The 57671-nt window shown below is 52.0% G+C and carries 49 protein-coding genes, 2 tRNA genes, 1 pseudogene and 1 riboswitch (1 of these 53 only partly in view); of the genes and pseudogenes, 40 read left to right on the top strand and 12 right to left on the bottom strand.

Annotated features, from left to right (window positions below):
• Nucleotides 1–14 precede the first annotated feature (14 nt).
• Nucleotides 15–87, top strand: a tRNA-Val gene (locus BAQU_RS05395).
• 49 nt (nucleotides 88–136) lie between these two features.
• Here the strand turns inward: BAQU_RS05395 and BAQU_RS05390 are convergent.
• A complete protein-coding gene (locus BAQU_RS05390) occupies nucleotides 137–955 on the bottom strand; it encodes a M50 family metallopeptidase (protein WP_094693408.1) in 819 nt (272 codons plus the stop codon).
• Complete coding sequence (locus BAQU_RS05385; RefSeq protein WP_094693406.1) at nucleotides 945–1643, bottom strand: TenA family protein; 699 nt, start codon at nucleotides 1641–1643, stop codon at nucleotides 945–947. Before BAQU_RS05385 ends, BAQU_RS05390 begins: the two co-directional genes overlap by 11 nt.
• Nucleotides 1635–1726, bottom strand: a riboswitch (TPP riboswitch). It overlaps the preceding gene by 9 nt.
• 434 nt (nucleotides 1727–2160) lie before the next feature.
• On the opposite strand from BAQU_RS05385, the gene thrS reads away from it, so the two are divergent.
• The 15 genes and pseudogenes from thrS (at nucleotide 2161) to purH (ending at nucleotide 17637) form a co-directional block, all read left to right on the top strand.
• Nucleotides 2161–4245 (top strand): threonine--tRNA ligase, encoded by a 2085-nt coding sequence (gene thrS, locus BAQU_RS05380; RefSeq protein WP_094694003.1) that lies wholly within the window; start codon nucleotides 2161–2163, stop codon nucleotides 4243–4245.
• Nucleotides 4246–4256: 11 nt separating this feature from the next.
• A pseudogene (locus BAQU_RS05375) lies at nucleotides 4257–4853 on the top strand (HIT family protein); the annotation flags it as partial.
• A gap of 124 nt (nucleotides 4854–4977) precedes the next feature.
• The gene (locus tag BAQU_RS05370) at nucleotides 4978–5670 is read left to right on the top strand and encodes a CDP-alcohol phosphatidyltransferase family protein (RefSeq protein WP_094693404.1); all 693 of its coding nucleotides are present in this window, start codon (nucleotides 4978–4980) and stop codon (nucleotides 5668–5670) included.
• Nucleotides 5671–5680: 10 nt separating this feature from the next.
• Nucleotides 5681–6676, top strand: a complete 996-nt coding sequence (locus BAQU_RS05365) for a phosphatidylinositol mannoside acyltransferase (protein ID WP_094693402.1) — start codon at nucleotides 5681–5683, stop codon at nucleotides 6674–6676.
• Between the two features lie 58 nt (nucleotides 6677–6734).
• On the top strand, nucleotides 6735–8000 hold the full coding sequence (locus tag BAQU_RS05360; protein ID WP_094693400.1) for a glycosyltransferase family 4 protein: 1266 nt from the start codon (nucleotides 6735–6737) through the stop codon (nucleotides 7998–8000).
• Between the two features lie 38 nt (nucleotides 8001–8038).
• Nucleotides 8039–8794 carry a YebC/PmpR family DNA-binding transcriptional regulator gene (locus BAQU_RS05355; RefSeq protein ID WP_094693398.1) on the top strand — a complete coding sequence of 252 codons (756 nt, stop codon included), beginning with the start codon at nucleotides 8039–8041 and terminating at the stop codon, nucleotides 8792–8794.
• Nucleotides 8795–8800: 6 nt separating this feature from the next.
• Complete coding sequence (ruvC, locus tag BAQU_RS05350; RefSeq protein WP_094693396.1) at nucleotides 8801–9382, top strand: crossover junction endodeoxyribonuclease RuvC; 582 nt, start codon at nucleotides 8801–8803, stop codon at nucleotides 9380–9382.
• Between the two features lie 91 nt (nucleotides 9383–9473).
• On the top strand, nucleotides 9474–10085 hold the full coding sequence (ruvA, locus tag BAQU_RS05345; RefSeq protein WP_094693394.1) for a Holliday junction branch migration protein RuvA: 612 nt from the start codon (nucleotides 9474–9476) through the stop codon (nucleotides 10083–10085).
• Between the two features lies 1 nt (nucleotide 10086).
• The gene (ruvB, locus tag BAQU_RS05340; RefSeq protein ID WP_415447742.1) at nucleotides 10087–11259 is read left to right on the top strand and encodes a Holliday junction branch migration DNA helicase RuvB; all 1173 of its coding nucleotides are present in this window, start codon (nucleotides 10087–10089) and stop codon (nucleotides 11257–11259) included.
• A 71-nt stretch (nucleotides 11260–11330) separates the two neighbouring features.
• Nucleotides 11331–11801 carry a preprotein translocase subunit YajC gene (gene yajC / locus BAQU_RS05335; RefSeq protein ID WP_094693391.1) on the top strand — a complete coding sequence of 157 codons (471 nt, stop codon included), beginning with the start codon at nucleotides 11331–11333 and terminating at the stop codon, nucleotides 11799–11801.
• A 34-nt stretch (nucleotides 11802–11835) separates the two neighbouring features.
• Entirely contained in the window at nucleotides 11836–12417 is a 582-nt protein-coding gene (locus BAQU_RS05330) for an adenine phosphoribosyltransferase (protein ID WP_094693389.1), read from the top strand.
• Between the two features lie 21 nt (nucleotides 12418–12438).
• Nucleotides 12439–13656, top strand: coding sequence for an ADP-forming succinate--CoA ligase subunit beta (sucC, locus tag BAQU_RS05325; protein ID WP_094693387.1), 1218 nt, complete (start codon nucleotides 12439–12441; stop codon nucleotides 13654–13656).
• Nucleotides 13656–14585, top strand: a complete 930-nt coding sequence (gene sucD, locus BAQU_RS05320; RefSeq protein ID WP_094693385.1) for a succinate--CoA ligase subunit alpha — start codon at nucleotides 13656–13658, stop codon at nucleotides 14583–14585. Before sucC ends, sucD begins: the two co-directional genes overlap by 1 nt.
• A complete protein-coding gene (locus BAQU_RS05315; RefSeq protein WP_094693384.1) occupies nucleotides 14582–16018 on the top strand; it encodes a cell division protein PerM in 1437 nt (478 codons plus the stop codon). The genes sucD and BAQU_RS05315 overlap by 4 nt, the downstream gene beginning before the upstream one ends.
• 2 nt (nucleotides 16019–16020) lie before the next feature.
• Complete coding sequence (gene purH, locus BAQU_RS05310; RefSeq protein ID WP_094693382.1) at nucleotides 16021–17637, top strand: bifunctional phosphoribosylaminoimidazolecarboxamide formyltransferase/IMP cyclohydrolase; 1617 nt, start codon at nucleotides 16021–16023, stop codon at nucleotides 17635–17637.
• Between the two features lie 325 nt (nucleotides 17638–17962).
• Here purH and BAQU_RS05300 read toward each other — a convergent pair whose 3' ends face one another.
• The gene (locus tag BAQU_RS05300; protein ID WP_094693380.1) at nucleotides 17963–18976 is read right to left on the bottom strand and encodes an MIP/aquaporin family protein; all 1014 of its coding nucleotides are present in this window, start codon (nucleotides 18974–18976) and stop codon (nucleotides 17963–17965) included.
• A gap of 140 nt (nucleotides 18977–19116) precedes the next feature.
• Between BAQU_RS05300 and BAQU_RS05295 the strand changes: the two genes are divergently transcribed.
• From BAQU_RS05295 to BAQU_RS05250, 10 genes are all read left to right on the top strand, one after another.
• A complete protein-coding gene (locus BAQU_RS05295; protein WP_094693378.1) occupies nucleotides 19117–19890 on the top strand; it encodes a pseudouridine synthase in 774 nt (257 codons plus the stop codon).
• Nucleotides 19887–22013, top strand: a complete 2127-nt coding sequence (der, locus tag BAQU_RS05290; protein ID WP_094693376.1) for a bifunctional cytidylate kinase/GTPase Der — start codon at nucleotides 19887–19889, stop codon at nucleotides 22011–22013. The genes BAQU_RS05295 and der overlap by 4 nt, the downstream gene beginning before the upstream one ends.
• Nucleotides 22014–22284: 271 nt before the next feature.
• The gene (locus tag BAQU_RS05285; protein ID WP_094693374.1) at nucleotides 22285–23631 is read left to right on the top strand and encodes an MFS transporter; all 1347 of its coding nucleotides are present in this window, start codon (nucleotides 22285–22287) and stop codon (nucleotides 23629–23631) included.
• A 231-nt stretch (nucleotides 23632–23862) separates the two neighbouring features.
• Complete coding sequence (locus BAQU_RS05280; protein ID WP_094693372.1) at nucleotides 23863–25029, top strand: iron-containing alcohol dehydrogenase; 1167 nt, start codon at nucleotides 23863–23865, stop codon at nucleotides 25027–25029.
• Between the two features lie 28 nt (nucleotides 25030–25057).
• Nucleotides 25058–26113, top strand: coding sequence for a methionine ABC transporter ATP-binding protein (locus BAQU_RS05275; protein WP_094693994.1), 1056 nt, complete (start codon nucleotides 25058–25060; stop codon nucleotides 26111–26113).
• Complete coding sequence (locus BAQU_RS05270) at nucleotides 26097–26777, top strand: methionine ABC transporter permease (RefSeq protein ID WP_094693370.1); 681 nt, start codon at nucleotides 26097–26099, stop codon at nucleotides 26775–26777. Before BAQU_RS05275 ends, BAQU_RS05270 begins: the two co-directional genes overlap by 17 nt.
• A 90-nt stretch (nucleotides 26778–26867) precedes the next feature.
• Nucleotides 26868–27737: a MetQ/NlpA family ABC transporter substrate-binding protein gene (locus BAQU_RS05265; RefSeq protein ID WP_094693368.1), complete on the top strand. Its 870-nt coding sequence runs from the start codon at nucleotides 26868–26870 to the stop codon at nucleotides 27735–27737.
• 72 nt (nucleotides 27738–27809) lie between these two features.
• Nucleotides 27810–28667 (top strand): DUF1684 domain-containing protein, encoded by an 858-nt coding sequence (locus BAQU_RS05260; RefSeq protein WP_094693366.1) that lies wholly within the window; start codon nucleotides 27810–27812, stop codon nucleotides 28665–28667.
• A gap of 43 nt (nucleotides 28668–28710) precedes the next feature.
• Nucleotides 28711–29955 carry a pyridoxal phosphate-dependent aminotransferase gene (locus BAQU_RS05255; protein ID WP_158215650.1) on the top strand — a complete coding sequence of 415 codons (1245 nt, stop codon included), beginning with the start codon at nucleotides 28711–28713 and terminating at the stop codon, nucleotides 29953–29955.
• A 7-nt stretch (nucleotides 29956–29962) separates the two neighbouring features.
• The gene (locus BAQU_RS05250; RefSeq protein WP_094693992.1) at nucleotides 29963–31039 is read left to right on the top strand and encodes an iron-containing alcohol dehydrogenase family protein; all 1077 of its coding nucleotides are present in this window, start codon (nucleotides 29963–29965) and stop codon (nucleotides 31037–31039) included.
• Nucleotides 31040–31338: 299 nt separating this feature from the next.
• Here the strand turns inward: BAQU_RS05250 and BAQU_RS05245 are convergent, their stop codons facing one another.
• The 3 genes from BAQU_RS05245 to BAQU_RS05235 form a co-directional block, all read right to left on the bottom strand.
• A complete protein-coding gene (locus BAQU_RS05245; protein ID WP_211277116.1) occupies nucleotides 31339–31584 on the bottom strand; it encodes a hypothetical protein in 246 nt (81 codons plus the stop codon).
• Entirely contained in the window at nucleotides 31581–31865 is a 285-nt protein-coding gene (locus BAQU_RS05240; RefSeq protein ID WP_094693988.1) for a BrnT family toxin, read from the bottom strand. Before BAQU_RS05240 ends, BAQU_RS05245 begins: the two co-directional genes overlap by 4 nt.
• Nucleotides 31866–32045: 180 nt before the next feature.
• Nucleotides 32046–32119 (bottom strand) — tRNA-Pro (locus BAQU_RS05235).
• A 109-nt stretch (nucleotides 32120–32228) separates the two neighbouring features.
• On the opposite strand from BAQU_RS05235, the gene BAQU_RS05230 reads away from it, so the two are divergent.
• The 3 genes from BAQU_RS05230 to hisN all read left to right on the top strand — a co-directional run bounded on the left by BAQU_RS05230 (nucleotide 32229) and on the right by hisN (nucleotide 35875).
• A complete protein-coding gene (locus BAQU_RS05230) occupies nucleotides 32229–33407 on the top strand; it encodes an ABC transporter permease (RefSeq protein ID WP_094693362.1) in 1179 nt (392 codons plus the stop codon).
• A 134-nt stretch (nucleotides 33408–33541) separates the two neighbouring features.
• Nucleotides 33542–34933: a 3-phosphoshikimate 1-carboxyvinyltransferase gene (aroA, locus tag BAQU_RS05225; protein ID WP_094693986.1), complete on the top strand. Its 1392-nt coding sequence runs from the start codon at nucleotides 33542–33544 to the stop codon at nucleotides 34931–34933.
• A gap of 72 nt (nucleotides 34934–35005) precedes the next feature.
• Nucleotides 35006–35875 (top strand): histidinol-phosphatase, encoded by an 870-nt coding sequence (gene hisN, locus BAQU_RS05220; protein WP_094693360.1) that lies wholly within the window; start codon nucleotides 35006–35008, stop codon nucleotides 35873–35875.
• Nucleotides 35876–35895: 20 nt separating this feature from the next.
• On the opposite strand, the gene BAQU_RS05215 is transcribed toward hisN, so the two are convergent.
• Nucleotides 35896–36858: a LysR family transcriptional regulator gene (locus tag BAQU_RS05215; RefSeq protein WP_094693358.1), complete on the bottom strand. Its 963-nt coding sequence runs from the start codon at nucleotides 36856–36858 to the stop codon at nucleotides 35896–35898.
• Between the two features lie 202 nt (nucleotides 36859–37060).
• On the opposite strand from BAQU_RS05215, the gene BAQU_RS05210 reads away from it, so the two are divergent.
• Nucleotides 37061–38026 (top strand): TDT family transporter, encoded by a 966-nt coding sequence (locus tag BAQU_RS05210; RefSeq protein WP_158215649.1) that lies wholly within the window; start codon nucleotides 37061–37063, stop codon nucleotides 38024–38026.
• 295 nt (nucleotides 38027–38321) lie between these two features.
• Here the strand turns inward: BAQU_RS05210 and BAQU_RS05205 are convergent, their stop codons facing one another.
• From BAQU_RS05205 to BAQU_RS05195, 3 genes are all read right to left on the bottom strand, one after another.
• Nucleotides 38322–39548: an acetate/propionate family kinase gene (locus BAQU_RS05205; protein ID WP_094693354.1), complete on the bottom strand. Its 1227-nt coding sequence runs from the start codon at nucleotides 39546–39548 to the stop codon at nucleotides 38322–38324.
• Between the two features lie 166 nt (nucleotides 39549–39714).
• Nucleotides 39715–41391, bottom strand: a complete 1677-nt coding sequence (pta, locus tag BAQU_RS05200) for a phosphate acetyltransferase (protein WP_094693352.1) — start codon at nucleotides 41389–41391, stop codon at nucleotides 39715–39717.
• A gap of 276 nt (nucleotides 41392–41667) precedes the next feature.
• The gene (locus BAQU_RS05195; protein ID WP_094693350.1) at nucleotides 41668–44145 is read right to left on the bottom strand and encodes a phosphoketolase; all 2478 of its coding nucleotides are present in this window, start codon (nucleotides 44143–44145) and stop codon (nucleotides 41668–41670) included.
• Between the two features lie 590 nt (nucleotides 44146–44735).
• On the opposite strand from BAQU_RS05195, the gene guaA reads away from it, so the two are divergent.
• The 3 genes from guaA to rpsD all read left to right on the top strand — a co-directional run bounded on the left by guaA (nucleotide 44736) and on the right by rpsD (nucleotide 50064).
• A complete protein-coding gene (gene guaA, locus BAQU_RS05190) occupies nucleotides 44736–46298 on the top strand; it encodes a glutamine-hydrolyzing GMP synthase (RefSeq protein ID WP_094693348.1) in 1563 nt (520 codons plus the stop codon).
• A gap of 241 nt (nucleotides 46299–46539) precedes the next feature.
• Nucleotides 46540–49173: an ATP-dependent helicase gene (locus BAQU_RS05185; RefSeq protein WP_094693346.1), complete on the top strand. Its 2634-nt coding sequence runs from the start codon at nucleotides 46540–46542 to the stop codon at nucleotides 49171–49173.
• A 264-nt stretch (nucleotides 49174–49437) separates the two neighbouring features.
• Nucleotides 49438–50064 carry a 30S ribosomal protein S4 gene (gene rpsD / locus BAQU_RS05180; protein WP_094693344.1) on the top strand — a complete coding sequence of 209 codons (627 nt, stop codon included), beginning with the start codon at nucleotides 49438–49440 and terminating at the stop codon, nucleotides 50062–50064.
• A gap of 227 nt (nucleotides 50065–50291) precedes the next feature.
• Here the strand turns inward: rpsD and BAQU_RS05175 are convergent, their stop codons facing one another.
• Entirely contained in the window at nucleotides 50292–50657 is a 366-nt protein-coding gene (locus BAQU_RS05175) for a phage holin family protein (protein WP_094693342.1), read from the bottom strand.
• A gap of 92 nt (nucleotides 50658–50749) precedes the next feature.
• Here BAQU_RS05175 and BAQU_RS05170 point away from each other — a divergent pair, with 92 nt between their 5' ends.
• From BAQU_RS05170 to mltG, 6 genes are all read left to right on the top strand, one after another.
• Nucleotides 50750–51421: a histidine phosphatase family protein gene (locus tag BAQU_RS05170; RefSeq protein ID WP_094693340.1), complete on the top strand. Its 672-nt coding sequence runs from the start codon at nucleotides 50750–50752 to the stop codon at nucleotides 51419–51421.
• Between the two features lie 185 nt (nucleotides 51422–51606).
• Nucleotides 51607–52056 (top strand): DUF948 domain-containing protein, encoded by a 450-nt coding sequence (locus BAQU_RS05165; RefSeq protein WP_094693338.1) that lies wholly within the window; start codon nucleotides 51607–51609, stop codon nucleotides 52054–52056.
• Between the two features lie 3 nt (nucleotides 52057–52059).
• Entirely contained in the window at nucleotides 52060–52299 is a 240-nt protein-coding gene (locus tag BAQU_RS05160; RefSeq protein ID WP_094693336.1) for a hypothetical protein, read from the top strand.
• 90 nt (nucleotides 52300–52389) lie between these two features.
• The gene (alaS, locus tag BAQU_RS05155) at nucleotides 52390–55080 is read left to right on the top strand and encodes an alanine--tRNA ligase (RefSeq protein WP_094693334.1); all 2691 of its coding nucleotides are present in this window, start codon (nucleotides 52390–52392) and stop codon (nucleotides 55078–55080) included.
• A 3-nt stretch (nucleotides 55081–55083) separates the two neighbouring features.
• On the top strand, nucleotides 55084–55584 hold the full coding sequence (gene ruvX, locus BAQU_RS05150) for a Holliday junction resolvase RuvX (protein WP_094693332.1): 501 nt from the start codon (nucleotides 55084–55086) through the stop codon (nucleotides 55582–55584).
• Between the two features lie 163 nt (nucleotides 55585–55747).
• Complete coding sequence (gene mltG / locus BAQU_RS05145; protein ID WP_415447746.1) at nucleotides 55748–56920, top strand: endolytic transglycosylase MltG; 1173 nt, start codon at nucleotides 55748–55750, stop codon at nucleotides 56918–56920.
• Between the two features lie 16 nt (nucleotides 56921–56936).
• Here mltG and BAQU_RS05140 read toward each other — a convergent pair whose 3' ends face one another.
• Nucleotides 56937–57227, bottom strand: coding sequence for a peptidase A24 (locus tag BAQU_RS05140; RefSeq protein WP_244568435.1), 291 nt, complete (start codon nucleotides 57225–57227; stop codon nucleotides 56937–56939).
• Between the two features lie 199 nt (nucleotides 57228–57426).
• Between BAQU_RS05140 and aroC the strand changes: the two genes are divergently transcribed.
• Nucleotides 57427–57671: the 5' end (the start) of a chorismate synthase gene (gene aroC, locus BAQU_RS05135; protein ID WP_094693328.1), read on the top strand. Its footprint extends 946 nt past the window's final position; the window shows 245 of its 1191 coding nt (coding positions 1–245); its start codon is at nucleotides 57427–57429; its stop codon lies off the right edge, out of view.

Raw genomic sequence — 57671 nt, 5'->3', positions numbered from 1 at the left:
TCTTGCTAGAGTTCGGGCGATTGGCGCAGCGGCTAGCGCACTTCGTTCACACCGAAGGGGTCGCAGGTTCGATTCCTGCATCGCCCACCCGATTTATCTTTCTCCATCTCAGGGTGCAATTGCTGTTTGCGTGACGCTATTGTAGTGCCGGAATCAGATTGATCAGTGAAACCCATACAGCGTGAATGCCTCCGAACGATTGTGTCATCCAAGTCGCACCAAGCCACAGGAATGCCAGGTTCCATATCAGCCAGACGAGTATCCAAACAATTCCAGGAATATGTGTTGTGCGGGCAATCTGGTCAGCATCAGAACCCTGTCCTCCACCTCTGGCGCGCATAGCCTGAAGCTCAATCAGGGGGCGGATGCCACCGAGAAGCATGAACCACGACAGAATATAGGCCGCGCTCGAACGAACATCAGCATCAGCACTCCATGATATTCCAGCGACAATGACGATCGATACGACTACCGCGAGTACTCCATAGCCATTGCGAATGCGAGTGAGCATGAGCAGCAGCAGCACGACGAGAATCCATAACGATGCAGTAACATATCCTTTTGTGGTCAGCCAGGCACAAAGTATTCCCAGCAGTGACGGCGAGGCATACCCGGCAAAGCAGGTGAGTGCATAGCCGAAGCCATAGGATTTACCAGAGCTTACCGTGACTCCAGAAGTATCGGAGTGCAGCTGAATATAGTTCAGCTTTCGTCCCGACAGTAATGCAGCGAATGCGTGGCCGCCTTCATGTGCAATGGTCACCGCATTGCGTGTGATTCCCCATATTGGAGTGATGACGATGGCGAGGATGGAACACAAGAGCAGAAGAATGAACAATCGTTGATCTGGTGCTACAACTGGAGTCAGCGAAGCGGTCCAGATCGTATGAAGAATCTGCTGTACTGCATTGGTCGTTGCAGTGATGTCGCTGCCTATGGCGAGTTCATGAATCATGATTCGAGATAATAGCGCCCGAATCTTGGGGTATACCGATTCCACGATATGCGTCATCGAAAAAAGCGAGTTCCCAATGAACCGCGCGGGCAAAACGAGACTTTAGTTCCTCATTGTTGGGGCTTCCAAGGCGATTGAGCTCTTGAATCAGAAAATCGACCCAATTCTTGAACCCAGCGTCTCGATGAACACGGATCCATCCGAGATTCTGCTCTTTCCGTGGTACATTCCTGCCTTCGTTCGTCAAGGTCTGTGCCCAGTCAAGGTACAAGGATTCTGCAACGCACAGCACGGCTATCGCGTCGGCATATGAACGCGTCTGTACGGTATCTGCATACAGTTTGGTTATTCCTAGAGATGAAGGGGTGAGCTGAGGATTATCGAGCTCGGCGTGAGAGACATTGAATTGTTCGAAGCGGTCATGAAAATACGTATCTTCGTCGTTTGAGATAAATCCAAGTTGTCTGCTAAGTCGAATCTTTGATGAAAGCAGATCTGCTGATGCGATCGCCTGACCAAGCAAGGAATAGAAGCCGCTGGTGTATTGCCAATCCTGAATCAGATATCTGCGGAGCACATCATCGGCAAGCGTGTCAGCAACAAGCTCCTGGTTGAATCGGTGATTGACAGCTGCATTCCATTCGTTCTTGCAAGCAGTCCTGTAGCTCTCATATACGTGCATCGTCATTGGTAACATCCCTTCGTCAGCATTATCTGCATCAGGTTCAACGGGTTTGTCTCAGCCGAAAATGGGCACCCCGTGTCAGTGCATAAAATATCATCAGCTCACAACCTTTGCACACGGATGGTCTGCCTGACAGGTAGCGAAGAATGAGTTGATGCCACGGCGGCACTATTCTCGCTGCGATCGCACAGGGTTCTGTCGAGGATGCTGATATGGCATCTGGAGCAGCGGCAGCAATAGACTCCACACTCCATAACATCATCTTCACGATTGCATCGTCGTCAGAAATTTCATGAAGAAGGTGATGCCAATGCAGTTCCGACACTTGCAATTCTGGCATGGCTGTGCCTCGATGTACCTGTTCTGAACGTCCGAATTATCGAGAGGGCAATGGTTTGAAACCTTGTCGCCGTCACATCATATGGTGTCGATTGTCACATATCGCATACCCAAGGGCATGCACACACACAGTCCAGGCCTGCACCCTGTAACGCGGGCCCACGATAGCAAGGACGGCATCATGGCACAGTCAACCATCTCCATATCACTCAACGGCGAAGCGAAGGAGGTGGACAGCACTCAGACTGGCATGGATCTCTTTGCAGATGACAAGAATGTCATTGCAGTGAAGATCAACGGCACTCTGCAAGATCTCTATACGCCTCTGCACGATGGCGACACCGTGGAATCCATAGCTCTCGACAGCGTTGACGGCATTGCCATCATGCGTCACTCCTGCACACACGTGATGGCCCAGGCGGTACAGATTATCCGCCCTGATGCCAAGCTTGGCATCGGTCCAGTCATCGATGACGGTTTCTATTACGACTTCGATGTTGACAAGCCTTTTACACCGGATGATTTGAAGGCCATTGACAAGGAAATGCACCGCATCATCAAGTCCTCGCAGCGCTTTGAGCGCCGCGTCGTCACTGAGGATGAAGCACGTGAGGAAGAAAAGGATCAGCCCTACAAGCTTGAGCTCATTGGTGTCAAGGAAGCTGAAATTGACAGCGATGCCGCCACGGAAGTCTCTACGGGCGAACTGAGCATGTATGACAACGTTGACCGCGACGGCATGGTCGTGTGGAAGGACCTGTGCAAGGGGCCGCATTTGCCAAACACGCGTTTCATCAAGTCATTCAAACTCCTTCGCACTGCCGCCGCCTATTGGCGGGGGGATGAAAAGAATCCGATGCTGCAACGCATCTACGGTACTGCATGGCCAAACAAGGACGAGCTCAAGGCCTACATGAATCGTATGGAGGAGGCGGCCAAACGCGATCACCGCAAGCTCGGTGCCGAGATGGATCTCTTCTCCTTCCCCGATGAAATCGGACCAGGATTGCCTGTGTTCCATCCCAAAGGTGCTGCAGTCATCAACGCGATGGAAGACTATTCGCGCGAACAGCACCGCAAGCATCACTATTCATTCGTGCAGACACCTCATATCACCAAGGGTCACCTCTACGAGATTTCCGGTCATTTGCAGTGGTACAAGGACGGCATGTACCCACCAATGCACCTTGATGAAGAGAAAGATGCCGATGGCAATGTGACCAAGCAGGGCTTCGATTACTATCTGAAGCCAATGAACTGCCCGATGCATAACCTGATCTTCAAATCACGCCAGCGCTCATACCGTGAGCTACCGCTGCGCCTCTTCGAATTCGGCACTGTATATCGCTACGAAAAGTCTGGCGTGGTTCATGGTCTCACTCGTGTTCGCGGCCTTACTCAGGATGACTCACACATCTACTGCACGCGAGACCAGATGAAGGGCGAGCTGAAAAGTCTGCTGAACTTCGTGCTGGGCCTGCTCAAGGACTTCGGTCTGAATGACTTCTATTTGGAGCTCTCAACCAAGGATCCGCACAAGTTCGTAGGTTCGGACGAAGTCTGGGAAGAGGCAACCGCAACACTTGCCGACGTGGCCAAGGACTCCGGCCTTGAATTGGTTGATGATCCAGGCGGTGCCGCATTCTATGGACCAAAAATTTCGGTTCAGGCACGCGATGCCATCGGAAGAACCTGGCAGGTCTCCACCATTCAGCTCGACTTCAACCTTCCAGAGCGTTTCAAGCTTGAATATGTCGCGGCAGATGGAACCCATCAGCGTCCTGTGATGATTCACCGTGCATTGTTTGGTTCGATCGAGCGCTTCTTCGCCATTCTGCTTGAGCACTATGCCGGTGCTTTCCCCGCATGGCTTGCACCGGTCCAGGTCGAGGCCATTCCAGTCGCCGAGGAATTCGATGCCTATGTGCAGAAGATCGTCGATCGTTTGAGTGACAGGCTTGTTCGTTGCGAAGTTGATCGTTCCGATGATCGCTTCGGCAAGAAGATCCGTAACGCCTCGAAGTCGAAGGTGCCATTCATTCTCATCGCTGGTGGGGAGGATGCGAATAACAATGCCGTGAGCTTCAGATTCAGGGATGGAAGCCAGCTCAACGGCATTCCTGTTGATGACGCGATTGCCGACATTGAACAGATCATCGCATCACGTGCGCAGGTGAATACCGCAGATGACTTTACACGAAGCCTGGCGGGAGCGATGGATCGCGCAGCATCGCATACCGAGGATGCAACGGAAATTACAGAGTAGTGAGTGCACGCATGGCTGCAGGCAACGATCGTAGCGAGCAATCACCATCACGATCCAATCCAGAGCCTGAGGTGGAGAATCCAATGAATTTTCCGCCTCAGGAGGATGGATTCGAACGTTTGTGGACTCCACAGAGAATGTCCTACGTGCTTTCCAATGACAGCCACGTGCCACCGAAAAGTGACGAGTGTCCATTCTGCATCGCTCCGACGAAAAGCGACGAAGACGGTCTGATCGTCTGGCGCGGCTGCTCTGTGTTCGTCATCATGAATCTGTATCCGTACAATGTTGGGCACGTTATGGTCTGCCCCTATCGCCATGTGAGTTTTTTGACTGATTTGCATGATGAGGAATTATTCGAATTTGAAAAGACCAGTGCCGTCGCGATGCAGGTCATGAAGCAGGTCTCCAGTCCCGATGGTTGGAATCTGGGAATCAATCAGGGTGATGTCGCAGGGGCAGGTATTGCCTCGCACCTTCATCAACATATTGTTCCGCGCTGGAATGGGGATGCAAATTTCATGCCCATAGTCGCACAGACTCGAACGATGCCCATTCTGCTGTCGAATCAGAGAGCGGCGTATGCGCCTGTGTTCGCACATCTTGCGCGCGAGGCAGGTTTGAAGGAATCGAGTATCGCTGCCAATACTGACGATGCAGTGCGTGATAAGAAAACGCAGACACCTGCAACGCACGTGGAAAATGCGACAGCAGACATGCAGGAGGAATAAGATGTTTGAACATTTGCGACGCCCATGGAAACGCATCATTGCCCCCATTGCGAGGTCATTGGTAGCGGTGGGGATTTCTGCGAATGCCGTGACCGTGATCGGTGCTGCCGGAACCGTCGTCATCGCCATTGTCACCGGCATCACCGGTTGGCTGCTTGCAGGTGCCGTTCTGATGGCCATACTCGTGGCTTTTGATTCCTTGGACGGTTCCGTCGCTGTTCTTACTGGTGGAGGCACACAGTTCGGCGCATTTCTCGATTCGACACTCGACCGTATAGCTGATTGGGCCGTGTTGACTGGCGTGATCATCTATTATTTCCGTCTGCTGCTTCAGGGTAGTAATGCGGCGTTATCCACCACGATGACATCGTTGTGGTCGCATCAATTCTGGGCAATGCTCGGCATCAGTTCGGCGTTGTTCTCGATCATGACCTCTTTCGTCACGTCATATGCACGTGCACGGGCAGAGGCAGAAGGCTTTGAAGCGAAGAATGGCATCGCTACTCGCTCCGATCGCCTGGTTATCATATTGGTGGGCATGGCCCTGACCGGCGCCGGCCTGCCTGTGGCAGTCATGTCGTGCTTCATGCTGCTCTTGGCGTTGCTGGGAATCGTGACCGTGTATCAGCGCATTCATATGGTTTCCACAAGTATGAGCCGTAGACCGAGTCCCATGAATCCAGCTCATGAATAAGTGAGGATGCGTGCTCAATACAGCTCTAAATCTCACATTCCGATATGCATCTCATATTCCGGAATCTTTGCTACGGATGGTCTTTCGATTCGTTGCCACTTTGGCATGGTTATTCCATATGGGTGGCATCGTTCAGCTTGAGCAGAACCTCAGACGGGTGCTGGTCCATCGAGATGGCAAGACAACCCGCATTGCGATTCGACGCCTGTCTTTGTTGGCCATGCGTTCCTACTTCGCCTATTTTGCAGAGGCTATGACTGTTGGAGCTCGAACTCAAGAGCAGCTTCGTGCCAGGATCCGTGGGGAGGGGAACGGGTTCGAGTCAATATGCCAGCAGTGTCTACAAGGCTCTGCCCCTCTCGCGATGGGGCATCAGGGTAACTGGGACTATGCAGGGTTTTGGGCGCACGATGCCATTGCACCGGTAACTACTGTCGCTGAGCGACTCTCCAACGACGAGCTTCTGAAATCCTTCGTGAGCATTCGTGAGTCTCTGGGCATGTCGATTCTGCTGACGGACGAGAACAATCTCACGGAAAGACTGGTTGCAGTTCTGAAGCAGCCTCATACCATTGTTCCTCTGCTTGCTGATCGGGATTTAGGCAGACATGGTGAGTTCGTGCATGCCTTTGGTTCGATAATCAGGGTGGCTCCAGGTCCTGCACGCATCGCCTTGGAACGAAGATTGCCGCTCTATGTGGTCAACATGCATCGCGAAATGCTCAGCGGTGCGCGCAGGAACAAGGCAGGAGCGCGGTTTGGATATGTGTGCCAGATCAGTGGACCGATTGATATCGAGCCGTTCGTGCACATGCCTAAAGAACAGGCAATTCATGACCTTTCCCAACGCTGGGTTGATATTTGGGCGCAAGGCATAGCCGAGCATCCAGAAGACTGGCATATGCTGCAGCCAATTTTTCTTGAGGATCTGGATATGTCGCGGTTGCATGACGTTCCTGAGAATATTCGATCAATGAGTGTCAAGTCGCATAGGATTCATGAATAGCGCTTCAGATATGCACGCTTTACAATTCGTCGCAGGCACACGGGAAAAAGGGGGATGGATGACAAGCAAGCCGGTGGATGATTCGGCATCGAAACAGAATACCGACCATGATCCATTGCAAGGCCGCAAGCTTCGCATTGGCATCATTTCGCCATATTCGTTCGAAACTCCCGGCGGGGTTCAATTCCACATTCGTGATTTTGCACAGGAACTGATATCGCGTGGCCATGCAGTCGAGGTGCTCGCACCCGGCAGGAGGACCACCGACATGCCGTTGTGGGTGCACACCACCGGCAGTTCTTTTTCGATACCGTACAACGGTTCGGTTGCTCATCTGAGCTATTTTGGAGTAGCGGGAATGCTCGCAAGAAAATGGGTCAGGCAGGGACATTTCGACCTCGTCCATCTGCATGAGCCGGAAGTTCCGAGTCTTAGCCATAAGCCCCTTGTCATGGGATTTGAGCCGTGTCCCTATGTTGCGACCTTTCATGCCGCATTCGACACCTACCCGCTTGCATTGAGAATATGCCAGTCATATCTACGTTCGTATCTGGCGAACGTACGCGCTGCAATCTGCGTGAGCGATTCGGCCTTGGACACGGCAAGGCGCTATCTACGGCCCTCGACACCGATGAGCATTATTCCCAACGGCATTAATGTGCAGTATTTCGCATCGGCGACGATCAATCCCGACTGGCTCGGTTACCAAGACCATCCAACCATTGGCTTCCTGGGCAGAATGGGTGAGGAGCGCAAGGGATTTGACGTGTTTATCAAGGCGTGCAGCCTTGTTCTGCAACGATATCCACATGCCCGCTTTCTGTGCGTGGGAGACGGTGAGGCAGAGGGTAGAAAGATCATTGCAGCGATTGAACCCGCGATGATGGACCATGTCGAATTCCTTGGCAGAATTTCCGATGAGGATAAGGCACGTTTCTATAGAAGTCTGAGCGTATACGTAGCCCCCCAGCTAGGTGGGGAGAGCTTTGGAATAGTTCTCGCCGAGGCCATGGCTGCTGGATGTCCCGTCGTGGCCTCGGATCTGAAGGCGTTCACTGATATTTCGAAGGATGGCAGGGCGGCATCTCTGTTCCGCACTGGGGAATATGTGGACTGCGCCCATGCAGTGGAAGCAATTCTCGATGATTCCGCTCGTTCGCACGAACTTTCTACCGAGGGCATGTGCGCCGCTTTCGACTACGATTGGTCAAGCGTTGCCGATCAGATACTGCAGGTCTACGCGGACGTTCTTACCGGATGGAGGTTGCGCCAACCGCTCAGCGCACAGCGTCACGGATTCCATAATGTCGCTGAGAATGTCTAGAATCGTTACGTTTATACCATCGAATCGTCAGGAGCGATATGTCAGGGCATTCCAAGTGGGCGACCACGAAGCACAAAAAGGCTGCCATCGACGCCAAAAGAGGCAAGCTCTTCGCCAAGCTCATCAAAAACATTGAAATTGCAGCACGCACAGGTGGCGGTGACCCTGACGGCAATCCAACCTTGTACGATGCCATCGTCAAGGCCAAGAAGTCGTCAGTCCCAGCAGACAATATCACCAGAGCCGTTAAGCGTGGATCAGGTGAAGAGGCGGGCGCTGCCAACTATGAGGATATCGTCTATGAGGGCTATGCCCCTGGGGGAGTAGGGCTCATCATCGAGTGTCTGACGGATAATCGAAACCGAGCCGCAGCCGAGGTGCGCTCGACGCTCACCAAGAATGGCGGGTCGCTTGCACAGAATGGTTCAGTCAGCTTCAACTTCGAACGCAAGGGTCAGATTGAGGTTCCTGGAGAAGGCACCGATTACGATACTGTTTTCGAAACTGCTGCAGATGCCGGTGCTGAAGATGTGTCCGATAATGGAGAAAGCTTCACCGTCATCACCGATCCAAGTGATATGGTCACAGTCCGCAAGGCATTGCAGGCAGCAAACATCGATTACGATTCGGCAGATCTCGTATTGAATCCAAAGACAGAGATCGATCTTGACGAGGATGCTGCACGCAAGGCCGTCAGAATGACCGATGCCTTGGACGACCTCGATGATGTGCAGAATGTCTATAGCAACTGGACTGCATCTGACGAGGTTCTTGCAGCACTGGACGAGGAGTAGTCAGCAGTGATTATTTTCGGCGTTGACCCTGGGCTGACACGCTGCGGGGTCGGCGTCATCGAAGCCGGCATAGGACGCCGGCTTTCTTTTATCCATGTCGATGTGATTCGTTCAGATCCGCATACTTCGCAGGATCTGCGATTATTGACCATTTTTGACGGACTTACGTCCAAGATGGATCGATTCAAGCCCGATGCGGTTTCCATTGAACGCGTGTTTGCACAATCAAATCGAAATACCGTGTTGGGAACCGCCCAGGCCGCAGGTTTGGCGATGCTCGCTGCCGCTCAGAGAGGTGTGCCAGTGGCCTTGCATACGCCCACCGAGGCAAAACTGGCAATCTCCGGCAATGGGAAAGCAGATAAGCCTCAGGTGGAGCGCATGGTTGCTGCCGTCTTGGGACTGAATGCACTGCCCACTCCTGCGGACGCCGCAGATGCTCTTTCGATAGCCATCTGCCACGCCTTGCGTCCGCAGGGCGCATTGCAAGGTGGAGAACGTGAGCAGCATCTGACCACGGCACAGCGGCAGTGGGCAATCGCGACGCAACGAGCTCAGAGGCGTGGAGGAGTCCGCGGCGGCATGTAGTCTTTCGAACAGATGTTCGATTTTCTGTGCCTCCGTTTCACGCAGATATCGAGCACCCCAGTCGATGCTGCTACGGGAAGGAACTGACCTTATGATTGGCATGTTACGAGGTAATGTGTTGGCCGTCGAGGCAGATTCGATGCTGTTGGATGTCAATGGCATTGGCTTTGACATTCGTATGCCCAAGTCTGATCTCTCGACATTGCGCGCAAATCAATCTTGCAGCGTTCATACCGTAATGAACGTCTCACAGGATGCCGTGACGCTGTTCGGTTTTACGGCATCAGGATCCAAGGAACTGTTTTTGCAGCTTCAGAAGGCAAGTGGCATTGGTCCCAAGGTTGCGCTCTCCATTCTTTCCACCCTCAACCCCAAGCAGCTGATCAAGGCCATTGCCGATGGGGATTCAACGGCATTGTCTCGTGCTCCGGGACTGGGCAAGAAGGGCGCTCAGAAAATTATTCTTGAACTATCCGGCAAGGTGGATATTCCCAGCAGTGAAGCCTCGGAGCAGACCCAGCATGTCGATGCAGGATCCGAGCAGGTTGTGCAGGGTCTCATGTCGCTCGGTTGGCAAGAGAAAGAGGCTCGTCAGGCTGTGCGAAAGGTCTGTGAAGGTCAACACATCGAAGAGCCTATTGTCGAGCAGGACATACCGAATATCTTGAGAATGGCATTGACTTCCCTCGATAAAGGACGCTGATATGACCAAGAGAACACCGAAGAAATCGTCACTGCACAATACGACACGAGCACAACATGAGATGCCTCAGCCTGGGCATGATGCATCAGTCGATCACGATGGGGTTGAAGCGGATTCATATGCCGAGGACCTTCGGCCGAATGTGGGAGCGCAAGAGGATTCCCTCAAAGTCGTTTCAGCGACGCCCATTGATGACGAAAATCTGAGTGACGAAGAGTTACGACCTTCGACCTTGGATGGATTCATTGGTCAGCCAAGACTCAAGGCGCAGCTCAGTCTCTTTCTCAACGCCGCCAGAAAGCGTGATGTGGCACCGGACCACATACTGCTTGCAGGTCCTCCAGGACTCGGCAAAACAACACTGGCAATGATTGTGGCCAAGGAACTCGAGGTTCCGATCCGTATCACATCAGGACCGGCAATCCAGCATGCTGGTGATCTGGCTTCGATCCTGAGTTCTCTTGAAGCCGGAGAGGTGTTGTTCATCGATGAGATTCATCGTATGCCCCGTGCTGCAGAGGAGCTGCTCTATATTGCGATGGAAGATTTCCGTGTAGATGTGATGGTGGGAAAAGGTCCCGGGGCATCCTCAATTCCACTGACACTGCCACGATTCACAGTCATTGGAGCCACGACGCGAGAAGGTATGTTGCCATCCCCCTTGCGGGCACGTTTCGGATTCACCGCACATCTGGATTTCTATCCACACGAGGAATTGGAAAAACTTGTAGATCGTTCGGCAGGTGTGCTCCACATCACGCTTGGTGATGGAGCAGCCGAAGAACTCTCGCTTCGTTCCCGTGGAACGCCTCGTATCGCAAACCGTCTCTTGAGAAGAGTCAGAGACTGGGCGATTGTCCATGATCTTGATCAGGCGTGTGCAAGCGATGTCAAGTCAGCCCTCGCTCTCTACCAAATTGATTCCGAGGGTTTGGATAGGCTTGATATAGCAGTCTTGAAGGCGATTGTCACCAATTTCAACGGTGGACCTGTTGGACTCAATAATCTGGCAGCCATGGTTGGCGAAGAATCTGAAACGGTTGAGACCGTCTGTGAGCCATATCTGGTCCGTGAAGGTTTCATGATGCGAACACCGAAGGGTCGTGTCGCAACAGACAAGGCATGGCGGCATCTAGGTCTTCAGCCCACCAAAAATGTCAGAGAGTTATTCTAATATCATTGATTTGGATGTATTGGATGTCCTGACTTCCAAGCTCATACACATCACACTTAAGGAGTGACACAATGCAGTATTCTTTCCTCATAATCCTCGTCGTCCTGATGGCAGGAATGATGTGGTGGCAGTCGCGTAAGGCCAAGCAGCAGCAGGGCAAGACGAAAGACTTCCGTGAATCCTTGCAGCCAGGCAAGGAAGTCGCGACGTATTCAGGTCTGCTTGGAACTATCGTCTCGGTCGATCTTGAAAAGGAACAGGTAGTCATCGATTCCGAGGGTACTCAGTCGAAGTGGCGCATTCAGGCCATAACTGAGCCACCAGTTGTGCCAGCATATGTTCACGACGACGAAGTCGACGAGAATGGCAATCCGCTTCCTGCAGTTGAAGATGCCACCGTTACGGAGCACGCGGATGGAGCCATCGACACCACTGCAGTCGATGATGCTCAGGTCCCCGTTGAGGAACAAACCGATACCAACATCCCCACCGAAAGCTTGGGTATGGATCAGTCCGCAGAACCAACTTCAAAAAATAACTGAATATATACGCGTTTAACCCGCGAGGAAGTAGTTTATGTCTAACACAGACATCACCATCGGTGAGCTCAATACGGTAGGTGAGGCGAACGCGCAGTATGTCGTTTCCCTTATTCGTTCGATTCCGGATTTTCCCAAGCACGGAATTCTTTTCAGGGATTTCATGCCGGTACTTTCCGATCCCCGAGCGAATCATCTGCTCAATGAGGCGCTTATCAAGGCGCTACCTGTGCAACCGGACGAGTTCGATACCATCGCAGGATTGGAAGCAAGAGGCTTCCTTATCGGACCTCCCATGGCTGAACTCACTGGAAAAGGCTTTGTTGCCGTTCGCAAGGCTGGAAAACTGCCTCCCGATACCTACGCAGAGGATTATTCCCTTGAATATGGTTCTGCGAGCATTGAAATTGAGCGCAATGCAATACACAAGGGCGAGCGTATTCTGCTTGTTGACGACTTGATTGCAACTGGAGGATCGGCCCTTGCTGCCCGTCGTTTGATCGAACAAGCTGGTGGCATCGTTGTTGGGTGTAGCTTTGTTATGGAGTTGAATGGCCTTCACGGACGTGAAGCGCTGGGATTGGACGCCATCAGCTCATTGATGACGATGCCTGCATGACTTCACCGGAGGATTAGTTTCATGGACTTATACGAATATCAGGCACGAGAATTGCTCCAAGAAGAGGGGATTGCGGTCCCAAAGGCCATATTCGCTCAGAACTCTCATGAGGTTGCTCAGGCAGCGCAAGAGATCGGCTATCCGTGCATGATCAAAGGTCAGGTCAAGATTGGCCATCGCGGTCAGGCTGGTGGTATCAAGATGGCCAAGGATCTTGATAGTGCGATCCTTACCTCCGAACAGATTCTTCCCATGAGCATTCATGGTCACAAGTGCAGTGGTGTATTGGTTGCTGAGGCAAAGAACATCATTCACGAATATTATGTCTCCATATCGCTCGACAGAGATTCGCGCGATTTCGATGTGCTGGCAACCGCGCACGGCGGTACAGAGGTCGAGGACATCGCGAAAAGCCATCCCGAAGCAGTAAAGCGTCTGCATATCAGCGCCCTTGAGGACTTCGACATCACCGCGGCAACGGACATGGCGAAGGCCATTGGCTTCTATCATGCCGATGTCGATCAGGCGGCCGAGATCCTGTTGAAGATGTGGCGTGTATTCACCAAGAATGATGCCACGCTTGTGGAGATCAACCCACTCGCGAAGATCGGTGACCCGGAGGATGAATCCTCAAAGTCATTGAGTGCATTGGATGCAAAGATTTCCCTGGATGACAACGCCGCCTTCCGACACGATGGCTGGAAGCGCTTTGCGGATCCGATTCGTGTTGATCCATTCGAACAGCAGGCTCGGGAGCATGGACTGCATTATGTTCATCTCAACGGTCAGGTAGGCGTCATTGGCAATGGAGCGGGATTGGTCATGAGTTCGCTTGATGCCGTATCTGGAGCAGGCGAGCAGCAGGGCTCAGAGGTGAAGCCCGCAAACTTCCTGGACATTGGTGGTGGAGCATCGGCAGATGTCATGAGCAAGAGTCTTTCCATCGTGCTTTCAGATCCGCAGGTCGTTTCGGTTCTGGTGAATGTTTACGGTGGCATTACGTCATGCAAACAGGTTGCCGAGGGCATCGTTCTTGCGCTGAATGAGATCATTTCACCCAAGCCAGTGGTTGTTCGATTCGATGGCAACGAGGCGGCAGAGGGCTTGCAGATTCTCTCCCAGTCAGGTAATCCACGAATCCATGTTGCAAAGACGATGGAAGAAGCCGCGCACACGGCTGCCAGACTCGCTGCACAGCAGTCGACAACCGTGTCTCTCGCTGGAAGGGAAGGTCTGTGATGTCACTTTTCGTTGAAAATGGTGCTCCCGTCATAGTTCAGGGCATGACAGGGCATCAGGGCATGACCCATACCGAAAGGATGCTCAAGGCCGGGACACACATTGTTGGAGGTGTCAACCCTCGCAAGGCCGGAACAACCGTCAGCTTCGCTCAGGGTAGGGAGCCGAGCGTCGATATTCCTGTCTATGCAGATTGCGCCGCTGCCAGACAGGCAACCGGGGCGACGGCCAGCGTCATCTTTGTCCCTCCACGATTCGCTAAAAGTGCGATGCTTGAGGCCATTGATGCTGGAATTTCACTCATCGTGGTGATCACTGAAGGCATTCCAGTTTTCGATACCGCATATTGCGTTGCCAAGGCGGCAGAACGGGGTGTCCGCATTATCGGTCCGAACTGTCCTGGTCTGATGACGCTTTCTGATCCTGAAGATGCTCAGTCGAAGGGAACGAACCTCGGAATCATTCCAGACGGCATCGTGGGGCATGGTCCGTTGGGACTGATCTCCAAGTCAGGAACACTGACATACCAGCTTATGGGTGAGCTCTCTGACATCGGTTTCACGGCGTGTATCGGTATTGGCGGCGATCCCATCGTAGGCACAACATTGCTCGAAGCCTTGCAGACTTTCAATGACGATCCACACACCAAGGCGTGTGTCTTGATTGGCGAGATCGGCGGCGACGCTGAGCAGCAGGCTGCACTCTGGGCTCATGAGCATATGAGCAAGCCCATTGTTGCATACATTGCCGGTTTCACTGCTCCTGAAGGCAAGCAGATGGGACATGCCGGCGCGATCGTCTCTGGTCACAGGGGAACTGCGCAGGCCAAGAAGGAAACACTGGAAAGCGTAGGCATTCGCGTTGGTCACACTCCTGGCGAAACGGCGAATATCATGCGTGAGGTACTGAAGACACAGAAGCTCATATGACGAAACGAATCCACATATGGGCGCGGGGGATAGGCATTGCTCTGGCAGCAATGGCGATATTCGCTGTAACCATTGTGTCATTTATTTCATTGACTCTGCTTGTCATCTCCATGGAGGAGGGCGGAGCCAATCTCTCGGATAGCACCGTATCGCTTACTGGAGCCATAGTATTGCTCTCCCAGGGCATCGGGTTCAGCTCGGGCAGCTTTACGCTCGGTGTGACCCCGCTGCTGCTATCCCTCTTGTTGATTGCCCTGATACGGCAGTTGGCTCAGCGATTTGGCACATCCCTGTTGGGATACTGCGCTGGATTGCTGACATGGATAGTGTTGAATCTACTTTTCGTCCAGAATACTTCGGTGAATCTGAGCGGGTCGATGATATCTCATGTTCTGCGTTCATCATTGGTTTTTTCCTTGGGCTATCTTCTTGCAGACATCTCGAATTGGAAAGAGGTCAAGGCTCTCACCTCGCTCTATCGAAAGTATGTTTCGGGCCAGATCCGTCTGATCATTCGTATCGGTATCATCACCTGGTTGGTGGTGAGTGCACTATTCATAGGCATGGCGCTATGCACATGCGTCTATTGGTTGGTGGTGAATCATCAAGGGATGGCGCGTCTTTTCACCTTGCTCAATATGGGGATGGGTTCGCGCATCCTTACGAGCATTGCGTCACTGATGTGGATTCCAAATCTGTGCATGTGGGCTCTGGCATGGGTGACCGGCTCGAATTTTCAGATTGGAGACGCAGGATACTTTAGCATGTGGCTCGGCAAATCGACCGATCTACCGCCGATTCCGGCCTTCGGTATGCTTCCAGATCAGGTCAGCAATGATGTGATCCGCACGATTCTGCTTACCCTTCCCATGATCATTGGATTTGTTGTCGCTCTCGTCGTGATTGTTCATCCACGAAGCTGCGACGCGTGGAAAATCATCATCTGCAAATCTGATGAAATCAGCAAGAAGCAGACAATCATCAGACTCACCTATCCGATAGGCGCTCTGTGCATCACGGCTACACTCATGGTTTTGAGTTTTATGAGTTTTTTTGGCGTTGCCAATGGACCGCTGGGCAAGGATCGTCTGGCACATGTTGGCGTGAATACACTCGAAGCGATTCGCAGTGTTGCCCAACCCACATTTTTGGGATTCACATTGGCGTGGATTCTGATTGTCGTCATCATTTCGTTCAAGATCGGCATACATATTGCGCTGACGAATATTCATCGGCGTGCCGAGGCATCGAACGAGCTTGATGTCGAAAGTCTGCATGACACTAATAGTGTGTCCGAATCCATTGGGGACAATTCCAGAGTTATCAGCAGCAAGGATTACGGCAGCACCGAAACGTCCATGACGGTTCTTGTGCATGCAGAGAATTTGGGTAGCAGCGGGAAGAAAGCTGATGCCAACGCCAAGGAGGATTAATAATGTCAGACAGTTATCGTCCAATTCACCGAGCTTTGGTCTCAGTCTTCCATAAGGAAGGCATCGAAGTTCTTGCGCAGGCTTTCAAGAATGCAGGTACAGAGGTGGTTTCCACCGGCTCGACAGCCAAGAAGCTTGCTGAACTCGGTGTCAATGTCACACCGGTAGAAAAGGTCACCGGATTTCCTGAGAGTCTTGACGGCCGCGTGAAAACATTAGATCCACATATACATTCAGGCATCCTTGCTGATATGACCAATCCCGAACATCGCAGTCAACTGGCAGAACTCGGTATCAGACCATTCGACCTTGTGGTCGTCAATCTTTACCCATTCGCTGATACGGTGCGATCTGGCGCTGATGAGGCTCAAGACATCGAGAAGATCGATATTGGAGGACCATCAATGATTCGCGGCGCTGCCAAGAATCATGCTTCCGTTGCCATCATTACCGACCCCGCAGATTACTCTCTTACTGCCACGCGCGTTCAGAATGGCGAGGGGTTCAGTCTTGAAGAACGCAAATGGTTTGCTGCAAAGGCCTTCGCTCAGACGGCTTCATATGATGCGACCATAGCCGGATGGACCTCGTCGCGTTGGGCAAAGCCACAGACATTGCAGTCGGATGCCGCTCAGGACAGTGCCGGCACTGAATTTGCGCCAACGCTTTCTCGCACCTGGGATCTGGCGCATACCCTCAGATATGGTGAAAACCCGCATCAGCAGGCGGCATTGTATATCGACCCTCTCAATCAGATCGGCTTTGCCCACGCTGAGCAGCTCGGCGGCAAGCCTATGAGCTACAACAACTATGTAGATGCTGATTCTGCATGGCGCAGCGTGTGGGACTTTGCTCCGGCAATCGCCGTTGCTGTTGTCAAGCATTCAAACCCTTGCGGTCTGGCGATCGGTGCCACGGTTGCGCAGGCACATCGCAAGGCACATGCCTGCGATCCCATGAGCGCCTATGGTGGTGTCATTGCTGCGAATACTCGCGTATCTCTGGAGATGGCGCAGCAGGTCAAACCCATTTTCACTGAAGTCATCGTTGCTCCCGCATATGACGAAGAGGCCTTGTCGCTGCTTCAGACCAAGAAGAATCTTCGTATTCTGAGAGTTGCCAACCCACCGAAGACCCAGCGCCAGCTCCGTCAAATCGATGGGGGGATGCTGGTTCAGAGCAAGGATATGATTGATGCTCCTGGTGATCGTTCTGACACATGGCAGCTTGTGGCCGGAAGTGCAGCCGACGATGGTACCCTGCGTGATCTTGAATTTGCGTGGCGCGCCATTCGTTCAGTCAAGTCCAACGCCATTCTGATTGCCAGCGATCAGGCAACGGTCGGCATTGGCATGGGGCAGGTCAATCGTGTGGATTCAAGTCAATTGGCCGTGACACGGGCCAACACGCTTGCCGATGGGGCAAACCGCACACAAGGCGCCGTTGCGGCCTCAGATGCGTTCTTCCCATTCCCAGATGGCTTCGAAATTCTGAGTAATGCCGGTGTCAAGGCTGTTGTTCAGCCTGGTGGATCCATCAGGGACGAGGCTGTTTTCGAATCTGCCAAGAAAGCTGGAGTCACGATGTATGTGACGGGAACTCGTCATTTCTTCCACTGAGCATCGATGAAGGACTGGCTTTCGACACGAGGAACGAGGGATGATGAGTGCTTTTCAACCACAGGATGATGCCAAGATTGGCCATGATTCTCGCGATGAATCTCACCTTAATCACCCGGTGTCGATGCATGAGCACCCATTCGTTTCCGAAAGTCACGAAGGAAGGCCCGTTTTTGAATGGATTGTGGCTGCAATCGTGGCAATTTGCACGGTGCTGGCTGTTTTGAGATATCAAATGGCCGCAACGATAATCATATCGGTTGCGGCCATCATTCTTGGGCTTCTGAGAATCATGCTACGTCAGCGAAGCCCCTGGAAAGTGCGTTCAGTTGGATTTGACGCCTTCATCAGCATCTTCTGGGGAATTGGTCTCCTCGCCACTTTCTTCAGTGTCTGGCTTCTGCTCTGACTCCTCTGGGGCTGATGTTTCTTCGTCCGCGGCTTCTGCATCTGCATAATCGTCAGCATCGTCTGTGTCGTCTGTATCGTCAAGCGCGACTGCCTCGTCAGCTGTTGTTTCTTCAGAAATGGCCTTGCTGGTCTGAGCGATCTTCAACATGTTGAGCAGAATGACCACGAGCGATACGATGGCTGCTGCGAGCAGCGGGCATACCCAGAAAATCCACAGTTGCTGAAGTGGATACTGTGTCAGACCCTTGTTCTGAGCGATCAGTGCAATGCCAGTCGAGCGTGCAGGATTCATGCCAGCACCGGTGATAGGGAAGGTCACTGCAGCGCCAATGCCGTAGGCGATGCCCATGACGAGTGAATGGTTTGGCTTTGGCTCTCCATCAACGCGAAGGGTTCTTATGGCTGCGGCGATGACGACAATGCTCGCAATCAGTTCAACGACGATTGCCATGGTGATGTTGAATGAGATTTCTGTCTGGGCGAGAATGCTGTTGGACGCTGAGCCCTTGTCGAAACCGTTGACAACATAGGTAAGCCATGTCTTGTCGGGAATCGATGTCGAGGATGGCAGAATGCCCACGACCGTGGCTGCCGCAGCGATTGCACCAATGAGCTGGGCAATCACATAGAGCAGCGCATCCAGCCACGTGATCTTTGCAGTAAACAGTGCGGCAACGGTAACGGCTGGGTTGTAATGAGCACCCGAAAGCTTGCCTAGGATTGCGCTGACAATGCCATATGCAGCGGCTGTTGCAACGGCAATGAGCAGGGTGTTTGCGCCATAGAGTACTTGGCCGAGCGTGCCAACGATAAATAGTATGACGCATACGAAATATGTACCGACGAGTTCAGCACCAACGCGAACGCCGATATGGGTCTTTGGCGCAGGAGTGCTTGTGGAATAAACCTGATTGAGGTTTTCTGACATTACATTTCCTTAAATCTGTATGAATTCATAGAAAGGGACGCTTGACATGATAGCAGTCTCAGCTTGTACCGCTCTATCGGTATTGTGGATAAGTCAAAGATGCTCGTCGAGCGTCACCGAGCGGCCACGTTGGGAGAACGATGCCTCACTCATATGAACATGCCTTCAAGGCAAACGATCAAAACGAAGACGGAATTCGTCTGCAAAAGGTTCTGGCTCAGGCCGGGTTTGGTTCGCGCAGAAAATGCGAACAGATCATCACCGAAGGTCGAGTGGAAGTCGATGGGGAACTGGTCACCGAACTTGGTTCTCGTGTTGATCCCAACCATCAGCAGATTCGAGTCGATGGTTCAAGGATTCACCTGAACGATCGGCATATCACGCTGATTCTGAACAAGCCCAAAAAAGTACTCTCGACCATGGATGACCCTAAGGGGCGCTTTACACTGCGCGATATTATAGGCGACAAATACGAACGTGTATTCCATATGGGCAGACTGGATTATGACTCCGAGGGTCTGATACTGATGACCGATGATGGTGAACTTGCACAGCATGTGATGCATCCGAAATATCAGGTCAAGAAAACCTACATTGCTACGATTGAGGGGAAGATCGGTGGCAATATCTGCCGTCGACTCGTTACACAGGGCGTGCGTCTGAAAGATGGTGTGATTTCTTTCGACCACTGTGCAATCATCGATCAGAATCGGGAGCATACTATCATCAAGGTGATTCTGCACTCGGGCAAGAACCGCATCGTTCGCAGGGTGTTTGCCGCCATCGGATTCCCAGTGAAGCGACTTGTGCGTGTACAGATTGGCCCCATCAAGCTTGGCGATGTCAAACCGGGATCTTTCCGTGTCATGTCGCAGGTTGAGCTGAAGTCATTGGAAAAGGCGGTTGAGTTATGATTCGCGTAGCAATCGACGGCCCTGCAGGAGTTGGCAAGTCATCGACCTCCACTGCGTTGGCCAGACATTTTGGCTTTGCCTATCTTGATACCGGTGCCATGTATCGTGCAAGCGCCTGGTGGTGCATGAGGCAAGGCCTCGATTTGGATAGCTCGGAACTTGATGAGCAGCAGGTGACCGAAACCGTGGCCGCGCTGTTCGCAGAAGGCCATGTCGACATCAGTCTTGACCCTGAAAGTCCCGGAATTCATTGTGATGGCAGAGATATTTCTCAGGAGATCCGCTCTTCAGAGGTCTCGGCACATGTGTCCAAGGTTTCCGGCATTATTCCCGTACGGCATGTGCTGATTGCTGCGCAAAGAGCCTATATCGCGGGTGAGGCCGATGAAGCATCGTTCTCACACGGTGCAGGAATTGTGGCCGAAGGCCGTGATATCACTACGGTTGTCGCTCCCGATGCAGAAGTGCGCATCCTCCTGACTGCTCGTGAAGAGGTTCGCGAAGCACGTAGACTCGGGCAGGCGGTTCAGGGCGTTGGCAATGATGATGTCGCGGCGCGTGACGAGGCGGATTCTAAGGTCACCAGCTTCTTGAAGGCTTCTGATGGTGTGACTACAGTCGATAATTCCGACATGGACTTCGCTCAGACCTTGCAGGTGCTCATCAAGCTCGTTGAAGATGCCGAGGAAGCACGCTCATATGCGGATTATGCTTCGAACCTTGAAGGTTATGACCTTGAAGATGCCGACCGAGATCTGATTGCTGCCTCGGGAGTCAGTCAGACTCATGAAAGTCAGGCACGTCAACAGGTTGGTGTGCTTGCCATCATCGGACGGCCGAATGTAGGCAAATCAACGCTAGTCAATCGAATTCTTGGCCGTCGTGTGGCTGTGGTCGAAGATACGCCTGGTGTGACTCGCGACCGTGTCAGTTATGATGCCGAATGGGCGGGCACGAATTTCAAGATAGTCGATACCGGTGGATGGGAAGCCGGTGTAGAGGGCATAGACTCGGCAGTTGCGTCTCAGGCAGAGATCGCGGTTCGCCTTGCAGATGCCGTTGTCCTGGTCGTAGATGGTCAGGTTGGTCTGACTGCGAGTGATGAGCGAATCGTTGCAATGCTGCGTGCCTCGGGCAAGCCGATCGTGCTTGCAGTCAATAAGATCGACGGTGGTGATTCGGAATATCTTTCCGCCGAGTTCTGGAAGCTGGGCATGGGGGAGCCATACTCGATTTCAGCAATGCATGGGCGAGGCATCGGCGAGCTGCTCGATATCGCCATGGATACCTTGGCCAGGACGAAGCACACTTCAGGATTGCTCACTCCAACCCATTTGCGACGTGTGGCGCTCGTTGGGCGTCCCAATGTGGGCAAGTCTTCGCTCCTGAATCAGCTTGCTCAGGAAGAGAGAGCAGTTGTCAACGACTTGGCAGGAACCACACGAGATCCCATCGATGAAGTCGTGAATATCGATGAGGAGGATTGGCTCTTTATCGATACTGCCGGAATCAAGCGACGTCTGCATAAGGTGTCTGGTGCTGATTACTATTCAAGTTTGCGCACTCAGGCTGCTCTTGAACGAAGCGAGCTTGCGCTCGTGCTCTTTGATGTTTCGCAACCAATTTCCGATCAGGATCTGAAGGTCATGAGTCAGGCAGTTGATGCCGGTAGAGCAATCGTGCTGGTGTTCAATAAGTGGGACTTGCTGGATGAATTTGGCAGGAAGCGTCTGGAACGCTTGTGGGAGACTGAATTTGAACGTGTCACCTGGGCTCAACGTGTGAATCTTTCCGCTTTGACCGGCTGGCATACGAACCGCCTTACTGCAGCCATGAACACTGCTCTGGAATCATGGGATAAACGCATTCCAACCGGTAAGCTGAACGCATTTCTGGGTAAGATCCAGGCAGCACATCCTCATCCTTTGCGAGGTGGAAAGCAGCCTAGGGTGCTTTTTGCCACGCAGGCTTCGACTCGGCCTCCTCGTTTCGTCATCTTTGCAACTGGGTTCCTTGAGCATGGATACCGCCGCTATATCGAACGCTGCTTGCGTGAGGAATTTGGATTCGAAGGTTCGCCGATGCAGATTTCGGTCAATATTCGTGAAAAGCACCGTAAGTAATGTGATTTGACTCGGCTTGTGGAAAAAGAATGGACAGTATGCGATGAGATTTTGAGTTTTGTGGCAATTCCTGAGTATGCATGCCAACAATTGGCTTGGTTGCGTCGATTATTGCAGGGTTTTACGCATTGATACTTGAGAATTGCCACAAAACTCAAAATCTCGATTCGATTCGGAGTCTTACACTGCATTGTTGAGAATTCATGCGGAATTCATACTCTCGTTGCGACCGGTGCCGCCGTTTTTATCATCTCTCGTCCACAATTGAAGTATGACAGTTGAGAATTCGGTGTTTTCAAACACTGTTGGCGAGAAGTCGAGAGGTTTGGGCCTCACAGCAGCACATTCAACGCGGGTTCGACTCAATCCGGGCAAGACTTTTGCCATTGGTTTCGGCATGTTCGCCATTTCCGCTGCATGGGCACTCTACAATGCATATGTTCCCTTGAAGCTCAAGGATTTTGCTCTCCCCACCATACTGATTGGCCTCATCATGGCGATCGACAACATCTGTGCGCTCACGATTCAACCACTCTTCGGCATTCTGTCCGATTCCGTGCGCACTCGCTGGGGGAGAAGACTTCCATTTGCGATGTTTCTCGCACCGATCTGTGCCGTTGCATTATGTGTAGTAGGAATTTCGAAGGGTGTTGCCGTCACGGTTCTTTCAGTCGTGGTGTATGCGGTATTGATGTCAATGTGGAGGGCCCCAATCGTGGCACTCATGCCAGACGTGACACCCTCGTCATTACGGAGCAAAGCCAACGGCATCATCAATCTCATGGGTTCGATCGGCGCCGTGATCGCACTCGTTGGTGGCAGCATGCTGCTCAAGCGATATGGCATGTCCGCTGCATTCGCATCAGGGGCAATCATCATCGTGATTGCAATTGTTGCTTTGATAACTATGGTGAGAGAGCCGAAGGAATATTGTCGTGAAAGCGTTCACGCTGCTGTGAGGGTGCGACCATGGATCCGCTTCAAGGAGGCAGTCATGCCGAAGCTGAACCTGAATGTGGCTGAACGACGAAGTTTCATGCTCATCATGCTGACGATTTTCTCCTACACTATCGGCATCAATGCCTTGGAAACCTATTTCACGCTCTATGCGACGCATGATCTACGGATGCGGGCATCAGCGGCGACGGGCGCGCTCGCATGCTATGCGGCGGGCTCGATCGTGTTCGCTGTGATTGCTGGCATCATTGCGACGCATCTTGGACGCAAGAGAACCATGAGCATCGGCCTGATTCTTGCTATTCTCGCTTTCCTGCCGATGCCATGGATCGGAAATCGAAACATTGTTATTCCGGCTGCACTCCTGTTTGGCATGGTATTGACACTGGTTCTTGTTAACGCACTTCCGTGGATTGCCGAACTCGGTGGTAGGGCACATACCGGTACGATGACTGCATACTACTATCTCGCCACATCGGCAGGAGCGGTCATCAGTCCGGTGATGTTCGGAGCAATCCAACAGTGGACTGGTGAATATCGGTGGATTTTCACATACGCGGCGGTATTTTTCATAGCTGCACTTGTCTGTATGCCCTTCATACAACATGGTGAGGTGCATGATGAGGTGCAGACTATGGTACCGACTCGTCAGGCTGCCTAGGAAAGCAATGCTGATATGAAATCTGTCTCAAATATATGTCCAAATAGTGAGACAATAGGATGTCTTCGTACATGATTTCTTGTGAATTCCGGGCCATACTTCGGCTATGGGACTCCCTATGATAACCCTCTATCGATTGTGGGTATAACGCTGAGCTTGTTGTGCAACTTCCGCCCCGAATAGACTCAGGCACCAATACAAGAGCTAAGAGTTTCAGGGGGGCATTTTCCCATGGTGTTTACATTCTCAAGCAATGCAGAGCTGGTATTCGGAGTTGGTGCCGAGTCCAATCTGGAACGCTTGCTGAGAGCAAATCAGGCGCGTTCGATCCTTTTCGTTTATAGCGGCAACTATGTATTCGATTTGGGTATACATCGTCTCGTCACAGAAGTCTCGTCGCGCATCGGTGCCGAGCTGATTGAATCCGGCAGCGTCGTTCCCAATCCTCGCATAGAGTTGGTTCGCGAATTGATTCAGACCTCTCGCGAGCACCATGTCGATTTCGTTCTTGCCGCAGGTGGAGCAAGTTCCTTCGATACGGCAAAGGCCGTAGGTATCGGTGTTCTCCATGACCATGACGTTTGGGATTTCTTCACCGGGAAGACGCAGCCAAAGAGCACCCTGCCCGTTGGAGTCATCTCGACTATCCCAGGCAGTGGCTCTGAACTTTCCGATTGTGCTGTATTGCAGCTCGGGCATGATAAACGCGCTCTCGAAACGAATGTGATAGTCCCGAAATTCGCCATCGTCAATCCCGAATATTCCCGAAGCGCACCGTACCGGTATCAGGCAGCCGCCGTGGCGGATCTGGCCGTAGGATTCCTCGAACCCTATTTCACCGACAAGGCGCATATAGAATCAGCAGATCGACTTCTTGAGGGAGGATTCATAGCGGCAATCAATGCTGGCAAGCGATTCGCCAGTGACCCAGCAGACTTGCAGGTACGAACCGAATTGCATTGGCTCTCCGCTGTGATGTACAACCACTGCTTCCTCGCAACAGGTTCTGAAAACGATTGGACCACCCATCGCCTGGAACATGAGATCGGCGGTCAGTTTGACGTCATCCATGGAGAAGGCATAGCAGCGATACTGCCATCGATCATCCGATATGTCTCGAACCGAAAGCCACAACGGTATGCACAGCTCGCCGTTCGTGCACTGCATGCAGATCCTTTCGATTCCAACGACAAACAGCTGGCAGAACTTCTGGCTAATGCCTTGGAACAATATTTCGACACACTAGGTCTAGCTACACGACTCTCTCAACTTGGCATTGAGCAGAACGACTTTGAAAGGATTGCAGAACGGCTGACGCTTGGCGACACCAAAACCGTCGGCAACTATTCGCCGCTCGACAAGAATGATGTGCTCAACGTTCTTGAACTTGCCCGTTGATTCGTCTGCGAACACGATGAAGGAGGATATGGCAATGCCACAAGCAATAACCATCAGCAACCTCACCAAAACCTTTCCCGGTGAAGAAGGGGAGCACATAGCTCTCCAGTCAGTCAATCTTGCGGTTGAAAAGGGAGACATATATGGAATCATGGGCTTATCGGGTGCTGGCAAAAGTACCTTAGTCCGTTGCATCAACGGTCTTGAACACTATGATTCTGGCACGGTGACCGTGAATGCCAAAGAGGTTGGAAGTCTGAATCGCGGTGATCTGCGCATGCTGAGACGCGATATTGGAATGATTTTTCAGTCATTTAATCTCATGCCTTCAAGAACCGTTGCAGGCAATGTCGAGTTGGCGTTTCGCAACCGCAAGGACAGAGCAGCGCGTGAAAGCCGCGTCTGTGAGCTTCTTGATCTCGTTGGTCTTGCCGACAAGGCAGACAGCTACCCGAACGAATTGTCAGGAGGGCAGAAGCAGCGAGTCGCCATTGCACGCGCCTTGGTGAATAATCCCAGCATTCTGCTCAGTGATGAGGCTACAAGTGCGCTCGATCCGAATACGACGCAATCGATTCTCGATCTGTTACGTAATCTGCACGACAGACTTGGACTCACGATTGTGGTAATCACTCATCAGATGGCAGTGATCAAGCAGATATGCAACAAGGTTGCTGTTATCGCTGACGGCTCTATCGTCGAGGAGGGAAAGGTATTTGACCTTTTCGTGAATCCACAGGCACGCTTGACGAAATCCTTCATCGAAACCACCTCAAACCTGGAGAAGATCAGTGCACTGATCGAGCACAATTCTCCGCTGATCGCATTGCATCCTGGAGAGATTCTGCTTCGAATGCGATATGTCTCAAAGCAGGTTTCCCAGGCGCTGATCTCAATTATTTCGCGTCAGTTCAACATCGATGCGAACATCATCTTTGGGGATATCGACGTTGTCGATAATGCGCCGCTGGGAGGTCTCGTTGTGATTTTCAAAGGCAAGGCTTCTGATGTGCGCGAAGCCATCGAATTCTTGAAAAAGCGCGATATAAGAATTGAGGTGTTGAAACATGCTGAACTGGCTTGATCACTTGTTTCCCAATGTAATGGCTCGATTGCCAGAATTCTTCGACAGCTTCGTGCAGACGCTCATCATGGTTGGCGTGGCAGGAATCATTTCATTCTTTTTCGCCTGTGGATTTGCCGTTGCACTGATTCTTACGCAGCCACACGGGCTTACACCAAACGCAGTTGTTTTCAATGTTTTGGATAAAATCATCAACACTTTCCGTTCCATACCTTTCATTATTTTGGCGGCTGCGCTCGTTCCCATCACCAGAGCGATTGTGGGAACTGCAATTGGCACTCAGGGGGCAATATTCCCTTTGATTATCGGCATCACACCATTCTTCACTCGACAGATCCAATCAGCGCTCGCTGGGGTAGATGCCGGGTTCATTGAAGCAGCAGAAGCAATGGGAATGGGAACCGTGGAAATCGTCTTCCGCATCTACTTACGCGAAGCAATCCCATCAATAATCCGGGTAAGCGTCATCACCTTGGTCAGCCTGGTAGGGCTCACGGCAATAGTGGGCATCGTTGGAGGCGGAGGTCTGGGAGACTTCGCCATTCGATACGGATACCAGCGATACATGTTGGATGCAACCTATTCAACCATCATCGTTCTTGTACTACTTATTGGGCTCATCGAACTTGTTGGAAGGCTGTTGGTCGAAGTGTCGCAGCACTAGGAACGGCAGTACTCAGACAATCGGCTTTCATGTTCAATCAATTAATCAATCAACATTCAATCAATCAAGAAGAGAAGAAAAGAGACAATCATGGCATCATCAACGAAGAATCGTACCAAGCTACGCGCAAAACGAACCCTGTATGTGATTCTTGCAGCAGTGATCGTGGTTATTGCAGCAATCGGCAGTGCCTTTGCCTATCAAAACTCACAGGCAGCTGGAGAGACGGTTGTCAAGGTTGGATTGGTAGGCAACTCAGATGACAACGTCTGGAAGGCAGTTCAGGCACAGCTTGATAAGGAACATGCCAATATCAAGCTTGAATACAAGACCTTCCAGGATGGCATCTATACCAATCAGGCTTTGTCAAACAAGGAGCTTGATATCACGGCATTCCAGCACTACGCATTCCTGAATCAGGAGATCAAGGACAAAGGCTATAAGTTCACGGTGATTGGCAACACCTATGTTTCTCCGTTCAATCTCTATTCGGATAAGTATAAGAGCCTCAAGGACTTCAAGTCAGGCGATAAGGTGGCCATACCCAACAATGCAACGAATCTGGGAAGAGCTCTCAAAGTGCTTGATTCAGCGGGACTCATCAAGCTGAAGGATAGTTCAGCTGAAAACCCAACCGTTGATGACGTTCAAAGTAATCCGAGTGGCATCGAGATCGTGCCGAATGATGCGGCATCGATTCTGAACCTGCTACCTGACTATGCAGCAGGCATCACCAATACCAACTTTGTGTTGGATGCCGGAAAGAGCCCCAACGATGCATTGTATGCGCCAACGATATCAGCCACATCGAAAAGCTTCAGACCATATGTGAACGTGATTGTCGCCAATACGGATCAGAAGAATAATTCAACATACAAGAAGATCGTGGAGGCGTACCACACCTCTGCAGTTGCGACACAGATCAAGAAGAATAGCAACATACCGTTCTTCAGCAAGTGAATCTTGCCGCACAACACGATTGAATCATAAACGTGAATCATAAACGTAAAACATACGAAGGAGCAGACCATCATGGGTCTTGATGTTCATAGCGCAGTGTTGGCAGACAACTATATACAGCAGTGGAACATATGGCATGATCAGCGAATTGAGGAGCTGACATCGCCACACGGTTATCTTGCGCCAACCTCAATCACATGGGTTGCCGATGGGGAGAGCAAGACCATCGAAGGGATTCCAGGCAGGTGGTCTTCCAACGAAGATGTGCTGCGCTATGAGCCGGATCTTTTAGCCTCACCTGCGGTAACCAATGCCGGCAATATCATCCGTGAAGCCATAACTTTCAAGCCAGAGAACTTTGGCGAACAAGCACTCGCGTATCTTCACTTTGGTGATATCCGAATCGAAGTGAACTCACAGACCGATCTGATTCATCATGATGCTCACCGTTTCTGGATTCGCATCAAGGATCCGGCAAGTCCGAGTCGCCGTGATTTTCGAGGAATCGGCCAATTTCCACTGGATCGCAAGTGGCATATCAAAGCATCGTTCAGCAGAAGTCATAGCGGTGATCTTGACGTTCATGATTCAGTCGTGAAAACGGTGTTGCAGTCATATCCTGTTCTGGGCTATGTGGAATTCTCTTATGGAGGCCAGCACCATTCGCTGGTCGTGTCCAACGTCTTCGGGCATGCCAGCATATTCTTCTCTGACGAAACCAGCGGCAAGGAAAGCTACGCCATCGGGCGTGTGCTTCAGTTGGATGCGCTCAGTCTGGATGATCTGCAAGCCATCGACTTCAACTATGCGATCAACTATCCGTGCGCTTTTTCGATATTTTGCACGTGTCCAATTCCATCCAAGAGAAATCATCTACCATTCGCCGTCACGGCAGGAGAGCAAACGCCGGCGGATGAGGCACAGTACTGAGTTCACATATTGCGGCAACAAGGGCGAAAGGCGTGACATTTCCATGACATACGATGTGAAAGATCCTGCAGAACAAACAGTCGGGGTTGCGTTACAAGAACCTGCGTCACAAGAACTTGAAGGTGAATCAACACGGCATGTTCTGGCCAACCCGTTCTCGGTGATGGACTCACAGATCGAGCGATACCAGTCCCAGGGCATCGATGTCATCGACTTGAGCAAGGCGAACCCAGACCTGCCGACACCTGAATTCATCGTGAAGGCAGGTCAGGAAGCCTTGGCAAGGTTGGAGAACAACAGGTATTCCGCTTTTGATGGTAAACCAGGTCTACTTCAAGCAGCTCAACGTTGGTATAGGAGTCAACACGGCGTGAAGGTGCAGTGGAACACGCAGCTCCTTGCCACTTGCGGGGCTGGTGTTGCTCTGACTGCCGTGACGCAGAGCTTGTTGCAACATGGCGATGCGCTTGTGGTTGTTGGACCGTATTATCCGCCATACCGCGCCTTGGCTGAAGCTGCAGGCGCTCGTTTGGTCACCGTTGCCAGCACCTGGCAGACGGGCTTTCTCCCAGACATCGACAGCGTCAGCGAGGATGTCTGGAATGCGGCACGTGTGCTCTTGCTGAACTATCCGAACAATCCGACAGGTGCGCTCGCAACCCGACATCTGTTTCAACGATTGGTAGGGCTTGCCCACAGGCATCATTTCATCATTGTCAACGATTTCGCATATGCGGGCTTGGAATTCGAAGGAAAGAAGCCGCTCAGCCTGTTGGCTGCACCTGGCTCGTCAGACTGCGCGATTGAAATTGTCAGCATGTCGAAAATGTATGCCATGGCTGGTTGGCGATTGGGATTCTGTGCCGGTCCCGCGGAGCTGATGCAGGAGATACGAGAATACCATCATCAACTCTGTTCAAGCCCAACAGGAGCCGTGCAGGATGCTGGCGCTGCGGCACTGACAAGTGACCAACATTCGGTTCATGAACTCTCGCTGATATATGCGAGAAGGCGCAAGCTGTTTATGGCAGGACTTACATCGGCTGGATTATCAGTGTTTGATTCCAAAGGATCGGTGTTCGTCTGGGTACGGGTTCCTCAGCATCAATCGAGTAGCCAATATGCTCGTGAGTTGCTTGAGCGTGCGCATGTTGCGGCGATGTCTGGGGAATGCTTTGGCAGATATGGTGAGGGATATGTTCGTTTGAGTCTGCTCGCAGATGAGCGACGGCTTGCAGAGGCTGCTATAAGAATCGGCAGGCTGCACGCGAATAGTGAGACAAGGTGAGATTGAAGTGGTTTTTGGTGTTCATGATTGCGATATCCGTTCCGGTCCTGACCGGTATGTCAACATCGAAGGGGAGGCGCGGAAGCTTGATGAGTATCTTCAGCAATATCGCAATCCGGCAATCATCACCGGCGAAAGATCGTGGCAGGCCTATACAACATATGCAGGCACACCCGAATCGCGCTATCCGGTGTTCCATTATGATGGCAGCGCGACCTTGCGCAACGCTCGCCAGCTGGCAAAGCAGATCGAAGGTGCCGATGCCGTTGTCGCCATCGGTGCGGGCAAGCTTTCAGACACGGTCAAGAACGTTGCTGAACTCTTGCATTGCAGCATCGTCATGGTTCCCACAATGGCGGCAACATGCGCCGCTTATTCTGCGCTCTCAGTCAACTATGACGAGGAACACCGCTATATGAGTGCTCCCATGCATGCAAGCAACAGCGACATATTGATAGTTGACCCGAAATTGATTGCAACGAGTCCTGTTGAATATTTCATAGGTGGGATAGGCGATACACTCGCCAAATGGTATGAATCGGCTCCTATCTTTGCACGTTGTGGGCAGCTGAATGCTTTCGATCGACTTGCATGGCAATCTGCCTCTATTATTCGCTCCATCATCATCGATGAAAGTAAGGAAGCAGTATCTTCGCTGCAGACTGGGTCAATCAACGAGCATGTGAACAACGTCATTGATGTGATCATTGGTCTTGGGGGAACCGTCGGAGGATTCGGAGGAGTTCAGGCCCGAGCTTCGGGAGCTCACGCGATACACGATGCGCTCACCTTGCTTCCAGAATCATCACCTGTGGTGCATGGGGCGAAAGTTGCCTACGGCATAATCGTGCAGCTGCTGGTCGAAGACAAGACTGCAGAAGCTGCAGAACTACTGCCTTTCTATGAATCCATTGGTCTTCCACATTCATTTGCTGGCATGGGCATGAAGCCCTCTTCTGAGAAATGGCGAATTGTGGCAGAAGCCGCCGCTGATCCCTCCACCTCTTTCCACAGAGCAGTACCTGATATAACGCCGCAGAGAATTCTGAATGCTATGGGGCAGGCAGAATATGATCTCTCATGACTTTTCACCAAATGAAGTGCGATCGTTTGCACGGATAGGCATGGATGTGCACGGATATCCATGGTAGAACCCTGGGGAACGTCGGGTGAGTGTTCGATATTGACTGTTCATGAGGTGAGGGGCGCGGAGCATTCTGTTGTGAAAAACTTGTCTTGACAGGACTTGATGAAAGAGCATTTATATGATTCTTCGAAGGACTAGGGGGTGTGGCGACATCCGAGTTTGAGCATTGAGTCGTATCCGTGATGGGGAAGCGTTGGTTAGGGGAACAGATCACGCTGCGAAGCCTACAGTAATCGCTATTGTAGTCTCGCTGAGTAGGCATCAACGACTTCGCTGATCAGAGTCTGGTATTTGGTGTCATGCTTTTTGGCAAAATCCTTGAAGCGTTCTATGCTGCGCTCGCTGAGAGTGATTGTGATGCGCTTCTTGTTGATTTTACCTAACAATTCGTTAGGTTGTGGCAGGAAATCATCTACCTCTACGCTGTGTTCTATAGCCTCTGCGATGTCGCGTGGTGCATTTTCATATATTGTGCTGTTCATCTTTTGCCCCTTTGGTTATACTTGTTTTTCCCTTGTCGCCAGTAACCTGCCCCAAAGATACGGATTACCTGGTCTCGGTAGGTGAAACGAACGGTGGCTATGCCGCGCCTAGTCTTGCCATAACAAAACCAGCGCTCTTCGCTGTTTGAATGGAGAATGTCGTGGGCTATCAGGCGATTGGGATCTGCAAAGGCTTCGGCTGCCTCGTAGAATGATATGCCGTGTTTTTCTATGTTGACGAGATTTTTGGTATCGTCCCATTCGAAATATCCACCATTCATGCATATAATTATACATATTATAATATTCCAAGTCAACATACCTCATAGCCATTGGCTATTTTCCAATGGCTTGCAATGCTTCGTCTTTGACCTTGTCCCAGCCGTTACTACTGAGTCCTACTGGAAAACAACAAGAGCGGAACCCAACACCTTTAAACCGTTGGAATTCCGCCATTCTTGTCGGGCCGACAGGATTTGAACCTGCGACATCCTGCTCCCAAAGCAGGCGCGCTACCAAGCTGCGCTACGGCCCGATGCTCAAGTGAGCACAATTGACTAGTATAACCCATCCTCGGACATAATGTGTAGTAGTGTCCCTTGGTTAGAATCGGCGAGGATGGATTCTTGAGGAAGGAAGGGCTTATGGGTCGGCATCAGCGCGCTGAGACATCAGGGCTTATTTCCTTTCTAATCTGCGCCATTGCAGCCGCTATCATGGTCAAGATCTATGTGGATGTTGCTCCACCCATCTGGCAGGTGACACGAAGAATGTTCATGGTCTCATCTGGCCTGGTGACCTTCTGCGGCGTGTCGTCATTCATCGTTGGATATGCCCGCAACTCAAATTCTCTGAACTTGCAAAGAGGATGGTGGGTCCCCGTGAGACGCAGCACTGAAATCGTCGCGCTATCCGTGGTATACGCGGCAACAATATTCCTCTCTGTCTTCGCCATACTCGGCATCATTACGGATATGATGGGCATTCGTATATTTATCGGCTACCTTCCGTGGGTGAGCGCCGCCTTTGCTGGCATCGTCGGATACATCACGTTCGTCCAGGCAGATTTGATGGATGCAAAGACCATCGCATCGCTGCTCCCGCTCTTCGTTGTGTCCGGGGTGACTACAGCCGGGCTCACCACCGATGATCCGAATTGGTGGCACAATAATTTTTCTCAGCTCGGGGATAGAAGTACCTTCGCCGCCCGAATGTTCAACTCGACGCTGATTCTTGCCGGCATATGCATCATCATCATCAGTTACTTCGCCATTTCGGAGCTTCTCACTACCCACCGCATGCGTGCAGACTGGAGCAAGGCTCATCTTCCCACTCCACAGGTGGGTGACTCACGGGATCATCCCGAAAGTATCACCCGATTCAAACTGCGAGTCTCGATTCTCTGGTCCCTGCTCACATTGTTAGGCATTGCCTTCATCGGAATCGGCACCTTCAGATATTCTCCTCACCCGATATTGCATAACATCTTCGCACGTGGAATGCCTGGAATCATGTGCATTCTCTTGATCGGCTTGCCATGGATTGCACCGCAGCTCTCAAAGGCCATATACGTCGTTTCGGATTTGAGCATTCTCACATGCGCAGCAGCCGGCGGGTTCTGGCTTGAAGGAGATAACACACTGACCAACGTCGAGGCGCTCGCGGGTCTTATCTTTCTCGGATGGTTCATCGTATTTTCCCGTCATATAGCGGCCATCGAAGCGGATCGTGCCCAAGCTCAGCTTGTATATCTTCAATCCCTCGAAACGCCGCGCAGTGGGCAAACCGAGGCACTTGAATCTCGACTCGCGTCAGATAAGTAAAGGACTCGCAACGGGCAGGCAAGCCCTCGCAGACAATCATGACCGGTAATCCTTGCTGAAGTGGCGAACAAATATGAAAGCCGTAGCTTCTCATCCATCAATGAAAATCTTCCTGCTCTATTACGATGAAAGCCATGAACGAGCATGAGAACGATAATCCAGAAGCTGCGTGGGTTGCGCCAAACAGAAATCAACCGCTTGATGCAAGAGTCACCATTCCAGGAAGCAAATCGTTATCGAACAGATATCTCATCCTTGCGGCGCTCAGTTCACGACCTGTTACGATTCATGGATTGCTGCGGTCAAGAGACACTAACCTGATGATTGATGCACTCAGGCAACTCGGAGTCCACATAGACGAGCAATCCAAAGAATCCACGACCGTTCGAATCATTCCGCCCGACAAATCCTTGCAGCCAGCAGCTCACAATCTGAGGTTCAAGGGGAATGTAACAATCTTTTGCGGTCTGGCCGGCACCGTCATGAGATTCCTACCAGCGCTCGCGCTGTTTGCCGATGCGCCAGTCACTTTTGACGGAGATATTCAGGCGTACGAACGACCGATGAAGCCGCTGCTCGATGGTCTTGAGCAGCTCGGCGCAACCATTCGTTTCACGGGCCAGACTGGCTTTCTTCCCTTCACGATTACACCTCCACAGCACTTTGCCGCCCATCATGTCGACATTGATTCTTCAAGTTCGTCGCAATTCATCTCTGGATTGTTGCTTGCCGCGTCCGCTCTGCCTAACGGGATCGAACTGCATCATTCAGGTTCTAGCCTGCCGAGTTTGCCACACATCAATATGTCGGTGTCTGACATTGAAAAGGCTGGCGGAACCGTTATGACAAATAGGCAGACCAATACATGGACAGTGGAGCATAGGGATCTGTGCCTGCCTCAATCGCTCACCGTCGAACCCGACTTGTCCAATGCCGCGCCGTTTCTGGGTGCGGCACTATTGGCTGGGGGCACAGTGAGTGTTCCGTTCTGGCCTCAGACAACGACACAGCCTGGTGGTCTACTGCCGCGATTCCTGAGTCGCATGGGGGCAACTGTTGACTTTCCGGAAGAATCAGGCATCAGATATTGTCGCGTCGTATCACACGGCGACATCCATGGCTTGGGCAACTTCGATCTTGAAGCGGCAGGGGAGTTGGCACCCTCTCTTGCGGCACTGCTGACGTTTGCCGATTCCAAGACCACAATGCTCGGAATTGCACATCTCAGAGGGCATGAGACCAATCGTCTCGCTGCCATGGTCGCTGAGATTCGAAGAGTTGGGGCAGATGCGGAAGAGATGGAAGACGGCATCATCATTCGTCCGGTCGATACGCGGCGTTTGCACGGCGCGGTCATTCGCAGCTACCACGATCATCGTATGGCAACATTTGGCGCTATGCTTGGGCTTCGCATCGGTGGAATTCAGGTCGAGAACATTGAAACCACGCGTAAGACACTTCCCGATTTCGTCGGAATGTGGAAGAATATGCTCTCCTGCGATCCGACCAACGCGCTGTCCGCTTGAGTGCACTATCGTTACAGGTACATGCAGCGGGAAAAGTATCCATCGTCCCAACTTCTGGAGATGAAAGCGAATATGTCACAGACCTCACCCAACAGCTCATCCATTGACAATGAGTATTTCAGACCACAATATCAACATGAATCCTTTGCTGGCGAACTCGTAGGCAATCCGTACTACGATGATCTGACTCTTGCGCTTTCCATGGCCAATGCTGCGGACAAGGTAACCTCCGCACGCTTCGGTGCGCTGGATCTCCATGTCGAGGACAAGCCGGATCACACCCCCGTCACTGATGCCGACCGTGCGACCGAACGAGCGCTTCGCAACGTCATCGCAGAGAACAGACCTGGAGATAGTGTCTATGGAGAGGAACTCGGCAAGGCTGAATCAACGGGTCGCCGCTGGATTCTCGATCCCATTGATGGGACGAAGAACTTTGTACGTGGCGTGCCCGTCTGGGCGACGCTGATCGGTCTTGAAGTCAACCATGAGTTGGTCGTCGGCGTGGTGTCGTCACCATTCTTGCATAATCGCTGGTTTGCGGTGCGAGATGGTGGCGCATACATGGGAATGGACATTGATCATGCTTCGAGGATCCATGTTTCGAATGTGAACGAACTCAAGCATGCATCAATGTCGTTGTCGTCATTATCGGGTTGGAAAGAGCGGGGTGATAGGGATAAACTTATCGAACTCACCGACAATCTATGGAGATTGCGCGGTTTTGGCGATTTCTGGCAATACATGCTCGTGGCTCAGGGCGCGATTGATATCGCTGCTGAGCCAGAACTCGACCTATATGACATGGCGGCACTCGTTCCTATCGTCACGGAAGCCGGGGGCCAATTTACCGATCTCGAAGGCAATCCAGGGCCTTGGGGTGGCTGCGGATTGGCCACGAACGGTCAACTGCATGCGAAGGTCCTCGAATATCTGCGGTAATGATTTGAGATCCATGGCAGTCACGCCTGCAATAGGGAAACTATCGTATCGGCAATTTCATGTTGCGCTGGGTTCAACCCACTTTTTGGCGTGACAGCATAGAAATTGCGGATGAACGGTGTACCGAGCTTACGCGTGGTAACACCGGCAGGGACTGAGTTCTGTGACATCACCGTACATCCTATGCCAGCGGACAGCACTGCCTTGATTTTTTCGTTGCTATCGAGTTCCACGATGTTCTCGGGAGATATTCCTTCAGATTGAAGGAACAAATCGGTGAAATATCTGACCCCTGACCCCGACTCTCTCACTAACCAGACTCCACTGTGAACAGGATTGCTGGTTTTACGTTTTTTCATTCCATCCATTGCAAGCTGAGACTTCTCGTTCGCGGATGAAGAGTTGTGTGGACTATTGGGTTTCATGTCTTCGCGGGTCGTCTGGGTAACGCCTGTGATATCACCGGCCAACACCAGTTGGTCTTCGCAGAGTATCTTCAGATTCACCAGATCGGTGGTGATGGGCTTTTCGATGATTCCCATATGTGCACTCTTGTTCACCACGGAGCTGATGATGTGATCGGAATTCATGGTGCGCATTGAAAAATTTGTCGTATCCAGTTGGGATTTCAGTCCACGAATGAGCTGTGGCAGCAGTGTGCTCGATGCCGTGTGTGAAAGCAGGAGAGTGAATGGAGTTTTCTGAAAATTCTTTTCTGTCATGTGATAGACGGTCGTATTCCACATCTGTATAAGTTGTGTTGCATCGGCATACAGGGAGCGACCAGCGTCGGTTGGCTGCAGTTCTCCTTTGGTACGGCGAATAAATAGTGCTTTCCCAAACACCGTTTCCAATCCGGCGATGCGCTTGGAAACGGTGGATTGCGAGATTTTCAGCTCATCTGCCGCAGCGGTGAATTCACGCGTTTCGAACACGGCAATCAGAGTATTCAATACTGTGAGATTTATATCATTCGCTTGCACCTTAGCAATCCTTAATCCGCACTATTCATTTGACATTCCGATCATGAATATATTACATCTTTATTAGTAATTTGAAGAATAGTAAATGGTGTTGCACAGTATCATTATGTCCATTTCACAACGATCCATGCAAACCGCGGGCTTAGCAAGTCGCAACCCGTTCACCGTATTATCCGAAGAAATTCGTAAAGAGTCACGCATTGTGGCATATCATCGAGGCATTCCGCTTCCTAAGGGTGGTCTGACCCTCGCCGTGCTCGCGCTGGGCAACCTGCTGGCAGGCATGTTTCCATCGCAGGCAATAGCACTTCATATTATCTTTGGAATTCTTCCTCTTCCACTCTTCATGACGATCATCACCAAATTTTTCTTGCACCCGGGCGTGGTCTTGGCTGAAGATATGTCAAATCCGGTTGTTGCGCCTGTCTCGGCGACCATTCTCATGTCACTCATGCAGTATGCGTCGTACATCGCTCCAGCAGGTGGTATTCTCAAGACCTTGGCCGTGGCTCTATGGTATTTTGCCGTCAGCTGCAACATCGTGCTCATGGTCCACATCGCCAGCCGCTTCATTGTCAAGCATTTCGATCTCGCGAACGTTTTCCCGACATGGTTCGTGGGATTCGTCGGCATTGTCGTAGCATCAGCGACGTCACAGCCCGTAGAACAGCAAGCATTCGGTCTTATCATCTTCTGGTGCGGATTCGTGTTCTATGCAGTCACATTCGTCGTGGTAACCCTGCGCATGGCCAAGATTCCCGTGGCACAAGCCGCTCGTCCGACCATCGCCATCTATGCGGCGCCTATGAGCCTCTCGATCGCTGGCTATACTACAGCCGAAACACATCCCAACCCGGTATTCGTTCTGATCATGGTTATCTGCGCACAGTTGCTCTTCGCCTTTGTATTGACCCAGATGCCTGCTCTGCTGCGTCTGCCCTTCGCGCCATCATATGCGGCGATGACATTTCCTTTCGTGATCACGGCAACCGCCCTGCTCAAATCTCTTTCACTGTTTCGTGGTGTCGGCTGGTTGGTTCCAACCTGGCTTTTCACCGTTCAGAAAGTCGAAACCGTTGTCGCTGCAATCGTAGTGTTCTATGTCTTCGCTCTCTTCATCAAATTTGGCATCGAACAGTGGCGCAAGACCGATAAACTGTCGCAGTGACCATCAGAGAAACGGGGTTATAGGCAGGAGCGTGGCTTTTAGTCTTCGCTGGTGTGTAATTCGTTCCAGTTGATGCCATGCTCCTCTCCCGTCATTTCGAGCTGCATTCCTTCCCGTCATCCCGAGCAGAGCCGAGGGATCTCATCCGTCGGCATCGCTGAGATGGGATCTCTCGACTCCGCTATGCTCCGCTCAGGAGCAGTCCGCGAATTTCACATGATAGAAAAAACCCGTCTCAATGCGAGTCATATCAAGCACTGAGACGGGTTTCAACTAGTGGATTCGTTGCAACAACTTACTTGGTGAAGGTGTTGCCATAGGAGTCGCCCTGATCTGCAATCGTTGCGGACTGGCGTGCGATGGAGAGTTCTTCATTGGTTGGAATGATGCAGAGCGTGATCTTGCTGTCTGGTTCAGAAATGATTCGTGGTTCCTTGGAACGCGTATCATTCTTCTTCTCGTCAAGTTTCACACCGAACGGGGAGAGTTTGTGAGCAACCATGCGACGCACAATCTCATCATTCTCGCCAACGCCTGCAGTGAATGTGATGACATCTACTCCACCCATCTGGGCAGCGTAATTGCCGATGTAGCCAACGATGCGGTGTACGTAGACATCAAGAGCCAGCTTGGCATTTTCATCGCCAGCGGCAATCATCTTGTGAATTTCGCGCATATCGCCGTGACCGGTCATGCCCATCAATCCTGAGTGCTTGTTGAAGAGGGTATCAAGCTCGTCGACGCTCATGTGCGCGTTGCGAATGAGATGGAAGACGACGGCTGGATCGATATCGCCTGTGCGTCCACCCATGACGAGACCTTCGAGTGGGGTCAGACCCATGGATGTCTCGACTGGCTTTCCGGAAATCTGAGCGGAGGCCGAAGCACCGTTGCCGATATGGAGCACGATCTGCTTCAGTCCTTCGGCAGGCTTGCCAATTAAATCTGGAACCTGTGAACCGACATATTCGTGGCTGGTGCCGTGGGCGCCGTAACGACGAATATGATATTGGTCGGCGATTTCCTTGTTCAATGCATAGGTGCTGGCATACTTTGGCAGCTGGAAGAAGAAGGAACTATCGAACACGAATACCTGAGGGGTATCTGGCAGAAGGGCGCGCATAACTTCGGCACCCGTCGCCTCAGGGCCATTGTGCAGAGGTGCAAGAACGGCAAGGTTCTTGACCTGGGCGATGGTCTTGTCGGTGACCAAGGCTGGCTTTGGGAATACGGATCCGCCCTGAACGACGCGGTGACCAACGGCAACGATGCCCGAGTTCTTCAAGCTTGGGCCATACTCTTCGAAGAAACCAAGAACGCGTTTCAAACCAACTTCGTGATCTGGAATTGGTTCTTCGAGCTCGTGCTTTTCTCCATTGAATTCGTGCTTGTAATGACCATCTGACGGTTCGCCGATCTTCTCGACGAGGCCAGAGGCAAGTCCCTCTCCGCTTTCAAGGTCAACGAGCTGATATTTGATGGAACTCGAACCTGAATTGATAACAAGGACGGTTTTTGCCATTGTGGCATCCTCCTGATGTGATGATATGGAGCTACTGCTCCCTGCCGTTTCAGACTACTCGCTGGGGGAAACAAGTCGAGTCGCTATGACTAAAGTTCATGGCGACTGTACAACCTCCGAGAATCGTTTGCTGCGCTGCTTTGAGTGTGTGCAATGTGAAGTCAGTTCACGCAGAAATTGCTGTGAGGGCGACCGTGTTGATGATGTCTTCCACCAAGGCACCGCGGGAGAGATCATTGACCGGCTTGTTGAGACCCTGCAGAATCGGTCCGACAGCGACAGCTCCCGAAGAGCGCTGCACGGCCTTGTATGCAATGTTCCCGGCACTCAGGTTCGGGAATATGAATACATTCACATGCCCGGCGACAGGATTGCCTTTGGCCTTTGATGCTGCAACTTCAGGTGACCACGCAGCATCGAACTGGATGGGGCCAACGACAGGCAAGTCGGGCTCCTTCTCGTGCAGGATTGACGTGGCTTCCTCGACCAGATCGACATCGGGTCCCTTTCCAGAGCCAAGGGTTGAATACGAGAGCATGCCAACCTTGGGGTCGATGCCGAATGCTCGAGCAGTTTCGGCGGACTGAGCGGCTATATCGGCCAATTGTTCGGGATTCGGATTGAGATTGATGGCACAATCAGCGAATACAGCCACGTGATCCCTGAAACACATCAGGAATGCACCGGAAACGATTGAAGCATTGGGTTTTGTCTTAATGAGCTGCAAGGCAGGGCGGACAGTATTTGCCGTTGAATTGATGGCGCCTGAAACAAGGCCATCGGCAAGTCCAAGAACGACAAGCATGGTACCGAAATATGAGGCATCCTTCAGCGCAAGACGAGCCTTTTCTTCGGTCATGCCTTTTTTCGCTCGGAGTTCGCACAGCTTTGATGCCATGGTTTCCAACATGGTTTCATCATTCATGGATTGGAATTTTGCGTGATCAAGATTCAGCAGTCCCAGTTTCTTGCCTCGAGCAAGAATCTCGTCTCGTTCACCGACAATGATCAAATCAACAATCGAGCGAGAGAGCAAAAAGTCCGCGGATCTGATGATCCTATCGTCTTCACCTTCTGGAAGGACTATTGTTTTGCGGGTTTCCTGAGCCTTGGTCAGGAGACCGAACTGGAATGAACATGGAGTTTCGGAAAGGGCTGCTGGGCATGCAAGAGCTGAAAGGATCGCATCGCTATCAACATTGCTGTTGAAGGCTTGAAGTGCATTGCCTAGATCTTCGGCATTGCCAGCTTCGATGGAAACGGCGGGAATGGACCATGCTGGAAGATCGAGGGGGAGTACGGCCTCTTTCATTTCATCGAGATTGTCTTCGGTACAGCCAGTGATGAACAATGCCACTACAGCGCTGCCTGCCTGTTGCACTGCCTTGATATGCGCCTTGACGGTTTCAAGTAGCTGCTTGGCGGTTCTGCCGATGGAGCAGACGGCCAGTACCACGGGGGATTTCAAATCTGCGGCTATCTCTGCATTGAGGCTAAACAGCGTCGGATCGGCGATCTTTGATTTGTCTGTGCCAACGATGACGGTGATTTCTGGAGTGTAGGTGCTCAGCAGATGATAATAGGCAGACACGATGGTGCCTCTTGCCTTGTCGCTGTCTTGTCGGGCCTCTTTGGGGCAGGTGGCACGGACGTTGTCGAGTGATAAGTCGTTTCCCGTGGCTTCAATCAAATCGTTGGTGAACTGTTCATGACGGCAGGCGATTGGGCGGAAAACAGCCGTTCTTTTGTGGTGTGACAACAGATTGACCAAGCCATAAGCAACAACGTTGCGACCGTTTGCCGATTCAGGACTCAATAGGGTGAAGCTGGTTGTAAGACTCAATGGTCTCTCCTCTTCGAGATTAGGTTAAGCCATGACTACAATGTGCATGGTTCCACAGCAAATTGTAATCCAATAATCTCAATTGGCGTGTTCACGTGTTGTGTTTGCATCCAGTCTATATGTACTTCATTACTGATATCTCGAAATTTTATCTATTGTAAAAATGATTCCGAATGCTTTATGAGATTGCGAGCTTATGAGATTGCGGAGCGGCATGTATACGGGAAAGCCCCGAATCGTTGGATTCGGGGCTTTCTGGTGAGTTGCAGATAAAAACTACTCGTTGTCTCCTGCAGTTGCTGCAGTAGCGGTGACCGCTCCAGGAACGTCGGTCTTGACATCTGGCCACACCCAGTCGGTGTAGTCAGGGTGGTCATAGCCCTTGTCAACCGCGAACTGGAACGCATCCTTGCGGAATTGTTCGAGCTTGTCGATTTCGTCGGAGAACTTGTCTGCGTCGACTGCACGCAGTGCCTCGGCGGTGAGCTCGTAACGATCGATGTTGTTGACACGAACCATGTCGTATGGAGTGGTTGTGGAACCTTGCTCCTCGTAGCCGTGAACATTGAAGTTGTCGTGGTTTGGACGATCCCAGATAAGGCTGCGAATCTCACGAGCATATGCGTGATATGCGAAGAGGACAGGCTTGTCAGCGGTGAACAGATCAGTGAACTCTGCATCGGAGAGGGCTTCATTGTTCTCGGAGGCGTTCTGAATCTTCAACAGATCCACAACGTTGACGACCTTGAACTTGACGCCCAACTTGTTGAGCTTGTCTGCGGCAGCGAGAATTTCCTGGGTAGGAACGTCGCCCGCGCAACCGAGCACAACATCTACGTCGTCATTGCTATCGACGTTGGAAGCCCACTTCCACTCAGCGGCACCCTTCTCCAGCTCTGCACGAGCCTCGTCGAGGGAGACCCATGTGGCGGCTGGCTGCTTGCCGGCGATGATCGCGTTGATCTTGTTCGTCGACTTGTAGGCGCGCTCTGCAACGGCGAGCAGGAGGTTGGAATCTGCTGGGAAGTAGATTCCAACGACGTGGTCGTTGTTGAAGTTCTTGTTGAGCAGGATGTCGACCACGCCCGGATCCTGGTGGCTGAAGCCATTGTGATCCTGACGCCATACGTGGGAGCTGACAAGCAAGTTCATCGAGGAAATCGGCTTGCGCCAAGGAATCTCACGAACTGTCGCCTCAAGCCACTTGGCGTGCTGGTTCAACATGGAATCAATCACATGGACGAAGGACTCATAGGAGCTCCAGATGCCATGACGGCCGGTGAGCAGGTAGCCTTCGAGGAAGCCTTCCATCTGGTGTTCGGAGAGCTGCTCAGTGACCTGACCGCTGACGGACATGTGCTCGTCGACCTGCTTTGAGAGGTAACCGGCATCCCACTGCTTGTCGGTAACTTCATAAGCCGCCGAGAGACGATTGGAAGCGGTCTCGTCTGGTCCGAAGATACGGAATGAATCAGGATTGAGCTTGATGATGTCGCGGGTGTAGACACCAAGACGACGTGTCGCCTCAAGCTGTCCCCAGCCGTGACCATACTTCTCGACCTCGCGAACTGCATAGTCGTCGAGGTTAGGAAGCTTGAGATCTTCGCGAATGCGTCCGCCATTGGCGTTCGGGTTCTGGCCGATACGCAGTTCGCCCTCAGGCATGAAGCTGGTGACGTCGGCGCGGACCGATCCGTTCTCATCGAACAGCTCGGCAGGCTTGTAGCTTTCGAGCCAGTTCTTGAGGATCTCGAAGTGAGCCTCGGTGTCGCGGGCGGAAACCAGAGGAACCTGGTGTGCGCGCCATGAACCTTCGGTCTTCTTGCCGTCGATGAACTTCGGGCAGGTCCAGCCCTTTGGCGTGCGGAAGATAATCATCGGGTAGAACGGACGAGTCATGTCGTCGGTTTGCGCGGTGGCCTTGATCTCGCAGATTTCGTCGAACACGGTCTCGAAGAGATCGGCGAAACGACGGTGAATCGAGAGATGATCCTCGTCATCGAATCCTGCGACGAACTCGTATGGCTCATATCCCATGCCGTGGAAGAAGTCATGCAGCTCTTCGTCGGAAATACGGGAAAGAATCGTCGGGTTGGCAATCTTGTATCCGTTGAGGTGCAGGATTGGCAGAACGATGCCGTCGGTGCGTGGGTTCACAAGCTTGTTGGACTGCCAACCGGTGGCCAGAGGGCCCGTTTCGGCTTCGCCGTCGCCGACGATAGCTGGGACGAAGAGGCTTGGGTTGTTCATCACGGCGCCATAGGCGTGTGACAGTGCATATCCGAGCTCTCCACCTTCATGGATCGAACCAGGAGTCTCAGGTGCAAAGTGAGAAGGAATGCCGCCAGGATAAGAGAACTGACGGAAGAACTTCTGCATGCCGGACTCATCGTTCGTGATCTGCGGATAGTACTCGGTGTACGTTCCGTCGAGGTAGGACTGGGCCGTGCCCGCTGGGCCGCCGTGGCCAGGTCCCATGATAATCACGGTGTTCTGCTGATGCTCAGCAATGAGTCTGTTGATGTGCCCGATAAGGAAGTTAAGGCCTGGTGTTGTGCCCCAGTGACCAACGAGACGGTACTTCACGTCGTCCCGAGTGAAAGGCTCCTTCATAAGCGGGTTGCTGCGAAGGTAAATCTGGCCGATAGAGAGGTAGTTAGCTGCGCGCCAATACCTATCGACGGCTTCCAAAGTCTCCTCGGATACTGGGTTTTCCAGCTTCTTCCAAGGGGTGCCAATAACAGGATTCGTCATATGTACTCCTGTACTCCTGCACTGTGTTGTGCGATTGATTATTTGTTGTGGGCATTGATTACCACCTCGTTATGATGCCAGGATGTTCTCATTCCCAATGCCACTCATGCTACGAGGTAGAGACGACTTTTGGACGTTTTTTATCGTGAATGTTAGATGTTGTTCGCAATGCGCTTGTTTCTGTTAGGTTTATGAGCTTGCAATAAGGGCGGAATACAGGCATTGGAAGCTTATCGTATACGGTTTTTTCTTATCGAGAATCGCTACGATCGTCTGTGCAGTCCCTTTTTTAACGGCGTGTTGACTTCATGTTCCGACGGAATGAACAGTTTCGAACAAAAATGTTGCGACTAATGAACATGGAACTGTATGTCGCAAACGGACCACATAATACATAGGTGTGTGCGAGTGGATTGCGAGCCATGCCACGCATTGCTCGACTTCGCCCGTTTGCTTGGTATCGTGCACACGGTTACGATCGTTTCGCCACGTTCATCAAGTATGGTTGCTCAACTATGGTTATGGTTAGCTGCCTCGGGCATCTGTGTGCAGCATACCTATATATATACGGTTAACGGTTTGGAGTGTTTATGGCTAAGGGCCCAGTTCTGGTTGTGGATTTCGGTGCACAATACGCTCAACTCATCGCGCGCAGGGTGCGTGAGGCGCACGTGTATTCCGAGTTGGTGCCTCATTCGATGCCAGTGAACGAGATGCTGGCCAAGGATCCTCGTGCAATCATTCTTTCTGGCGGTCCTGCATCGGTATACGAACCCGGAGCTCCAGACATAGATCCTTCCATATTCAACGCGGGGGTGCCCGTGCTTGGCATCTGTTATGGATTCCAAGTCATGGCACATGAGCTTGGCGGCAATGTTGATCGAGCGGCAACCGGAGAATATGGCAAGACGGAAGTTACGGTGAGTGCCCCGGAAGGTTTGCTGCACGATTCTCCACGCACCCAGACCACTTGGATGAGCCACGGTGTTGCAGTCGAAACGGCTCCTCAGGGCTTCAAGGTGCTTGCACAGACGGCATCCGCTCCCGTTGCAGCCATGGAAGACACCTCCCGACAACTTTACGGTGTGCAATGGCATCCAGAGGTGAAGCACACGGTTCACGGTCAGGAACTCATCAATTCCTTCCTCCATGAATGCGCCGGACTTCCATCGGATTGGAATGCATCCAACATCATTGACGAACAGATCGAAAAGATCAAGGCACAGGTGGGTAGGCACCAGGTCATCTGCGGACTCTCAGGCGGAGTCGATTCTGCGGTTGCTGCCGCTTTGGTGCATCGTGCCATCGGCGACCAGCTGACTTGCGTCTTCGTGGATCATGGTCTGCTGCGCAAGGGCGAGGTAGAACAGGTCAAGCACGATTTCGTCAAGGCAACGGGAATCAAGCTCATTGCCGTTGACGCATCGGAAGATTTTCTTTCCGCGTTGAAGGGTGTGAGTGAGCCTGAGCGCAAGCGCAAAATCATAGGTGAACGTTTCATTCGTACCTTTGAGAAAGCCGCTCGGGACATCGTTGCCAAGGCCGGTGAGAAGGGCGAGAAGGTCAAGTTCCTGGTTCAGGGGACGCTGTATCCCGATGTCGTGGAATCGGGTGGCGGCGATGGCGCGGCGAACATCAAGTCGCATCACAATGTTGGTGGGCTGCCCAAGGATCTCGATTTCAAGCTGATAGAACCTCTTCGCACCCTGTTCAAGGATGAGGTTCGTGCAATCGGCACTGAGCTGGGATTGCCGGATGAGATTGTCTGGCGTCAGCCTTTCCCTGGTCCTGGTCTGGGTATCCGCATCATAGGAGACATCACGCGGGAGAGACTTGAAACCTTGCGCGAGGCCGATGCCATTGCTCGTGAGGAACTTACCAAGGCTGGATTGGACAGAACCATCTGGCAGTGTCCGGTCGTGCTGCTTGCACATGTGCATTCGGTGGGAGTGCAGGGGGATGAGCGCACCTATGGTTCGCCTATCATCCTGCGTCCAGTGAGTTCGGAGGATGCCATGACCGCAGATTGGTCGCATGTTCCCTATGATGTTCTCGGAGAAATATCCAATCGCATCACCAATGAATGCAAGGGCATCAACCGAGTTGCGCTCGATATCACGTCAAAGCCGCCAGCAACGATCGAGTGGGAATAATCGTCATTTTCGACGTTTTATAAAGACTTCATGTGGCTGTAATCTCGATCGATACTGTTCATTGTGAACTCGCTGAAGTATAGACTGACAGAATTATGTGTTTTGAGCCCGATACGGCTCAAAAAATGTCGGTTGTACTTTAGCGAGTTCACAATGAACGGCTTAGATTGGTTGAGCGAGCATTTCATGAGTCCAGATGCATCATAATTCATGCTGAAATCAACGCAGGAAGGGATATGTTGTGATTTCTGACCCCGATGTCATTCAACGGCGAGCTGAGGAACTCATTGGAGACCTCAATCCTCAACAAGCACAGGCAGTGCAATACAATGGTGGCGCATTGCTGATAGGAGCGGGTGCCGGATCCGGCAAGACACGCGTACTTACTCGCAGAATCGCTTGGATTCTGAGCCAGATAGGAGCTTGGCCGAGTCAGATTCTTGCAATTACATTCACCAACAAGGCTGCGGCGGAAATGCGCGAGCGTCTTCAGCATCTGATTGGACCGGTCGCCCAGCGCATGTGGGTATCAACGTTCCATTCGGCATGCGTCCGCATCTTGCGGCGTGATGGAAAGTCTATCGGTTTGAAGTCAGGCTTCTCAATCTATGATTCCGCGGATTCGGAGCGCCTGGTGAAAATGATCGAAACGGAATTCAACGTTGATGTCAAACGCTACACTCCACGGGCCGTGTTGAGCAGAATCTCGGATTATAAGAACAATCTGCAGGACTGGAAGTCTCAACTCCGCGAATATGCGCCGGACTTTCATCCCGGGGATCGCGCTCATTCGATAGGACGTTTCGGCAATGTCGAGGAACTCTATTCAGTGCTCTATGCGGAATATGAGCATCGTCTTGCCATGGCCAATGCCGTCGACTTTGACGATCTGATTGTCCGAACCGTTGAATTGCTGCGCAGCGATTCGATGGTTGCGGATTATTATCGGCATAAGTTCCGCTACGTTCTGGTCGATGAATATCAGGACACCAATCATGCCCAATATGTCTTGATACGTGAGCTCGCTGGAATCGACGGCGATGAACGAGTTTCACCCACGGCCATAGGCGCCGGGAAAACCGGACCTGCATGGGTTACGGTCGTTGGCGATTCCGATCAATCCATCTATGCCTTCCGTGGTGCGGACATCAGCAACATCCGTGATTTCGAAAAGGATTTTCCACAGGCGAAGACCATCATGCTCGAGCAGAACTATCGCTCGACGCAGACAATTCTCGATGCGGCGAATGCCGTCATCAGCAAGAACGAGGATCGCAAGCCTAAGAAACTCTGGACCGCGCTTGGCAAGGGCAGCCAGATCGTCGGCTACGCTGCCGACAATGCGCAGCAGGAGGCTGCCTGGATTTCCACAGAGATTGCGAGACTTGCAGGAGAGCAGGGCATCTCGTATTCGGATGTTGCCATCATGTACCGTGCGAACGCCCAGTCGCGTTCACTGGAGGAAGCGCTGATCAACGCAGGCATTCCATACCAATTGGTTGGTGGCACCAGATTCTATGAACGGCGCGAGATCAAGGACGCACTTGCCTACCTTCAGGCCATAGAGAATCCTGATGATGATGTGAATATGAGGCGCATTCTGAATGTCCCGAAACGAGGACTCGGCCCAAGGGCTGAGGGTATTGTCACAGAATACGCTGCATCGCATGGGGCAAGCTTCTGGTCGGGAGTATCTCATGTTGGGGAGATTTCCGATGTTCCCAAACGCACGGCGACGAAGCTGGCTGAATTCAGAGATCTGATGAATGATTTGCGTGGAATATCACAGTCATCTAGGAAACCATCGGAAATCGTTGGTGAAATGCTTGATAAGTCGGGGCTTTTGAGCTCTCTGAAGCAGTCCGAGGATCCTCAGGATGCATCACGGGTCGAGAATCTTTCGCAGCTCCAGTCAGTCGCTGCGGAATTCGAGCAGAATACACCAGATGCGACCTTGCAGTCCTTCCTGGAGACCACTGCGCTCGTCGCAGACTCCGACCAGCTTCCCTCCGAATCCGAGGATTCTGGCAAGGTGACCTTGATGACCTTGCACACTGCCAAGGGCTTGGAATACCCAGTCGTGTTCCTGACCGGAATGGAACAGGGCACCTTCCCACATTCGAGGAGCCTGGAGGATTCATCTGAGCTTGCGGAAGAGCGCCGTCTCGCGTATGTTGGCATAACCCGCGCCAGGAGAATGTTGTATCTGACACGCGCCTCGGTGCGATCGCAGTGGGGACAGTCGAATGACATGCTTCCCAGCCAATTCCTGGATGACATTCCAGAGCAGCTGATTGACTGGAAGCGTCGGGAATCGAACATGGAGAGAATGCAGAATTCTTGGGGTCATGGCGATGACGATGAATTTGGCGGCTTTGAAGACGATGATTTCTCCCCGGCATTTGGAGCTGCAGATGGATCCGCACATTTCCATGAATCTCGTCGTGGCTCGTCACGCAATGGCGGTTCGGCATTTGGGTCTTCGACAGCATCGTATGGTTCAAGATATGGTTCATCGTATGGCTCAGGCCGTCGTTCCGGTGGTTCCTCATATGGTTCGTACGGCAATGCCTCTTCGAGACAGGCTGGCAGTCATTCATCAGGCGTGACGACAAGGCGACGTTCCACGGCTGCAGCGGCGGGTTCGAAGCCTTTGGGATTGCACTCGACCACATCCAGTCCGTCGGTGACAAACAAGTCTGGATTGAGGGTCGAGGACTTCGCCGTAGGAGATAAAATAGCGCACGATAAATATGGTCTTGGAACGGTGACTGAACTCCATGACAAAGGTCCAAACTCAATAATCACCGTTGACTTCGGTAGCGATGGTGTCAAGCGTCTGCTGCTGCGCATGGCACCGATCGAAAAGCTCTGAGTGTATGGGAATGCCGATGCATCAATGCTGAGCAATAGACGAGGCAAAGAGACGCTCGGCGGTGAAGAGAGAGTTATACATGCTTTCGTGTATGCTGTTCTCTCGGTGTCCGCATCAGCGGAAACTTATCTGGAGTCATAGCCCATCAATGGGTCGGCGGCGTTTCGCGCCGTTCGTGCTTGTCACGGTGAAGCATTGGAGAGGCCGACTCGGGGGAGTGATCCTCCTTTCGTTCAGATAACGACAGAAGTTATAAGGAATAACATGACAAAAGTACAGCGTTCACGCCGTCAGGTTCGCCTGTCGCGCGCACTGGGCATTGCACTGACGCCTAAGGCTCAGCGCATTTTTGAAAAGCGTCCATATGCTCCAGGCGAGCATGGCCGCACACGTCGTCGCACCGAATCGGATTATGCCGTTCGTCTGCGTGAGAAGCAGCGTCTGCGCGCTCAGTATGGCGTTTCGGAGAAGCAGCTTCGTGCAGTATACGAGAAGGGTACCCATGAGGCAGGCCAGACTGGTAACGCCATGATGCGTGACCTTGAGTGCCGTCTCGATGCTTTGGTTCTTCGTGCAGGTATTGCCCGCACCACAGCTCAGGCTCGTCAGTACGTCGTTCACCGTCACATTCTTGTTGATGGCAACATCGTTGATCGTCCTAGCTACCACGTTCGTCCTGGCCAGACCATTCAGGTCAAGCCAAAGAGCCAGACCACCGTTCCATTCCAGATCGCAGCCGAAGGCGTCCACCGCGATGTTCTTCCTGCAGTCCCAGGATACCTTGATGTTGAGCTCGCTTCATTGAAGGCAACATTGACTCGTCAGCCAGAACCGGAAGAGATTCCAGTTCAGGTCAATATCCAGTACGTTGTCGAGTACTACGCTCGCTGATTACTGGTTTTCGTCAACAGTGGCGTTGGTATGGAGGAATTCCCCCATGCCAACGCCACTGTGTATTCGAGATTGTGTATTCGAGATTGCGAGTTTTGTGGCAATTCGAAAGTATCAATGCCACTTTTTGGCTTCATCTGTTCGCCATATCAGCGTTTTTGAGCTTTGACCCCAAAGAAAGGCAACAAAACTCAAAATCGTGTCTGAACAATGCTTCCTATGAATGGTTAATCACCGATGATTGCGCTGACGATGCCGTTGACGACCATCATGATGAAGCCTCCGATGACGGCCCACCAGAAACCCGCGATATAAACGCCAGTATGGAAGATTGCCAGAGAAAGCCAAGAGGCAAGCTCCATGAAGATGACGTTTATCACCAGTGCAGCAAGGCCTAGAGTCAGAATCGTTATCGGAAGTGCAAGCACATGCACAATGGGCTTGATTGAGGCGTTAATCAGCGCCATGAACAAGGCAAAGCTGAGCAATGCCAGCACATTGCTCGACCCGATGATAACGGTTCCGGGCAAAAGCCATACCATAACTCCAGCAGCAACGGTAAGAGTGAACCAACGTCCTATGAAATGTCCCATATCTATTATTGTGCACGACGAAGCCGAGTGATAACAGCCAGTCCGCCATCACTTCACCAAACAAACAGTTCGTGCGGTGCAATAATGGAGGTATGATTCTTCATTTGCATCTGGTTCGACACGGTCAAACATATTTCAATAGATATAACCGTCTTCAGGGTTGGTCCAATTCTCCGCTGACTGAAAGTGGTTATCAGGACGCCGAAAATGCTGCAGAAAAACTGAAACACGTTGCTTTCGCGGCTGCATTCTGTTCAGATACCACACGGGCTGCAACAACGGCCTTTACAATTCTCAAGAAGAATACGGCTCAGGTCAATCAACCCAACGTGATTCAGGACATGCACTTCCGTGAGCAGTTCTATGGGTATTTTGAAGGCCAGGACATGGCAACGGCATGGTGGGCTGCAGGTGCACCCCATGGAGCTGGTTCCTACAACGCGATTGTTGAGCATTTCGGGCTTTCGGCAACGAAGGACTTTCTCAAGCAGGCAGATCCATTTCATGATGCAGAATCCGATGCCGAATATTGGAAGCGCATTGAAGGCGGTTTCTCTGTTATTGCAAGCTATCCCAAGCTGCAGGACGGCGATCACGTGCTGTTGATTTCGCATGGCAATACCTTGCTCAGCATCATGCATCGCTTTGCCCCTCAAGGCTACGACCTCAGTGAAAGACCACACAATGGTAGCGTTACTCGATTGGATTTCGATACCAGCAAGGATATTGAGCACGCTCTTTCCATCATTTCATACAATCAATGAAACACTTGAGATATTGATGTGGTGTGCACCATGGCAAACCAAGGGAGACAACAGATCACTATTCACTCATATGCATCATGAACAATCATGCTGAGACATGAAATTGACGGGTCAAAGCAGGCTACTTCGATTCGTGGTGGTAGCCTTGAGCGAGTACGAGATTTAACTGAGAAAGAGGTAGGGGTATGGGTGTTGGTGAAATCGCCGGTCTTATTGCTGCCATCGCTTTTGCGGTCCTGGCAGGTTTTTTGATTTATCCACTCATCCGACTGGGCAGACTGCTTGATCAGATATCCGACACTGTGAAACAGGCGGGTGATCATGTCATGCCGACCATCGATGAGACTACAACGACCGTGAAACAGGTGAATGATACGCTCGCAGACGTGAACAAGATTTCATCGGCGGCATCAACGACGGTGAACAATGTTGGCGCTTTGACCGATCTGTATACGTCCATGCTTGGAAAGCCGATCATCAAGGTTGCAGCAGCTTTCTACGCTGCCAAAACAACGGCAACGTCGTTTATGTCGCGTAAGAAGCACAGTAAGTCTTCAGCAACGCAGCCGACATTTGCCACATCGGATCTAGCAGCCGATACACCTGCAGCAGCAACACACGTTACCGAGGAGTAAGACATGGTCAAACGATTATTCTGGATCGGCCTAGGCGTCGCAATAGGGGTCGTGGCCGTGAGCAAGGCGCAGTCCTATGTGAAGGCGAATACTCCCAAGGCTGCCCGAGAATTCATTCTTGGCCCTGATCAGAACAATGTGACGGCTCGAACGCTCAATGGTTTGTTCCATGAATTTCAGCAGACTCGCATTCAGCGGGAGAATCAGTTGAATGCTCAGTATGCAGAGCGTTTCCGCGCATAGCAAGGAGTACAACAGCGGACACGCGTGAGTGCAAAGCCGCCTTGTAACAGGCGGCTTTAACCATGTATTTATAAGGAGTCAACAGTTAGTATGCGCACTTCAGTCATAGCGAAGCGCTATTTGGATTATTTCGCCAATCATGGTCATATGGTGGTGCCATCGGCATCATTGATATCGCCAAACCCAACAACACTTTTCACGATAGCTGGAATGGTTCCCTTCATTCCCTATCTTCTTGGTGAACAGACTCCTCCGAGCCACAGAATGGCCAGCAACCAGAAGTGTGTACGAACTCTCGACATTGACGAGGTAGGTAAGACCACTCGTCACGGGACTTTCTTCCAGATGTTGGGAAACTTCTCCTTCGGTGATTATTTCAAGGCAGAAGCCATTCATTACGCGTGGGAACTCCTGACAACACCGCAGAACAAGGGCGGGTATGGATTCGACCCTGAAACGCTTTGGGTGACCACCTATACCGATGATGAGGAAGCTCGATCTTTGTGGCGTAATGAGGGCATGGATCCTGCCCACATGCAGATCATGGGCATGGAAGACAACTTCTGGACTACCGGTGGTCCTGGTCCTGGTGGACCGTGCTCGGAGATCTATGTGGATCGTGGACCGCAGTATGGCATCGAGGGTGGCCCCGCTGCTGACGAAAGTCGCTATATCGAAATTTGGGACCTCGTGTTCGAAAATTACGAGGTTGACAATGTAAAGTCCAAGACCGATCTTCACATTGTCGGCGAACTGCAGCATAAGAACATTGATACCGGTGCCGGCCTTGAGCGTCTGGCGTATCTGATGCAGGGCAAGAACAACATCTACGAAACCGACGAGGTCTATCCGGTCATTGAGGCTGCCGAGCGTGTCTCCGGACGCAGCTATGGCGACAATGAAGAGGATGACGTGCGTTTCCGAGTGGTAGCCGACCATGTTCGCAGCGCTTTGATGATCATGAGTGATGGTGTGCGTCCCAGCAACGAAGGCCGTGGCTATGTACTTCGCCGCCTGCTTCGCCGTTCGGTTCGCTCCATGCGTACGCTCGGTGTGCAGGATGAGGTTCTGCCTGATCTGCTGCCAGTTTCCAAGGCGGCGATGGCTCCGAGCTATCCAGAGCTCAACGACCGCTTCAAAGAAATATCTGAAGTGGCCTATGGCGAGGAAGATGCGTTCCGTCGCACCTTGGATAATGGAACGTCCATTCTTGATGTCGCGGTTAAGAAGGCCAAGCGGGTCGAGGACTCCACCGACGGTGGCGTGGTAAGCGGACAGGACGCATTCACTCTGCATGATACCTATGGATTCCCTATCGAGCTGACTTTGGAAATGGCTGCCGAGCAGGGTGTCAAGGTTGACGAGCCCAAGTTCCGCGAACTCATGGCCGAGCAGAAGTCACGTGCACGCGCCGATGCGTTGAAGAAGCGCCACAACGTTGACTTGAGTGTATATGACGACTTCAAGAAGACCTTGACTCAGCCAATTTCGTTCCTTGGGTATACCGATTTCTCAAGCCGTTCGCGTGTCATTGGTCTTATTGAAGAGGGCAAGGGCGGTGTCCCTGTTGTCAAGGCACCTGCAACCGTTGAAGTAATTCTGGATCGCACTCCATTCTACGCAGAGGCAGGCGGACAGCTGGCTGATCAGGGTGAGATTCTTGCCGATGATGGTGCGGTGCTCGAAGTTGATGACGTCCAGCATCCCGTCAAGGGTCTGACCGTGCATCAGTGCCGTCTGACAGAGGGAACGCTGAGTATTGGAGCCGAGGTCACTGCCACAATCGATATCGAACGCCGTGGCGCGATCGCTCGCTCCCATACCGCTACGCATATGGTTCACAAGGCTCTGAGAGAAGAGCTGGGACCACGCGCAACGCAGCGCGGTTCCGAGGATGCTCCGAATAGGCTTCGCTTCGATTTCCAGTGGTCTGCCGCTCCGAGCAGAAACGCCATGGAAGAGGTCGAGGCTCGTGTGAACGAACGCATGCGTGAGAATCTTGCCGTGACAACAACAGAGATGAAGTTTGACGATGCCATTGCTCTGGGAGCAATGCATCTGTTCGGGGAGAAGTATGGCGATGTGGTCAGGGTCGTGTCCATCGGGCAGGATGGTTGGAGCCGTGAGCTTTGCGGCGGCACACACGTCGATCATGTTGGCAAGATTGGCTCGCTTTCAATCATTTCCGAAGCTTCTGTCGGTACGGGAGTTCGCCGTGTCGATGCTTTGGTTGCGCAGGGTGCATACCAGTACAATGCACGCGAGCATGCCCTTGTTTCGCAGCTCTCGGATAGGTTGAATGCGCGTCCGGACGAACTTCAGGATCGTATCAGTACCCTGCTTGCCAAGCTGAAGGAATCCGATCGTAGACTTTCAGCGATGTATGAGGCGCAGCTGGCGCAAGCGGTTCCTGAACTTGTTTCATCTGCAAGGCAATCGCCCGCATCTGTACAATTGGCGGTGAAGAACGTCGGTCACTTCGGCACTGTGGAAACTTTGCGCAAGACTGCAACGGACATTCGCGCGAGACTTGGTGAAGACAAGGCTTCGGTTGTGGCACTTGCAGGTGTGAATGATGCAGGTCGACCGATTATCGTGGTTGCCACCAATCAGGCTGCCCGAGATTTGGGAATCAAGGCGGGTGATCTTGTGCGCGGCGCTTCGAAGGTTCTTGGTGGCGGTGGCGGTGGCAAGCCCGACTTTGCTCAGGGCGGTGGTCAGGATGCCACTGCGATCGACAACGCTCTTGAGCAGTTGCAAAACGAGGCAATGAGAGCCTGATCCATGACGAATACCGTATGGTTAGGCGTCGATTTGGGCAATGCTCGCGTTGGACTCGCGTTATCAGATCTAGAGGTGAGCTTTGCTCACCCGGCAGGTAACGTTGAAGTCCAGCGTGACAGTTTTGAAGCCATTGAGCGGGTTATCCAGATCATCGAAGACAATCACGTTGCACGTGTAATCGTCGGATATCCGCTGCTGCTCGATGGCAAGCCTGGAAAAAGTGCAAAGAAGGCCATGCGCTGGGTCAAGTCAATCCGTGCGAGAATAGAATCATTGAGGCATGATGACGATTTTGCCTTGGATGAGGTGCCGGTGATCACACTTTCTGATGAACGGTTAACTACTGTAACCGCGCATGCAATGCTTTTGGATGCACATGTGAGTAGCCGCGCCCACCGTCCGAAAGTAGACCAGCAGTCAGCAGTGGTGATCTTGCAATCAGCGATCGATGCCAAATCTGCCCTCCGCCAACAAGGAGTAACGCGTGAATCAGAAATTTGAGGATTTTTTCTCTGATGACACAGACAAACGAATAACGCAGACCGGCGGCGCTGACCTTTCTCATGATGACGAGAATTCAGGGGGTAGCGATGATTCAGGGAACAATGACGTTTCAGGTGATGCTCAGGTTTCCAGCAGTGGTCAATCGTCTCTGAATAATGACATCGCCGAAGAGCGTGATGATTTCGACGAGGATGATGCCTTTGAGAATTCGCTGTTCGTCGCTCAACCGCCAAAGCCGCCGAAATCGCGTAAGGACATGCGCCGCAAACGCAGTCGTGTCAAACAGCGCAGGCTTATTTCAATCATTCTCGCGATTTCAATAGTAATTGTGATAGCTGTAGCCGCAATCTTTGTGACGTTGAAAGTCAGGAATTTGGCTCCACAGATCGAGAATTCGCGTGAGTACGCTGCAGACTATCCGGGGCCTGGTAGGGTTGTCGTCGATTTCACCGTAAATGACGGCGATAGTGCCGATACCGTTGCAGCGGGACTTGTCAAGGCAGGCATCATCAAATCAAAGGCGGCGTTCACTCAGGCAGTGGCAGCAACTGGTGCACAGAGTACAATTTATCCCGGTACCTTCACGTTGAAGCTTCGCATGAAGGCGGCTGATGTTCTGACCATTCTTACCGACCAGTCGAAGGCAGGCGGATTCTTGGAAGTCAAGGCTGGAGACAAGGCATCCGATACCTTCAAAAAGGCTTCGAATATGTCCGGTCTGCCATTGAAGGACTTTACTGCGCTGATCAATGACAAGGGAGCGGGAATCCTCCCTGCCGAGGCGAACGGGAGCTTTGAGGGCTGGCTTGAACCGGGGAGCTACAACGTCAAGGATGCAGGCTCAGCCAAGACCATTGTCTCCGATCTTGTCAACAGACGCATCAGCCATCTCGATGAACTCGGGGTTCCCACTGGCAGCAAGCGCGAGGATGTATTGAAAATCGCGTCCATAGCCGAGGCTGAGGTCAATCAGGAACAATATTACGGCAAGGTCTCACGAGTGATTGACAATCGATTGGCCCAGGACATGCCTCTTGGCATGGACTCGACGATTGCATACGGTGAGGGAGTCTCTGCTTCGGAGCTGACCACCAAGATGCTCGAGGACGCTTCGAACCTATACAATTCGCGAATTCATAAGGGACTTCCTCCAACGCCGATATCAATTCCTGGCGATAATGCAATCAAGGCGGCGCTCAACCCAGAATCAGGGAATTGGATCTACTTCGTGACGGTAAACCTTGATACCGGTGAAACGAAATTCACCAACGATGCCGCACAATTCCAGCAATATGTCAACGAATACAAGGACTGGGAAGAGAAAAACGGCTGAGTAAAGCAGCTCTTGGTCAGAAATTCAGCACCGTGGCAATCAATCCTGATGACACGATGACCGGTGCATAGGCAATGGAATCCAAACCGCGCATATGCGCCCAGACAAGACAGCAGCAGCCAAGCAATCCCATGATCAGCCACCAGAGCGCAGACCGGAAGATTCCCTGCGAACCAACTGCCAGCCCAATCAGCAGTGTGCACGTGACATCGCCGAATCCAAGAGCGCCAGGGCGAAGCAATGCAAGCAGCAACTGAACCAGCGCACTCAGCAGGGAAATCAGAAGTGCCTCTACGATTACAGCCATGCTGCCGCCCTGAATCATCCAAATCGCATAGGCTAGCAATTGCGCAAGAAAACCGCACAGGATCCACAGTCGTGGTATTCGTCGGCATTGAACATCGTGCACGCTCACAGCAAGGCCTACTATAAGACTGGGAAGCAACACAAGGTAGGGCATTCCGTAAGATATACCGGAGTACCTCAAGAACATCAAAGGAGCAAGCATGTTGCGTTGGCAAACGGCAGGGGAGTCGCACGGAGAAGCCTTGGTTGCGATGATCGAAGGTCTTCCGGCCGGAATACGGATCACGTCGGACGAGATATCTGACGCATTGGCTCGGCGACGCCTTGGCTACGGACGTGGCGCTCGCATGAAGTTCGAACGTGACCGCGTTCGCATGCTGACCGGTGTTCGGCACGGAAGTACACTGGGCTCACCGATTTCCATAGAAATTGCCAACACTGAATG

The sequence above is a fragment of the Bifidobacterium aquikefiri genome, from assembly GCF_002259795.1.
Taxonomy (GTDB): Bacteria; Actinomycetota; Actinomycetes; order Actinomycetales; family Bifidobacteriaceae; genus Bombiscardovia; species Bombiscardovia aquikefiri.
The sequence above is the reverse complement of the archived record's forward strand: the minus strand, read 5'-3'. Positions and strand labels throughout refer to the sequence as shown.

Coding starts and splice junctions, on each gene's coding strand:
- BAQU_RS05390 (WP_094693408.1), bottom strand. CDS start 955: ATGATTCATGAACTCGCCATAGGCAGCGACATCACTGCAACGACCAAT.
- BAQU_RS05385 (WP_094693406.1), bottom strand. CDS start 1,643: ATGACGATGCACGTATATGAGAGCTACAGGACTGCTTGCAAGAACGAA.
- thrS (WP_094694003.1), top strand. CDS start 2,161: ATGGCACAGTCAACCATCTCCATATCACTCAACGGCGAAGCGAAGGAG.
- BAQU_RS05370 (WP_094693404.1), top strand. CDS start 4,978: ATGTTTGAACATTTGCGACGCCCATGGAAACGCATCATTGCCCCCATT.
- BAQU_RS05360 (WP_094693400.1), top strand. CDS start 6,735: ATGACAAGCAAGCCGGTGGATGATTCGGCATCGAAACAGAATACCGAC.
- BAQU_RS05355 (WP_094693398.1), top strand. CDS start 8,039: ATGTCAGGGCATTCCAAGTGGGCGACCACGAAGCACAAAAAGGCTGCC.
- ruvA (WP_094693394.1), top strand. CDS start 9,474: ATGATTGGCATGTTACGAGGTAATGTGTTGGCCGTCGAGGCAGATTCG.
- ruvB (WP_415447742.1), top strand. CDS start 10,087: ATGACCAAGAGAACACCGAAGAAATCGTCACTGCACAATACGACACGA.
- yajC (WP_094693391.1), top strand. CDS start 11,331: ATGCAGTATTCTTTCCTCATAATCCTCGTCGTCCTGATGGCAGGAATG.
- BAQU_RS05330 (WP_094693389.1), top strand. CDS start 11,836: ATGTCTAACACAGACATCACCATCGGTGAGCTCAATACGGTAGGTGAG.
- sucC (WP_094693387.1), top strand. CDS start 12,439: ATGGACTTATACGAATATCAGGCACGAGAATTGCTCCAAGAAGAGGGG.
- sucD (WP_094693385.1), top strand. CDS start 13,656: ATGTCACTTTTCGTTGAAAATGGTGCTCCCGTCATAGTTCAGGGCATG.
- BAQU_RS05315 (WP_094693384.1), top strand. CDS start 14,582: ATGACGAAACGAATCCACATATGGGCGCGGGGGATAGGCATTGCTCTG.
- purH (WP_094693382.1), top strand. CDS start 16,021: ATGTCAGACAGTTATCGTCCAATTCACCGAGCTTTGGTCTCAGTCTTC.
- BAQU_RS05300 (WP_094693380.1), bottom strand. CDS start 18,976: ATGTCAGAAAACCTCAATCAGGTTTATTCCACAAGCACTCCTGCGCCA.
- BAQU_RS05295 (WP_094693378.1), top strand. CDS start 19,117: ATGCCTCACTCATATGAACATGCCTTCAAGGCAAACGATCAAAACGAA.
- der (WP_094693376.1), top strand. CDS start 19,887: ATGATTCGCGTAGCAATCGACGGCCCTGCAGGAGTTGGCAAGTCATCG.
- BAQU_RS05285 (WP_094693374.1), top strand. CDS start 22,285: ATGACAGTTGAGAATTCGGTGTTTTCAAACACTGTTGGCGAGAAGTCG.
- BAQU_RS05280 (WP_094693372.1), top strand. CDS start 23,863: ATGGTGTTTACATTCTCAAGCAATGCAGAGCTGGTATTCGGAGTTGGT.
- BAQU_RS05275 (WP_094693994.1), top strand. CDS start 25,058: ATGGCAATGCCACAAGCAATAACCATCAGCAACCTCACCAAAACCTTT.
- BAQU_RS05270 (WP_094693370.1), top strand. CDS start 26,097: ATGCTGAACTGGCTTGATCACTTGTTTCCCAATGTAATGGCTCGATTG.
- BAQU_RS05265 (WP_094693368.1), top strand. CDS start 26,868: ATGGCATCATCAACGAAGAATCGTACCAAGCTACGCGCAAAACGAACC.
- BAQU_RS05260 (WP_094693366.1), top strand. CDS start 27,810: ATGGGTCTTGATGTTCATAGCGCAGTGTTGGCAGACAACTATATACAG.
- BAQU_RS05255 (WP_158215650.1), top strand. CDS start 28,711: ATGACATACGATGTGAAAGATCCTGCAGAACAAACAGTCGGGGTTGCG.
- BAQU_RS05245 (WP_211277116.1), bottom strand. CDS start 31,584: ATGAACAGCACAATATATGAAAATGCACCACGCGACATCGCAGAGGCT.
- BAQU_RS05240 (WP_094693988.1), bottom strand. CDS start 31,865: ATGAATGGTGGATATTTCGAATGGGACGATACCAAAAATCTCGTCAAC.
- BAQU_RS05230 (WP_094693362.1), top strand. CDS start 32,229: ATGGGTCGGCATCAGCGCGCTGAGACATCAGGGCTTATTTCCTTTCTA.
- aroA (WP_094693986.1), top strand. CDS start 33,542: ATGAACGAGCATGAGAACGATAATCCAGAAGCTGCGTGGGTTGCGCCA.
- hisN (WP_094693360.1), top strand. CDS start 35,006: ATGTCACAGACCTCACCCAACAGCTCATCCATTGACAATGAGTATTTC.
- BAQU_RS05205 (WP_094693354.1), bottom strand. CDS start 39,548: ATGGCAAAAACCGTCCTTGTTATCAATTCAGGTTCGAGTTCCATCAAA.
- BAQU_RS05195 (WP_094693350.1), bottom strand. CDS start 44,145: ATGACGAATCCTGTTATTGGCACCCCTTGGAAGAAGCTGGAAAACCCA.
- guaA (WP_094693348.1), top strand. CDS start 44,736: ATGGCTAAGGGCCCAGTTCTGGTTGTGGATTTCGGTGCACAATACGCT.
- rpsD (WP_094693344.1), top strand. CDS start 49,438: ATGACAAAAGTACAGCGTTCACGCCGTCAGGTTCGCCTGTCGCGCGCA.
- BAQU_RS05175 (WP_094693342.1), bottom strand. CDS start 50,657: ATGGGACATTTCATAGGACGTTGGTTCACTCTTACCGTTGCTGCTGGA.
- BAQU_RS05170 (WP_094693340.1), top strand. CDS start 50,750: ATGATTCTTCATTTGCATCTGGTTCGACACGGTCAAACATATTTCAAT.
- BAQU_RS05165 (WP_094693338.1), top strand. CDS start 51,607: ATGGGTGTTGGTGAAATCGCCGGTCTTATTGCTGCCATCGCTTTTGCG.
- BAQU_RS05160 (WP_094693336.1), top strand. CDS start 52,060: ATGGTCAAACGATTATTCTGGATCGGCCTAGGCGTCGCAATAGGGGTC.
- alaS (WP_094693334.1), top strand. CDS start 52,390: ATGCGCACTTCAGTCATAGCGAAGCGCTATTTGGATTATTTCGCCAAT.
- ruvX (WP_094693332.1), top strand. CDS start 55,084: ATGACGAATACCGTATGGTTAGGCGTCGATTTGGGCAATGCTCGCGTT.
- BAQU_RS05140 (WP_244568435.1), bottom strand. CDS start 57,227: ATGGCTGTAATCGTAGAGGCACTTCTGATTTCCCTGCTGAGTGCGCTG.